At 69.8% G+C, this 57,671-nt stretch carries 43 protein-coding genes, 1 pseudogene and 1 riboswitch (1 of these 45 running past the window's edge); of the genes and pseudogenes, 30 read left to right on the forward strand and 14 right to left on the reverse strand.

The window, feature by feature from the left end:
* Nucleotides 1-301 precede the first annotated feature (301 nt).
* Both CYJ26_RS07280 and CYJ26_RS07285 read left to right on the forward strand, forming a co-directional pair.
* The gene (locus CYJ26_RS07280; protein WP_101638208.1) at nucleotides 302-2,257 is read left to right on the forward strand and encodes an ABC transporter transmembrane domain-containing protein; all 1,956 of its coding nucleotides are present in this window, start codon (nucleotides 302-304) and stop codon (nucleotides 2,255-2,257) included.
* Nucleotides 2,254-4,017, forward strand: coding sequence for an ABC transporter ATP-binding protein (locus CYJ26_RS07285; RefSeq protein ID WP_244902043.1), 1,764 nt, complete (start codon nucleotides 2,254-2,256; stop codon nucleotides 4,015-4,017). Before CYJ26_RS07280 ends, CYJ26_RS07285 begins: the two co-directional genes overlap by 4 nt.
* A 94-nt stretch (nucleotides 4,018-4,111) precedes the next feature.
* Here the strand turns inward: CYJ26_RS07285 and CYJ26_RS07290 are convergent, their stop codons facing one another.
* Nucleotides 4,112-6,883, reverse strand: a complete 2,772-nt coding sequence (locus tag CYJ26_RS07290) for a YhgE/Pip domain-containing protein (RefSeq protein ID WP_101638209.1) — start codon at nucleotides 6,881-6,883, stop codon at nucleotides 4,112-4,114.
* A 153-nt stretch (nucleotides 6,884-7,036) separates the two neighbouring features.
* Between CYJ26_RS07290 and CYJ26_RS07295 the strand changes: the two genes are divergently transcribed.
* Nucleotides 7,037-7,771: a TetR/AcrR family transcriptional regulator gene (locus CYJ26_RS07295; protein ID WP_048685581.1), complete on the forward strand. Its 735-nt coding sequence runs from the start codon at nucleotides 7,037-7,039 to the stop codon at nucleotides 7,769-7,771.
* 154 nt (nucleotides 7,772-7,925) lie between these two features.
* Nucleotides 7,926-10,760, forward strand: coding sequence for a pullulanase-type alpha-1,6-glucosidase (gene pulA / locus CYJ26_RS07300; protein WP_101638210.1), 2,835 nt, complete (start codon nucleotides 7,926-7,928; stop codon nucleotides 10,758-10,760).
* A 9-nt stretch (nucleotides 10,761-10,769) separates the two neighbouring features.
* Here pulA and CYJ26_RS07305 read toward each other — a convergent pair whose 3' ends face one another.
* Both CYJ26_RS07305 and CYJ26_RS07310 read right to left on the reverse strand, forming a co-directional pair.
* Nucleotides 10,770-13,310: an excinuclease ABC subunit UvrA gene (locus tag CYJ26_RS07305; RefSeq protein ID WP_101638211.1), complete on the reverse strand. Its 2,541-nt coding sequence runs from the start codon at nucleotides 13,308-13,310 to the stop codon at nucleotides 10,770-10,772.
* A 22-nt stretch (nucleotides 13,311-13,332) separates the two neighbouring features.
* Nucleotides 13,333-14,700 (reverse strand): replication-associated recombination protein A, encoded by a 1,368-nt coding sequence (locus CYJ26_RS07310; protein ID WP_101638212.1) that lies wholly within the window; start codon nucleotides 14,698-14,700, stop codon nucleotides 13,333-13,335.
* Between the two features lie 91 nt (nucleotides 14,701-14,791).
* Between CYJ26_RS07310 and yczE the strand changes: the two genes are divergently transcribed.
* Entirely contained in the window at nucleotides 14,792-15,478 is a 687-nt protein-coding gene (yczE, locus tag CYJ26_RS07315; RefSeq protein WP_006547673.1) for a membrane protein YczE, read from the forward strand.
* Nucleotides 15,471-16,304: a uracil-DNA glycosylase gene (locus CYJ26_RS07320; RefSeq protein ID WP_101638213.1), complete on the forward strand. Its 834-nt coding sequence runs from the start codon at nucleotides 15,471-15,473 to the stop codon at nucleotides 16,302-16,304. Before yczE ends, CYJ26_RS07320 begins: the two co-directional genes overlap by 8 nt.
* A gap of 12 nt (nucleotides 16,305-16,316) precedes the next feature.
* Here CYJ26_RS07320 and CYJ26_RS07325 read toward each other — a convergent pair whose 3' ends face one another.
* The 4 genes from CYJ26_RS07325 to CYJ26_RS07340 form a co-directional block, all read right to left on the reverse strand.
* The gene (locus CYJ26_RS07325) at nucleotides 16,317-17,609 is read right to left on the reverse strand and encodes an MFS transporter (RefSeq protein WP_101638214.1); all 1,293 of its coding nucleotides are present in this window, start codon (nucleotides 17,607-17,609) and stop codon (nucleotides 16,317-16,319) included.
* A 157-nt stretch (nucleotides 17,610-17,766) separates the two neighbouring features.
* Nucleotides 17,767-20,229, reverse strand: a complete 2,463-nt coding sequence (locus CYJ26_RS07330; protein WP_101638215.1) for a (Fe-S)-binding protein — start codon at nucleotides 20,227-20,229, stop codon at nucleotides 17,767-17,769.
* Between the two features lie 71 nt (nucleotides 20,230-20,300).
* Entirely contained in the window at nucleotides 20,301-20,603 is a 303-nt protein-coding gene (locus CYJ26_RS07335) for a DUF4235 domain-containing protein (RefSeq protein WP_048685590.1), read from the reverse strand.
* A gap of 85 nt (nucleotides 20,604-20,688) precedes the next feature.
* Complete coding sequence (locus tag CYJ26_RS07340; RefSeq protein ID WP_034234523.1) at nucleotides 20,689-21,780, reverse strand: YdcF family protein; 1,092 nt, start codon at nucleotides 21,778-21,780, stop codon at nucleotides 20,689-20,691.
* A gap of 89 nt (nucleotides 21,781-21,869) precedes the next feature.
* A riboswitch (TPP riboswitch) is annotated at nucleotides 21,870-21,974 on the forward strand.
* A gap of 57 nt (nucleotides 21,975-22,031) precedes the next feature.
* Between CYJ26_RS07340 and CYJ26_RS07345 the strand changes: the two genes are divergently transcribed.
* The 8 genes from CYJ26_RS07345 to CYJ26_RS07380 all read left to right on the forward strand — a co-directional run bounded on the left by CYJ26_RS07345 (nucleotide 22,032) and on the right by CYJ26_RS07380 (nucleotide 32,694).
* A complete protein-coding gene (locus tag CYJ26_RS07345; RefSeq protein ID WP_034234526.1) occupies nucleotides 22,032-23,153 on the forward strand; it encodes a thiamine ABC transporter substrate-binding protein in 1,122 nt (373 codons plus the stop codon).
* The gene (locus CYJ26_RS07350; protein WP_244902044.1) at nucleotides 23,150-24,943 is read left to right on the forward strand and encodes an ABC transporter permease; all 1,794 of its coding nucleotides are present in this window, start codon (nucleotides 23,150-23,152) and stop codon (nucleotides 24,941-24,943) included. The genes CYJ26_RS07345 and CYJ26_RS07350 overlap by 4 nt, the downstream gene beginning before the upstream one ends.
* Nucleotides 24,940-25,743 carry an ABC transporter ATP-binding protein gene (locus CYJ26_RS07355; protein WP_101638217.1) on the forward strand — a complete coding sequence of 268 codons (804 nt, stop codon included), beginning with the start codon at nucleotides 24,940-24,942 and terminating at the stop codon, nucleotides 25,741-25,743. The genes CYJ26_RS07350 and CYJ26_RS07355 overlap by 4 nt, the downstream gene beginning before the upstream one ends.
* Before the next feature lie 217 nt (nucleotides 25,744-25,960).
* A complete protein-coding gene (locus tag CYJ26_RS07360) occupies nucleotides 25,961-26,965 on the forward strand; it encodes an ABC transporter permease (protein ID WP_180950871.1) in 1,005 nt (334 codons plus the stop codon).
* Nucleotides 26,962-27,948, forward strand: a complete 987-nt coding sequence (locus CYJ26_RS07365) for an ABC transporter permease (RefSeq protein ID WP_006547664.1) — start codon at nucleotides 26,962-26,964, stop codon at nucleotides 27,946-27,948. The genes CYJ26_RS07360 and CYJ26_RS07365 overlap by 4 nt, the downstream gene beginning before the upstream one ends.
* Nucleotides 27,949-28,120: 172 nt before the next feature.
* Nucleotides 28,121-29,797, forward strand: a complete 1,677-nt coding sequence (locus CYJ26_RS07370) for an ABC transporter substrate-binding protein (RefSeq protein ID WP_006547663.1) — start codon at nucleotides 28,121-28,123, stop codon at nucleotides 29,795-29,797.
* On the forward strand, nucleotides 29,797-31,539 hold the full coding sequence (locus CYJ26_RS07375) for a dipeptide ABC transporter ATP-binding protein (RefSeq protein WP_006547662.1): 1,743 nt from the start codon (nucleotides 29,797-29,799) through the stop codon (nucleotides 31,537-31,539). Before CYJ26_RS07370 ends, CYJ26_RS07375 begins: the two co-directional genes overlap by 1 nt.
* 279 nt (nucleotides 31,540-31,818) lie before the next feature.
* Nucleotides 31,819-32,694, forward strand: coding sequence for a glutathione S-transferase C-terminal domain-containing protein (locus CYJ26_RS07380; RefSeq protein ID WP_006547661.1), 876 nt, complete (start codon nucleotides 31,819-31,821; stop codon nucleotides 32,692-32,694).
* Between the two features lie 129 nt (nucleotides 32,695-32,823).
* On the opposite strand, the gene CYJ26_RS07385 is transcribed toward CYJ26_RS07380, so the two are convergent.
* Nucleotides 32,824-34,197 (reverse strand): DUF4921 family protein, encoded by a 1,374-nt coding sequence (locus tag CYJ26_RS07385; protein ID WP_244902045.1) that lies wholly within the window; start codon nucleotides 34,195-34,197, stop codon nucleotides 32,824-32,826.
* 16 nt (nucleotides 34,198-34,213) lie between these two features.
* Nucleotides 34,214-35,467, reverse strand: coding sequence for an MFS transporter (locus CYJ26_RS07390; protein WP_244902046.1), 1,254 nt, complete (start codon nucleotides 35,465-35,467; stop codon nucleotides 34,214-34,216).
* 134 nt (nucleotides 35,468-35,601) lie between these two features.
* On the opposite strand from CYJ26_RS07390, the gene CYJ26_RS07395 reads away from it, so the two are divergent.
* From CYJ26_RS07395 to CYJ26_RS07420, 7 genes are all read left to right on the forward strand, one after another.
* Nucleotides 35,602-37,392, forward strand: coding sequence for a cation:proton antiporter (locus CYJ26_RS07395; RefSeq protein WP_024035253.1), 1,791 nt, complete (start codon nucleotides 35,602-35,604; stop codon nucleotides 37,390-37,392).
* A gap of 29 nt (nucleotides 37,393-37,421) precedes the next feature.
* The gene (locus CYJ26_RS07400; protein ID WP_101638218.1) at nucleotides 37,422-41,063 is read left to right on the forward strand and encodes a DEAD/DEAH box helicase; all 3,642 of its coding nucleotides are present in this window, start codon (nucleotides 37,422-37,424) and stop codon (nucleotides 41,061-41,063) included.
* A gap of 61 nt (nucleotides 41,064-41,124) precedes the next feature.
* Nucleotides 41,125-41,853, forward strand: a complete 729-nt coding sequence (locus CYJ26_RS07405; RefSeq protein ID WP_006547656.1) for a TolB-like translocation protein — start codon at nucleotides 41,125-41,127, stop codon at nucleotides 41,851-41,853.
* A complete protein-coding gene (locus tag CYJ26_RS10855) occupies nucleotides 41,822-42,058 on the forward strand; it encodes a TolB family protein (protein WP_006547655.1) in 237 nt (78 codons plus the stop codon). The genes CYJ26_RS07405 and CYJ26_RS10855 overlap by 32 nt, the downstream gene beginning before the upstream one ends.
* A gap of 224 nt (nucleotides 42,059-42,282) precedes the next feature.
* Nucleotides 42,283-42,582, forward strand: a complete 300-nt coding sequence (locus CYJ26_RS07410; RefSeq protein WP_024034800.1) for a DUF4244 domain-containing protein — start codon at nucleotides 42,283-42,285, stop codon at nucleotides 42,580-42,582.
* A 7-nt stretch (nucleotides 42,583-42,589) separates the two neighbouring features.
* Nucleotides 42,590-42,961: a TadE family type IV pilus minor pilin gene (locus tag CYJ26_RS07415; RefSeq protein WP_048679240.1), complete on the forward strand. Its 372-nt coding sequence runs from the start codon at nucleotides 42,590-42,592 to the stop codon at nucleotides 42,959-42,961.
* Nucleotides 42,958-43,350 (forward strand): Rv3654c family TadE-like protein, encoded by a 393-nt coding sequence (locus tag CYJ26_RS07420; protein ID WP_034235048.1) that lies wholly within the window; start codon nucleotides 42,958-42,960, stop codon nucleotides 43,348-43,350. Before CYJ26_RS07415 ends, CYJ26_RS07420 begins: the two co-directional genes overlap by 4 nt.
* A gap of 4 nt (nucleotides 43,351-43,354) precedes the next feature.
* Here CYJ26_RS07420 and CYJ26_RS07425 read toward each other — a convergent pair whose 3' ends face one another.
* A complete protein-coding gene (locus CYJ26_RS07425) occupies nucleotides 43,355-45,889 on the reverse strand; it encodes a DEAD/DEAH box helicase (protein WP_048679245.1) in 2,535 nt (844 codons plus the stop codon).
* A gap of 534 nt (nucleotides 45,890-46,423) precedes the next feature.
* Between CYJ26_RS07425 and CYJ26_RS07430 the strand changes: the two genes are divergently transcribed.
* Together CYJ26_RS07430 and CYJ26_RS07435 are read left to right on the forward strand one after the other, a co-directional pair.
* Nucleotides 46,424-48,385 (forward strand): ribonucleoside triphosphate reductase, encoded by a 1,962-nt coding sequence (locus CYJ26_RS07430; protein ID WP_006547650.1) that lies wholly within the window; start codon nucleotides 46,424-46,426, stop codon nucleotides 48,383-48,385.
* Nucleotides 48,386-48,451: 66 nt separating this feature from the next.
* On the forward strand, nucleotides 48,452-49,228 hold the full coding sequence (locus CYJ26_RS07435; protein WP_081449121.1) for an anaerobic ribonucleoside-triphosphate reductase activating protein: 777 nt from the start codon (nucleotides 48,452-48,454) through the stop codon (nucleotides 49,226-49,228).
* A 44-nt stretch (nucleotides 49,229-49,272) separates the two neighbouring features.
* On the opposite strand, the gene CYJ26_RS07440 is transcribed toward CYJ26_RS07435, so the two are convergent.
* The 3 genes and pseudogenes from CYJ26_RS07440 to CYJ26_RS07445 all read right to left on the reverse strand — a co-directional run.
* The gene (locus CYJ26_RS07440; RefSeq protein WP_374044894.1) at nucleotides 49,273-50,058 is read right to left on the reverse strand and encodes a GtrA family protein; all 786 of its coding nucleotides are present in this window, start codon (nucleotides 50,056-50,058) and stop codon (nucleotides 49,273-49,275) included.
* Nucleotides 50,059-50,101: 43 nt separating this feature from the next.
* Nucleotides 50,102-50,449 (reverse strand): glycosyltransferase family 2 protein, encoded by a 348-nt coding sequence (locus CYJ26_RS11260; RefSeq protein ID WP_374044895.1) that lies wholly within the window; start codon nucleotides 50,447-50,449, stop codon nucleotides 50,102-50,104.
* Between the two features lies 1 nt (nucleotide 50,450).
* A pseudogene (locus CYJ26_RS07445) lies at nucleotides 50,451-50,816 on the reverse strand (phosphodiester glycosidase family protein); the annotation flags it as partial.
* Nucleotide 50,817: 1 nt separating this feature from the next.
* On the opposite strand from CYJ26_RS07445, the gene CYJ26_RS07450 reads away from it, so the two are divergent.
* From CYJ26_RS07450 to CYJ26_RS07475, 7 genes are all read left to right on the forward strand, one after another.
* A complete protein-coding gene (locus CYJ26_RS07450; protein WP_338064332.1) occupies nucleotides 50,818-51,489 on the forward strand; it encodes an MFS transporter in 672 nt (223 codons plus the stop codon).
* A 51-nt stretch (nucleotides 51,490-51,540) separates the two neighbouring features.
* Entirely contained in the window at nucleotides 51,541-51,732 is a 192-nt protein-coding gene (locus CYJ26_RS11195) for a hypothetical protein (RefSeq protein ID WP_006547645.1), read from the forward strand.
* A 450-nt stretch (nucleotides 51,733-52,182) separates the two neighbouring features.
* Nucleotides 52,183-54,048, forward strand: coding sequence for a molecular chaperone DnaK (dnaK, locus tag CYJ26_RS07455; protein WP_006547643.1), 1,866 nt, complete (start codon nucleotides 52,183-52,185; stop codon nucleotides 54,046-54,048).
* Nucleotides 54,045-54,638, forward strand: a complete 594-nt coding sequence (gene grpE, locus CYJ26_RS07460) for a nucleotide exchange factor GrpE (protein WP_006547642.1) — start codon at nucleotides 54,045-54,047, stop codon at nucleotides 54,636-54,638. The genes dnaK and grpE overlap by 4 nt, the downstream gene beginning before the upstream one ends.
* Nucleotides 54,639-54,794: 156 nt before the next feature.
* Nucleotides 54,795-55,820, forward strand: a complete 1,026-nt coding sequence (locus tag CYJ26_RS07465; protein WP_006547641.1) for a DnaJ C-terminal domain-containing protein — start codon at nucleotides 54,795-54,797, stop codon at nucleotides 55,818-55,820.
* The gene (locus tag CYJ26_RS07470) at nucleotides 55,817-56,290 is read left to right on the forward strand and encodes a heat shock protein transcriptional repressor HspR (RefSeq protein ID WP_006547640.1); all 474 of its coding nucleotides are present in this window, start codon (nucleotides 55,817-55,819) and stop codon (nucleotides 56,288-56,290) included. The genes CYJ26_RS07465 and CYJ26_RS07470 overlap by 4 nt, the downstream gene beginning before the upstream one ends.
* On the forward strand, nucleotides 56,283-57,062 hold the full coding sequence (locus CYJ26_RS07475) for a hypothetical protein (protein ID WP_101638219.1): 780 nt from the start codon (nucleotides 56,283-56,285) through the stop codon (nucleotides 57,060-57,062). The genes CYJ26_RS07470 and CYJ26_RS07475 overlap by 8 nt, the downstream gene beginning before the upstream one ends.
* Before the next feature lie 95 nt (nucleotides 57,063-57,157).
* Here the strand turns inward: CYJ26_RS07475 and CYJ26_RS07480 are convergent, their stop codons facing one another.
* Nucleotides 57,158-57,671, reverse strand: partial view of a prolyl oligopeptidase family serine peptidase gene (locus tag CYJ26_RS07480; RefSeq protein ID WP_101638220.1) — the 3' end only. The gene runs 1,784 nt beyond the window's last position; 514 of the gene's 2,298 nt are visible here — the last part of the coding sequence; its start codon lies off the right edge, out of view — the gene reads right to left on this strand; the stop codon is at nucleotides 57,158-57,160.

Here is a 57,671-nt window from a genome sequence, read left to right on the forward strand (position 1 = left end):
CCGCCGCATCCTCACCCTGCACGCCATGATCCGAAACGGCACCCTCTACGACCCCCAACCCACCCACCAACTCCCCGCCGCCGCTTGACACACCACATAGGGGCACCCCCCCTTGCGCCCGCGGCTGGGACGCACGTAGGCTCACCCCCATGTTTGTGACACGCGTTCTCTTTAAGTGACCGTGACTCCGGCCTTGCCGGAGTCCTGACGCTCACGCTTGGTGGCCGACGACGGCCGGCCGCGTGGAGCGCCCTCACTGTCCTGAAAAGTCATTCACGGCCTGCTGAGCCCTTCTCGCGCCGTGACCCGCGACGAGCTTGACGAGATCCTCATGAACACCACCCCTGTGCCTCCTGACGCCTCGACGTCTGCCTCCAGCCCTGCCACGACGGTGCCCGTGACCTGGGCTCCGCGGCGCTGGCCAGCCTTCCTCACCATCGCCCCGCAGCCGCGTACACCCCTTGCTGACCGCCCGGGGCGCTACCTCGCCAGCGTCCTGCGCGACGCCTGGCTCCCCCTGCTGGTCGGAGCGGTGCTGACGGCCCTGACCTACCTCTCCTCAGGGCTTATCCCGACCGTTCTGGGTCGGGTGGTCGACCACGGCATGTCTCACGGACTGTCCGCCCAGCTCGTTCCCGGGCTCATCGCGCTCGCGGCGCTGGGTGTGGCCGGCGGGCTCGTGGGCGGCGTGACCGAGCTCTTCGCCTTCGGCTCGTGGGTCAGCGGCTGGCAGCCCTCGGTCCGCGGTGTGGGCTACCGCCTGGGGCTGAGGTCGCGCGCGGTGACCCGCGAGGTCTCCTCCGGTGACGTCGTGTCCACCGCGACCTCGGACGCGGACTCCATCGGCGCGCTCATGTACTTCATCGTGACCGTGATCGGGTCGCTGATCTCCACCGTGGTCGTTGCGATCCTCATGCTGCGGATGGACACCGGCCTGGGGCTGCTGGTCCTGCTCGGGCTGCCGGTGGTCCTGCTGGGCGTCGGCACACTGCTCAGGCCTCTGAACAGGCGCATGTCCGTCCAGCGTGAGGAGCAGGGGCGGCTGACCACGGTGACCACCGACGTCGTCGCCGGGCTGCGGGTCCTGCGCGGCATCAGCGGCGAGGACGTCTACGCCGCCCGTTACGCCGAGCAGTCGGCCAAGGTACGTGCTGCGGGAATCAAGGTCGCCTCCACCCAGGCCATGCTCGCCGCCATCCGTGCCGGCGCCCCCATGATCCTGACCGCGCTGGTCGTGGGCGCCAGCGCCACCGCCGCGCTGGAGGGACGGATCACGGCCGGTGAGTTCGTCACCTTCTACGGTTACACGACCTTCCTCATCTGGCCGCTGGGAGCGCTGGCTGATCTCATGCAGTTCATGACGCGTGCGTGGGTGGGGGCGAAGAAGGTGGCGCGTGTGGCCGCCGTCGAGCCCCTGGTCAGGGACGACGACGTCGACCCCGCCGCCGTCCTGGATCCCACCGGGGACCTGGTGGACGAGGCCAGCGGGGTCCGCCTGGCTGGAGGCCGCATGACCGCGCTGGTGTGTGCGCGTCCGGCTCTCAGCGCTGCCCTGGCTGAGCGCCTGGGCCGTCCGGACGACGAGGCAGCCGTCACCCTGTCCGGGACGGACCTGCGCCGCCTGCCGATTGAGCAGGTGCGCCGCGCCGTCGTCGTCTCCGGCGCTCATGCGGAGGCCTTCGCCGGCCCGCTGGCCGGGGAGGTGCTCGGCGAGCAGGTGGAGCTCGCTGCCCAGCGCAGACTGGTCGAGCTCATGACCCTGCACGCCGGTACGGACCGGCCGGACGCCACCCGCGCGGACGTCCCTCTCACGACGGCGCAGGCCGAGTCTGCGTATCGCGCGCTGGAGGTCGCCGTGGCTGGTGACGTGCTGGACTCCCTGGGCGGGCTGGAAGGCCAGCTGACTGAGAAGGCCCGCAACCTCTCCGGTGGCCAGCGTCAGCGCCTGGCCCTGGCCCGGGCCGTGGCGCGCCAGGCGCCGGTTCTTGTGCTCATCGAGCCCACCAGCGCACTGGACTCCCACACCGAGGACCTGGTGGCCCAGCGCCTGCGTGAGGCTCGCGCCGGGCTGACGACCGTCGTGGTCACCTCCTCGCCGCTGCTGCTCAGCCGCTGTGACGAGGTGATCCTGTTGGAGGCGGTGGACGCCGAGCCCGCAGCGAGCGCCCGGGTGGGTGAGCGTGCGCGCGGCACTCATCACGAGCTGAGCCAGCTGGATGCCTACACCGACGTTGTTGAGAGAGGAGCGGGAGCATGAGCGCGATGCGGCTTCCTGTTGCGGACGGGCGCACCGTTCGCCGTCGTTTCCTCTCCCTGCTGGGGGAGCACAAGCGTGCCTTCACCGTGGTCACCCTCGCCCAGCTCGCCGCCGCGGTGGCAAGCGTGGGCATCCCCAAGGTCCTCGGTCTCATGGTTGACGCCGTGCAGGCCGACGCCGGGGCGCAGCGTCTGCACACGCTGATCGCCATCGTGGTGGTTCTGGCGGTCGTCAACGCGGTGCTGACCGGGATCGGGGAGTACCTTGCCCGGATCCTGGGCGAGAGGATCTTCGCCGCGCTGCGCGAGCGTCTGGTCAGCGCCGCCATGCACCTGCCGCTGAGCGTGGTGGAGTCTGCGGGCACCGGCGACCTATTGGGGCGCACGAGCCACGACCTGGAGAACATTCGCTTCGTGGTCCAGCGTGGGGTCTCCCAGATCCTCGTCATCGTGCTCACCATCCTCAGCGTGGTCCTTGCTGCTCTGCTGGCCTCGCCGCTGCTGGGGGTGTGCATGCTCGCCTCGGCGGTCATCGCGGTTCCCCTGGGACGTTGGTACCTGCGCCACGTGGTGCCTGGCTATCAGACGATGAACGCGCTGTGGGCTGAGGTCGACGGCGTGATCGCTGAGACCGCTGACCAGGCGGAGACCGTGGACGCCCAGTACCTGGGTCAGCGCCGCAACCGGGTCCTGGACCGGGCGCTGCGGGAGGTGTGGCAGACCGAGCAGTACACGCTGTGGCTGCGCATCGTGCTCATTACGGGCCTGGGTATCGCCGTCATGCTGCCGCTGCTGGCGGTCCTGGCCTGGGGTGCCTGGCTGCTGGGTCACGGGATGGTCACTCTGGGAGCGGTGACGACGGTGGCTCTGTATGCCGTCCAGGTGCGGGGGCCGGTCCATGAGATCACCTTCTGGCTGGACACGGTGCAGTCTGCCTCGGCCGCCCTGGCTCGCATCGTCGGGGTTGAGCTCGTCAAGCCGGATCGTCAGGCCACCAGTGACGTGGTGGTCCCCGAGCCTCCGCGCGTGCGCGGGGTCTCCTACGCCTACCGGCCGGGTCATGACGTGCTCCACGACGTCGACCTGGAGATCATCCCGGGCGAGCGGCTGGTCGTCGTCGGACCGTCTGGATCGGGCAAGTCCACCTTGGGACGCATGCTCGCTGGCATCCACCCGCCTACCCGCGGGCGGGTCACAGTGGGCTCGGGCGGGCCTGACGGCCAGGGAACGGACCTGACCGCCCTGACCGAGCAGGCCCTGCACCGCGAGGTGGCCCTGGTGACCCAGGAGCACCACGTCTTTGCATGCACCCTTGCTGACAACCTGCGTATCGCCCGGGCTGACGCCACGGACGCCGAGATTGCTCACGCCCTCGACGTCGTCGGGGCGAGCGTGTGGGCCCAGGCACTGAGCAACGGCCTGGACACCCTGGTGGGTAACGGCGGTGTGGTGCTGGACCCGGGACAGGCCCAGCAGGTGGCGCTGGCGCGCATCGTCCTCATGGACCCGGCCACGCTCATCCTGGACGAGGCCACCAGCCTGCTGGACCCAGGCTCGGCGCGCTCAGCCGAGCGCGCCCTGGACGCGGTCCTGGCTGGGCGCACCGTCATCGCCATCGCCCACCGCCTGGACACGGCCGCGGCGGCGGACAGGGTCGCCGTCGTCATTGACGGACGGATCGTCGAGCTGGGCAGCCATGACGAGCTCGTGGCTGCCGGCGGGGAGTACACGCGGCTGTGGGAGGCCTGGACCAGCGCCTAGCCCTGCTTGCTGCCTGCGCCAGGCACTCAGACGACGGGGCGGTGTGAGACTGTCCAGTCCCACACCGCCCCGTCGTCGTCGCTGCGCCTGCGTCCTAGGCGGCCGTGGGGGCCAGCGCGTTGTCCGCGGGCAGGGGCGTGCGGCCGCGGCGCAGCCTGGCGCCCAGCAGCGTCACGCAGACGGCGATCGCGGTCCAGATGAGCAGGACGCCGAGGGTCTGCAGGTAGATCCCGTCCAGACCGCCGCCGGCGATGAGGCGGCGGAAGGACAGCTGGGTGTAGCTCATCGGCAAGAACGGGTGGATCCACTGGAAGAAGCGCGGAGCCGTCTCGATCGGGAAGGTTGCGCCCATCGAGGTGATCTGCAGGCTCAGCAGGACGATGGACACGAAGCGCCCGCGGAAGGCCAGCGAGGCCACGCAGGCCTGATTGATCGCCATGAAGCACACCGAGGAGGCGATAGCCATGAGTGCCAGGCCCAGCAGGTTGGCCGCGTGCAGCTCGCCGGCAGCGTTGACCGCCACCATCATGATGACTGCCTGAGCCATGGCCAGGAGCAGGGCGGTGGTTGCCGGGCGGATCGCCGAGGCCCACCAGCGCTCGCCGTGGTCGCGCTTGTCCAGTGCGGGCAGCACCAGGAACAGGGCGATCGCTCCGACCCACAGGGCCAGGCTCATGAACATCGGGGTGAAGCCGGCGCCGTTGTTGGCGACGGCGTGCTCACGCACGGTGTCGACGCCGGCTACGTCCGAGGCGACCGAGGACATGGTCTCGCGCTGGTCCTGGGTGTAGCTCGGGATCTGGTCGACCCCGTCGCCCAGGCCGTCGGCCAGCGTCGTCGCCCCGTCATTGAGCTTGCCTGCGCCGTCTTCAAGGTCCTGCGCGCCGGAGGCCAGCTGCGCGGCGCCGTCGGCCAGGGTCTGCGAGCCGGACCGGGCGGTGGCCAGACCGCTGGACAGGGTCTGCGAGCCGGTCTGCGCGCTGGCGGCGCCGGAGGCCAGGCGGGCGACGCCGTCGGCGAGAGTCTGGGCGGAGGAGGCGGCGGTCCCGGCGCCCTGGTCGAGGGTGACCAGGCCAGAGGCCAGGCTTGTGGCGCCGTCGGACAGTGAGGCCGCACCGTTGTCCAGCTGGCTGATACCGGAGGTGAGGGCGGGGACCTGGTCATTCATGGTGGCCAGGCCTCCGGCGACCTGGGTGGCTCCCTGGCGCAGGGCGGCGGAGTTGTCCACGCTCTGGCCGCCGACCGTGGAGGTGGTGACCTGGCTCAGCCCGCCGGCGACGGCGTTGATGCCGCCCAGCAGCGTCTGGGGGCTGGAGGCGTTGCCGGGGACGGTGACGTCACTCGGGCTGCCGACGGCGGAGGCCAGGCGGTCCACACCCTCGCGCAGCGTGGTGGTGCCCTGGGACAGGGCGGAGGTGGAGCCGGCGAGCTGGGCGGCGCCGTCGGCGACCTGCGAGACGCCGGTGGAGACCTGAGCCGCGGCCGCCGATGCCTGGGACATGCCCGTGTTGAGGGCTGCGGACTGGGAGGAGACCTGCTGCAGTGCGGCGCAGAACTCAGCGGATGCCCCGGTGGCTGCGCACTGGGTGGCGAGCTGGTCGACGGCGGCGGTGTAGCTGGCAACTCCCTGCTGGGCGGTGGTCACGCCTGAGGCCAGCCCGGCAGCGCCGTCCTTGAGGGAGACGCCGTTGGCCTGCGGGCTGTTGAGCCCGGCCGACACCTGTGCGGCCCCGGCGTCGAGAGCGGTGACGCCGCCGGTCAGGGTGGAGGTGTCAGTGGAGCCGGACTCGCCGATTCCTGCCTGGAGCTGGGCGATACCGGCGGCCAGACCGCTGGTGGGGTCGGTGGCCTTGGCCTGGAGAGCGGCCGCGCCGGCCGCGACCTGGTCCACGCCCTGGGTGTAACGGGAGACGCCGTCGGCCAGGGTGCCGGAGCCGGAGGACAGCTGGCCCACGCCGTCGGCCAGGGTGCCGGCGCTGCTGACCAGGGTGGAGGTGCCCTGGCTCAGGGTCTTCGCGCCGTCGGCCAGGGTTGAGGCGCCAGCGGAGGCGCTGGAGGTGCCGGCGGACAGGCTGGCGACGCCGTCGGCCAGCTGCTGGGAACCGCTGGCGGCGGTCGCGGTGCCGTCAGACAGGGTCGTCAGGCCGCTGGTGAGGGTGACCGAGCCGTCAGCCAGCTGACGCACGCCGACCGTGAGGGAGGAGGCGCCGGAGCTCAGCGAGTCAGCTCCGTCGGACAGCGTCGTGGTGCCATCGGCCAGGGTGGTGGTGCCGTCGGCCAAGGTCGCGGCGCCGTCGGAGGCGGTCACCATGCCGTCGCGGATCGTGGAGACGCTGAGCAGGAGGGTGTCCACCACCTGGGCGGAGCCTTGGCTGTCGAGGGTGTTGGTGAGCTCGGAGGCAACGGTGCGGGCCATGGTGCCGGCGAGGTAGTTGATGCCGTCGTCCGTGACCAGGCGCAGCCTCTGGGTGGCTGCCTGCGAGGGGTCCTTGGAGCCGACCAGGGAGACCTTCTGGGAGAAGTCTGCGGGGATGTAGAGAATGGCGCGGACCTTCTCCTGGCCCATCTCGGCGCGGGCCTGGGCCTCGCTCATCGAGGTCCAGGTGAAGCCGACGTCCTGGGAGCCGTCCGGCTCAGTCAGCGCCTTCTCCAGCTCGGCACCGAGGCTGAGGGTCTTCTTCTCGCCGGAGGCCAGGGTCGTGGTGTAAGCGCTGTCCTCGTTGACCACGGCGGCGGTCATGTCACCCAGGCGGTTGGTGGGGTTCTGGTAGGTGAGGGTGAGTAGTCCCGCATACAGCAGCGGGATGATGACGACTGCGACGACGACAACGAGGTTGCCGATGCGTGAGCCGGTGAGCTTCTTCATGTCAGGACCTTCCGGGACGTGTTCCGGACCGTGACGATACAGACCTGTATCGACAGGCGCAATACAGATGTGTATTGTGTGGTTGAGATGACAGGACAAGGCTCGCCCTGGGCTGCCATCGTGTGCGGTGTAAGCCAGAGGGGGAGAAGGTCCATGGGTGTCGCGATGGAGAAGGGTGCCCGGCTCCGAGACGTCGCGGGCCGGGCGGCGCGTCACGCGGCGGCGCGGCGAGCCGTTTCTGCCGGTGCCTCAGGCAAGCGGGCGCAGACCCAGGCGCTGTTGCTTGAGGCGGGTCGAGAGCTCTTTGCCGAGCAGGGGATCGGGGCTACCAGTGTGGGTGACCTGTGCTCCCGGGCAGGCTTCACGCGGGGGGCCTTCTACTCCAACTTCGCTGACATGGACCACTTTGTGCGCCAGCTGGCTGAGCGCGAGTGGGAGCAGATGACCGACTTTGTGCGCCAGGCGGTGGACGAGGCGCTTCCTGACTCCGCGGAGCGCTCGCCAGCGTCCAGTGACGACGAGGTGCAGCACGCCCTGGAGATCCTGGCAGACCGTCTCCTGCTGGCCATGCCGGTCTCGCGCGAGTTCTACATGCTCCAGAACGAGTTCGTCAGCTACATCCTGCGCAACCAGGAGCACGCGCAGGGGCTGCGGCGCAGCTATGAGGCCTTCAAGGCCTCGCTGCGCGAGGTGGTGGTGACCGGGCTGGGTGCCATCGGTCGCGAGTGCATGCTCAGTGCGGATGACATGACTGAGCTCCTGTTTGCCGCTGCCGAGCGCTCGATGCGTACGGCGCTCATGGTGGGGCGCGAGGATCAGCTCACTGCTCTGCTGGATCGCAGCCTGCCGGTGATGCTCACCCACATGAGTCGTCCGCGCGAGAGCTGAGATGGACCCGCTCGTCCCTGGTCTGTGCGTGCAGGTCGTGAAAGAGTGAGTAGCGTCATCGTTGTGAGGTGACTGTTTCCGGTGCTGCGGGTGCCTGGCCAGGGCGCCGTCGGAGGGCAGCAGGCTCGGTGAGCAGGGAGGAAAGGCGGTCGTCATGGCCAGCGCTCACACGCACCATGAGGCGGCGGTGCACCACGCGGTTCCGGGCACCGGGCAGATGCGTGCCTACTGGGTCGATGAGTCCACCCTCGCCTGGCCTGCTGACCTCCTGCCACCGGGCGTTCGCCTGGAGGACTGCCTGGGCGCCGACGGCGGCCGCCCCACCTCACCACCGCTGAGCTTCGGCCTGGTCAGCTCGCCTGACGGCAGCGTCGGCCTCACCGACGGGCTGCTCCAGCGTGGCGAGCGCGGCAGCGAGATCCCTCTCGGGCTCATCGGCCGCCTGGACAGCCGCCTCGTGGAGGCCCACCCCCAGCTTGACGGTTACCTGGCGCTGACCACCCAGGACGAGTTCGGCGCCCCACGACTGATCGGCGACGACGTCGCGCTCCTGCTCACGGGCCAGCTCGCCGTCGTCCAACGCACCTCAGCATCCGTGGGTGGCTGGGTCACGGCCTACACCGGTGTGCAGACCTGGCCGGTCATCGACCGACTGTGGGGCCAGGTCGCCAGCGCTCGCGACGGCAGCGCACCGCTGGGCGTCAGCTTCTCACCCAGCGGCGACGCCGCCCCCTCCTTCGCCCTGTGGGCTCCCACCGCCGTGCACGTGGACCTGCTCACCTGGCCGGCTCCGGTGCGGACAGGATCGGTCCCACTGGCGGCGGGGGACCCGGTCAGGCTTGAGGCGCGGCGCTGCCAGGACGGGCGCTGGGAGGTCACCTCCAGGCGCACCGCCGAGGCGGGAGTGCGCGCAGGCTGCCAGTACCTGTGGGAAGTCCGCGTCTACGTGCCTGCTACCGGCAAGGTTGAGACCAACTTCGTCACGGACCCCTACTCGCGTGCCCTGACGGTGGACTCGCGGCGCTCGGTGGCCGTGGACCTGGGGTGCAAGGAGCTCAAGCCCAGCGCGTGGTGCGAGAACCTCAACCCGACGGTCGCCGTCGATGCCGCGCGAGCGATCTATGAGCTCCACCTGCGCGACTTCTCGGCCGCGGACCCCACCGTGCCGCCCGAGCTGCGTGGTACCTACGAGGCCTTCACCATCGACTCGGCCGGGACCAGGCACCTGCGCGAGCTGGCCCAGGCGGGCATTGACACGGTGCACCTGCTGCCCGTGTTCGACTTCTCCACCGTCCCGGAGGACCGCAGGCGCCAGCGGGTGCCGCAGGTCCCAGAGGGGACCTCGGCCGCCTCCCGCCGCCCCCAGGCCGCCGTCGGGGCTGTGGCTGACCTCGACGCCTACAACTGGGGCTACGACCCCTTCCACTGGATGGCTCCCGAGGGCTCCTACGCCACCGACGGGCACCAGGACGGGGGCGCGCGCACGGTCCAGGTGCGCGAGATGATCGGCGCCCTGCACGGCATGGGGCTCCAGGTGGTCCTTGACCAGGTCTTTAACCACACCGCCGGAAGCGGGCAGGAGCCCACGAGCGTCCTGGATCGCATCGTGCCCGGTTACTACCACCGTCTGGATGCTACTGGGCAGGTGGAGAGCTCCACCTGCTGCAACAACGTGGCGACCGAGCGGGCGATGGCCGAGCGCCTCATGATCGACGCCTGCGTGTCCTGGGTGCGTGACTACCGGGTGGACGGCTTCCGGTTCGACCTCATGGGCTACCACTCCACCACCACCATGAAGCGGCTGCGCCAGGCCCTGGCGCAGGTGAGCGAGGACGCCGTCGGGCACGAGATCTACCTCTACGGCGAGGGCTGGAACATGGGCGAGGTCGCGGACAACGCCCTGTTCCGCCAGGCGGTCCAGGGCCAGGTCGGGGCGCAGGACGGTCTTCACATCGGCACCTTCAACGACCGCGTTCGTGACGCCCTCTACGGGGGGAACCACTTCGGTCCCGACCCACGCCAGGGTCAGGGCCTGGGTACTGGCGCGGCCTCGCACCCCTCGGGGTGGGGAAGCCGGGGCGAGCAGGCTGACCGGGAGGACCTGCGGTGGCGCACGGACCTCGTTCGCCTGTCCCTGGCCGGGAACCTGCGCGAGATGGAGCTGCTGAGTGCGGACGGGACTTGGCGACGCGGGCAGGACCTGCGCTACGGGCTGGCGCCGGCGGGATACGGGGACGAGCCGGTGGACTCCATCGCCTACGTCGACGCCCATGACGACGAGACGCTCTTCGACCGCCTGGCCTACAAGCTTCCCCCAGGTACCTCGATGGAGGACCGAGTGCGGCTGAGCACGGTGTGCCTGGCGGCCATCACCCTGGGCCAGTCCCCCTGCTTCTGGGCCGCGGGCACCGAGATGCTGCGCAGCAAGTCCCTGGACCGTGACTCCTACAACTCAGGAGACCACTTCAACGCCATCGACTGGTCTGGTCAGGACAACGGGTGGGGGCGAGGGCTGCCCCCAGCCGGGCGCAACTTCGAGCGGTGGATCATCCAGGCCGAGCTCCTGTCCCGCGCTGACCTGCGCCCCAGCCCGGCGCATATCGCTGCGGCACGGGCCGGAGCCCTGGATCTGCTGCGCCTGCGTCGCTCGACTCCGCTCCTCACCCTCGGATCGGCCGAGCTCATTCATGAGCGGGTTTCCTTCCCCGTCAGCGGCAGGGAGGCTCGCGACGGCGTTATCATCATGGTGGTCGACGACGGCGCTGGCCAGGGCGATCTCGACCCGGCGCTGGACGGGGTCATGGTGGCGATCAACGCCACCAACCAGGAGGTCGAGCAGCGGGTCGAGCCGCTAGTGGGACGGTTCTTCGAGCTCAGCGACATCCAGGCTGAGGGCGCAGACGAGCGGGTGAAGTCGACCGTCTTCGACCCAGCAACCGGGCTGCTGCGAGTGCCGGCACTCACCGCCGCCGTCCTGGTGGAGCGCTAGGGCACGGGCTTACCGCTCCTTCTGCGAGGCCAGGTGCCGGGCCAGGTAACGGCCTGTCACGCTGCCAGGAGCCTGGGCAAGCTGCTGCGGCGTGGCGGCCGCGACGACGCGGCCGCCCTCCTGACCCCCACCCGGGCCCAGGTCGATCACCCAGTCTGCGTTGGCGATCATGTCCAGGTCGTGCTCGATGACGAGCACGCTGGCGCCGTCCTCGATGAGCCGGTCCAGGACCGAGAGCAGGACCTGGACGTCCAGGGGGTGCAGCCCGATGCTCGGCTCGTCCAGGACGAACATCGTGCCCTCCTGGGAGGAGCCGAGGTAGGTGGACAGCTTGAGCCGCTGGGCCTCACCGCCCGACAGCGCCGTCGTCGCCTCCCCGAGCGTGAGGTAACCCAGTCCGAGATCCGTGAGCAGCCGCAGCCGACGGCGTACCTGCGGCAGGTCCGCGCAGGCCTGGAGGGCCTGGCGGACCGTCAGGCCCAGGAGCTCGGGAAGGGACAGCGCTGAGTCAGCCTGCCGGCGGATCTGCCAGGCCTGGGTGCCGTAGCGGCTGCCGTGGCACTGGGGACAGACGATGTCGACGTCGGGAAGGAACTGCACATCCAGGCAGACCTGACCGGTGCCGTCGCACTCCGAGCACCGCAAGGATCCGGTGTTGTAGGAGAAGTCCCCCGGCTTGAGCCCGGCGGCCTGTGCCTCGGGCAGCCTGGCGTAGGCCCGGCGCAGGATGTCCAGGACACCGGAGTAGGTGGCCACGGTAGAGCGCACGTTGGAACCGATCGGGGTGGCGTCCACGACGACGACCCGGCGGGTGCTGGTGGCCTGGATCGAGGTTGCGGGGGCCGGCAGCGGGGCGTCGGCCTCCAGGGAGCGCAGGGCAGGGACCAGGGAGTCCAGGACCAAGGTGGTCTTGCCGGATCCGGATACCCCGGTGACAGCGGTCAGCCGGTGCTCAGGGATGGTGACGTCCAAGGCGCGGACGGTGTGGATGGCCGCGGTCTCCAGGTGGATGGCGCCGTCGGTGAAGACCTCGTCCTCCGTGGCCTGGCGGCGGACGACGATCGGTGCCTGGCCGGTGATGAACGGGGCGATGAGGCTGTCAGGGGACTGGGTGACGTCAGGCAGTGGTCCGCTGGCAACCAGCAGCCCTCCCCCGGTTCCCGAGCCTGGGCCGATCTCGAGCAGCCAGTCCGCCCGGCGCAGCAGCGCGGCGTCGTGATCCACCAGGACCACGGAGTTGCCGTCTGCGAGCAGGTCCTCCATGACGCCGAGCAGCCCCTCGATATTGGCCGGGTGCAACCCGATGCTCGGCTCGTCCAGGACGTAGAGCGCGCCGGTGGTGTGGTTGCGTACGGCGCGGGCGAGCTGGACCCGTTGACGCTCACCCGTGGACAGGGTGGCCCCGGCCCGGTCCAGGCTGAGATAGCTCAGGCCGAGCTCCACCAGACGGCGGGCGATGACCTCCAGCTCCTCGATGATCTGGTGCGCCATGGCCGTCAGGTCCTCAGGAACCGCCGAGGGCACGTGACGCACCCACTCCAGCAGCTCGCTCAGAGGCAGGGCGCAGGCCTGGTCCAGGCTCAGCTCACGGCCGGCGGCTGCGAGCGTGGTCGAGCGTGCTGCCTGGGACAGCCGTGAGCCGTGGCAGGCCGGGCAGGTGCGCACGTGCAGGAAGCGGTTGAGCCGCTCCAGCCCCTTGGCGCTCGTGGCCCCGCTCATGGCCTCCTCCACCGCTCGCACGGCGTTGCGGTAGGTGGCGTTGAGGTCGAACAGCTTGCCGTTCTTGGAGGGGATCGCGATCTGGCGCGTGACCTGCGGCCCGTGCAGGACAGTCTCACGCTCGTCCTCGCTCAGCTCACGGAAGGGAACGTCCACGCGCACCCCCAGCGCCTCGGCAACGTGCCACATCCACGAGATGCCGAAGATGCCCCACGAGCGCACCGCGCCCTCGCGCAGGGTCAGGCTCTGGTCGGGGACCAGGCTGTCCTCGTCGATCTGGCGGACCTCGCCGGTGCCGTCGCACTGAGGACAGGCGCCGGTGGAGTTGAAGGCGAAGGACTCCGCCCCCGGGCCCATGAAGCTGACCGAGCACACGGGACAGGTCAGTGGCTTCTCCAGGGCCACGAGCGTCGTCGGCTCGCAGCGGTGGCCGTTCGGGCACAGGTGACGCCCCAGGCGGGAGTAGGCCAGGCGCAGCGGGTTGAGAACCTCTGAGGAGGTGCCGAAGGTGGAACGGATGCCGGGCACTGCCGGGCGCTGGTGCAGGGCAAGAGCGGCCGGAACGTGGCGCACCTCCTCGACGTCGGGGCGGGCCGCCTGCGTCATGCGACGGCGGGTGTAGGTGGACAGGGACTCTAGGTAGCGCCGGGCGCCCTCGGCGTAGAGCACGCCCAGCGCGAGGGAGGACTTGCCTGAGCCAGAGACTCCCGCCACCGCCACCATCTGGCCCAGGGGGACATCGACGTCGAGATCGCGCAGGTTGTGCACGCGCGCGCCGCGCACCTGGATGTGGGTGGGCGCGTGCCTGGCGACCTGGTCCGTGTCCGTCATGAGGCCAGGCTAGTGCGGAGCGTTACGGTGCCAGCCGGCCGCGGATCTGCTCGCGCAGCGCCTGCCAGTACTCCAGGCGCTCGCGGATACGGCGCTCGTGACCGCGGTCGGTGGGCTCGTAGAAGGCCTCGCGCTCCTCGCGCGGCGGGTACCCCTCAGGCATGTAGTCAGCTCCTGAGAAGCCCTCGGCAGTGTCCGGATCGTACTGGTAGCCCTCCCCGTAGCCCAGCTCCTTCATCAGAGAGGTCGGAGCATTGAGGATGTGCGCGGGAGGCATAAGCGAGCCGGTGGCTGCGGCCGCCTTGCGTGCGCGGCCGAGGGCGCGGTAGACGGCGATCGACTTGGGTGCCGTGGCCAGGTAGACCACCGCCTGGGCGATCGCGAGCTCGCCCTCAGGCGAGCCCAGCCGCTCGTAGGTGTCCCAGGCGGCCAGGGTCATCTGCAGCGCCCCTGGATCCGCCATGCCCACGTCCTCGCTGGCAAAGCGCACCAGGCGCCTGGCCACGTACAACGGGTCCTCACCGCCGCCGAGCATGCGAGCCAGCCAGTACAGGGCGGCGTCCGGATCCGATCCGCGCATCGACTTGTGCAGGGCGGAGATGAGGTTGTAGTGCTCCTCATGGGACTTGTCATACAGGGGAGCACGGGCAGAGACGACGGCGGACAGACCGGCGACGTCCAAGGGCTCGTCGCGATCCTGCCCGGGGTGAGGTGCCAGCCCCAAGAGCTGCTCGACCATCCCCAGCAGGTAGCGGCCGTCGCCGTCGGCCATCGCGACCAGAGCCTGACGTGCCTGCTGCGTCAGCGGCAGGCGGCGGCCACTGAGCTTCTCGGCCCGCTCGATGAGCTCGGCCTGGGCCTGGTCAGACAGACGGTGCAGCACCAGCACCTGGCAGCGGGACAGGAGAGCGCCGTTGAGCTCGAAGGAGGGGTTCTCGGTGGTGGCGCCGACCAGCACCACCGTGCCGTCCTCGACGTAGGGCAGGAAGGAGTCCTGCTGGGCGCGGTTGAACCGGTGGATCTCGTCAACGAAGAGCAGAGTCCTCTGGCCGATCTGACGCCGCTGGGCAGCAGCACTGAAGACCTTGCGCAGCTCGGCCACCCCCGAGAAGGTGGCGGAGACCTGCTCGAAGACCAGGCCCGTGCCGGAGGCCAGCAGGCGGGCGATGGTCGTCTTGCCGCATCCAGGCGGTCCCCACAGGATGATTGAGGACAGCCGCCCGGCCTCCACCATGCGCCCGAGCGGTGCCTCAGGAGCCAGGAGGTGGTCCTGACCGACGACCTCGGCCAGCGAACGCGGACGGAGCCGGTCCGCCAGCGGGCGCGTGGGGTCATCAACCTCGGCTCCCGCCAAGGCAGCGGCATCGAAGAGACTGGGAGAGCTGGTCATGGCACGAGCCTAGAGGTGGGTAGCGACATCGGCAGGTGTCCTGCGGGCCCTGCGGCCACCGGCGCCGGCGGAGGCTCACTAGGATCCTCCTGTGCTCCTTGATGACCGAGGCCCGCTCGCACAGCTGCGCGCCGGGCGCCTGCCACGCCGGCTGGTCCAGCTGCTCGTGGGCCTGGTCCTCCTCGGCGCCTCCCAGGGCATGATGGTGCGCTCGCGCCTGGGTAACGCCCCCTGGGACGTCTTTCACCAGGGCCTGTCCCTCAGGAGCGGTGCGAGCATCGGGGTGGTCACGATTGCCGTGGGTGTCCTGGTACTGGCGGCGTGGATCCCGCTGCGCACCTGGCCGGGTCTGGGCACGGTGCTTAACGCCGTCCTCATTGGTCTCTCCCTGGACTGGAGTCTGGCCGTCCTGCCGACCTGGAACCACCCGGAGGTGCGAATCGCCCTCATGATCGCGGGTGTGGTCCTCAACGGCTTGGCGGCAGGCATGTACATCGGCGCCCAGCTCGGCCCTGGCCCGCGTGACGGCCTCATGACCGGGCTCCACGCCCGTACCGGAGCCTCGATCCGGCTTGTCCGCACCGGGATCGAGGTCACCGTGGTGCTCGTGGGGTGGGCGCTCGGCGGGACTATCGGGCTCGGGACGGTGGTCTACGCCCTGGCGATCGGCCCACTGACGCAGTTCTTCCTGGAGCGCTGCATCATCCGGCTGCCGAGGCCCGGCGTCAAGGCTCCGGGCAGCACCGTCACGAAGCAGGAGAAGCCCCTCGATGGCTGAGGCACATCCCGTCACCGGTCAGCTCTTTGACTCTCCCGTGCCACCGGGCACGGGCTGGCCCGGCGATCCCGCGCAGCCGACCACCGCCGTCGCCCACGACGCGCGACAGGTGCGCGAGCTCGCTCTGGAGGCCACCCTGGCTGAGCTCGACGCCCGGGTCTCGGTGTGCCGGGCCTGCCCACGGCTGGTCGCCTGGCGCGAGGAGGTCGCGACCACGGGGCGCCGGGCTTCCTTCGCCCGGCAGCCATACTGGGGCAGGCCAGTGGCGTCGCTCGGGCCTGCGGACGCGCCGATCTACGTCGTCGGGCTGGCGCCAGCGGCCAACGGAGCCAACCGCACCGGCCGCATGTTCACCGGAGACCGCTCCGGGGACTGGCTGTGGGCGGCGCTGTACCGCGCTGGACTGGCCATGCAGCCCACCTCCCTCCACGCCGGTGACGGCCAGGGGCTGCGGGGTGTGCGGATGGGGGCCGCCGTGCGCTGCGCCCCTCCCGCCAACAAACCGACGACGGCGGAGCAGGCCGCCTGCCTGCCCTGGATCGCCCGGGAGCTGGACCTGGTGCGTCCGCGTGTGCTGCTGGCGCTGGGTGGCATCGCCTGGCGCACGGTGCTGCGCCTGGCCCGCGACGCCGGGTGGCAGGTGCCACGGCCGGCCCCGCACTTCGGTCACGGCGCGCAGGCGCTGCTCACCCGGCCCGACGGCGGTCAGGTCACCCTGCTGGGTAGCTATCACCCCAGCCAGCAGAACACCTTCACCGGACGGCTGACCGAGGAGATGCTGGACCAGGTTCTGGCGCGGGCGAAGGCGCTGGGAGGACTGCCCTAGAGGACCTGCCGGCTACTGATCGCCGTCGAGAATCTCCTTGGGGATGGACGGTGCGGTGGTGGCCCGCCGGATCGGGCGCATGGCGATCAGGCCGATGATGAGCGCCGAGATCGCGAAGCCGACCAGGCTGAGCATGCCGCCGTGCGAGCCGAGCAGGTCCACCATGCGCCCGGACACCAGGTTGGACACCGCCATGCCCACGACGAACATGGCTCCCAGCATGGCCATCGCCTCGGTGAAGCGCGAGGAGGGCGTCATGGAGATGAGGAGCTGGTTGACGTTGACGACCGTGGGCGCCTGAGCCAGGCCGGCCACGAAGAGCACGGCTGCAGCCGAGACGAGCGAGTGGGTGAAGAGCAGGAGCGCCGATCCTGCGGCCACGATGGTCATCCCCACGTAGAAGCGGATCCACAGCGGGGACGTCCAGGCCCTCGCTCCGTATCCGATGGCTCCCAGCATCGAGGCCCCGGAGAAGCAGGCGATGACCAGTCCCGCGCTGCCTGGCATCCCCAGCTCCTCTGACAGCGCCACCACCGAGACGTTGGTGGAGGCGATAAAGGCGCCGTAGGCCACCTGGATCGCCAGGAGGGCGACGAATCCGATGGTGAAGAGCTGCTCCTTGCCTCCTGTGACCGGCTCGGCCTCGCCTGCGGCGGCCGGGGCGGCGCTGCGGTGACGAGGACCGGTTGGGGGAGGCTCGATCGCGTCGTCGAGCAGGAAGCCCCAGATGGAGATGAGGATGGCGATGATGGCCGCGGCCATCGGGGACAGAAGCGCCACCGAGGTAGCCAGCACCGTGGCCGTGGGGTTGCCGATGACCCACATCATCTCTTCGAGCGTGCTGGTCAGGGACAAGGCGGAGTTGAGCTGGCCGGGTCGCTGGCGCAGCACGTAGGTCCACCGGCCGCGGATCATGGAGGAGTAGGGCACCGAGGTGCCCAGGAGCACGCCTCCCATGACAATGACCCACGCCGGCCAGTGCAGGTGGAGGGCGGCGGACATGAACAGGATCGAGAAGATCCAGAACCCGGCGAGCGGCAGGCCGACGCGGCGCTGGCCGTAGGTATCGATGAGGCGGCCGACCACCGGGCCGGTGAAGGCAGAGGTCAGCGCCATGACGGAGGAGACGACGCCGGCCAGCGTGTAGGAGCCGTAGCCGTCGCGGATGCCGATAAGCAGCCCCATCCCGAGGAAGGGGTAGGGGAACTGACCGATGACACCGGTGATGACAGAGCGGGAGGCGTGGGGCAGGCGGAGAAGAGAGGCGTAGACGCGCAGACCGCCGTCGTGACCATGATCAGTCACGGGAACTCCTTGCGAGGTGGCAGGGAAGATTTCGGTAGGCGAGTGATAACGCTAGGGCACTGCGTGAGCCGTGTCAGTACCCTCAGGAGTCTTGCTGGGCATGAAGGTGATCACGCCGGGAGAGACCCAGGCGTGGCGCGCGCAGACGGCGCCTGGATCAGGCCTCCTGCCCTCGCCGGACCGCCTCCAGCATGAGGGTGGCGACGTCCATGACCTGCACCTGCGCGCCCTGGCTGGCCACGCCGTCGGAGAGCATCGTGGTGCAGAACGGGCACGCGGTGGCAATGACCTGCGCTCCGGTGCCGATGGCCTCACGCGAGCGCTCGACTGCGATCCGGGTGCCGATCGACTCCTCCATGAAAGCCCGGGCACCTCCTCCGCCGCAGCAGAAGGAACGCTCCTGGCTGCGTGGCATTTCCACGGTCTGGGCGCCGGTGGCCTCAACCAGCTCGCGAGGAGGAGAGTAGATCTGGTTGTGGCGGCCCAGGTAGCAGGCGTCGTGGACGGTGACGGTGGGCGAGGGCGCAGCCAGGGTCAGGCTGGTGCGGCCACCGGGACCTGTCTGAGGACTCGTGGCCGGGGCGGGCGCCGGCTTGAGACGGCCCTCGCGTACGAGGCGGGACAGCAGCTGGGTGTGGTGGAGGACCTCGTAATGCCCGCCCACTTGCGGATACTCCCGGGCCAAGGTGTTGAAGCAGTGGGCGCAGGTGACCACGATCTTCTGCGCCTTGACCTCGTTGAGGGTCTCGACGTTCTGGCCCGCCAGCATCTGGAAGAGGATCTCGTTGCCGGCGCGCCGAGCCGGGTCCCCGGTGCAGGACTCAGCGTCACCGAGCACCGCGAAGGAGACCCCCGCCGTGTGCAGCAGCTCAGCGACCGCGCGCGTGGTCTTCTTGGCTCGGTCCTCGTAAGCGCCGGCGCAGCCGACCCAGAACAGGTAGTCCACCTCGCTGGCGTCCTCAACGTCCACGCCGACCACGGGGACCTCGAAGCTGAGGTCCTTGGCCCACTCCATGCGCTTGCGTGGTGCCAGGCCCCAGGGGTTGCCCTTGGACTCCATCTTGCGGAACATCTGCCCCAGCTCCTTGGGGAAGGCAGACTCCATGAGCACCTGCTGACGGCGTAGGTCGATGATGTGGTCAACGTGCTCGATATCCACCGGGCACTGGTCCACGCAGGCTCCGCAGGTGGTGCATGACCACAGGACGTCCGCCGGGATGACCTCGCCGACCAGGGGCGCGGGCCGGGTGGACACGCCGGACTCGCTCGGGGCGGCTTTGGCTGCCAGCAGGGCACCGAGCACGTCCTGCGTATGCGCCGAGCCCTCGGCCAGTCCGCTCCGCGAACCGCGCAGGATCCCACCGTGGGCCGCCGCCTGCTCCTCGGTGACCTCATGGGGCGAGGTTCCCAGGCTCGCAGCGGCCTTGAGGAAGGGGGCGGCTGCAGCGTGATGGTCACGCAGGGCGAGCGTGAAGAGCTTGGGGGACAGGGGCTTGCCGGTGTTCCACGCCGGGCACAGGTCCTGGCAGCGTCCGCACTCGGTGCAGGTGGAGAAGTCGAGCAGTCCCTTCCAGGTGAAGTCCTCGATGCGGCCCACGCCGAGGGTGATCTCGCGATCCTGCTCCTCGGCTGCCTCCATGGCGGTGTCCAGATCGTCCAGCGTCTGGGCCGTGAGAGTCGTGGGATGCCCCTGCGCGTTGTCAAAGACCAGCTCCTTGGCCGGTCCCAGGGCCTTGGACCCCACGGCGGGACGGTCCTGCTGGGTCGAGGTTGTGGGCGCGGCGGAGACCTCCCGCCGGGCCCAGACGTTGACGACGGCCAGGAAGCGGTGCCAGGCCACGCCCATGGACGGCTGCAGCCCGATGACGACCATCCAGCTCATCGAGACCACGACCTTGATCGTGGCCACGACCAGGATCGCTGCCTCGACCCCCGTGACGCCCAGCGGGCTGAGCAGCGGCACGGCCCAGGAGGTGAGCGGGTAATGGCTCCAGGAGCCGAGGGGGGAGTGGGGCTCGGTCAGGTGCAGCTGTGTGGCCTCCAGCATCCGCAGTGCCAGGACGCAGGTGACGACGATGAGGACCACGGCCTCGACGAAGACGGCCTGAGCAGCCGAGGAGCCGGAGAAGCGAGGTGAGCGGGTGCGTGTCCCACCCTCGCTCGTGGAATCGAAAGGAGGCTTGGCCCTGCCGCCTGCAGTCAGGCGACGGCGCACGAGGATGAGCCCGACGATTCCTGCCAGGCTCAGCCAGGCGATCACCTCCACGATCCAGCTCCACCAGGCCTGGTGGTCCAGCCAGGGCAGGGAGAAGCCCGGGCCGCCGAGGACCTGCCCGTTGCCGGTGACCAAGGTGAGGGCGAGCAGCGGGAAGCTGACCATGACCAGCCAGTGCGCCACGGCGATCCAGACGCGTGCGCGGAAGGACCGGTGGCTGAGGATCTCCCCCAGCATCCGGGTGGTGCGGCGCCACGGCCGCTGGCTGCGGTCCTCAGCAGGGCGCCCCAGACGCATCCGGGCGATGATGACGAGGCAGGCGCGTGCGAACAGGGCGACGCCGACGCCCGTGAAGGCGCAGACGACGACCGAGCACACCAGGCGCAGGATCATCAAGGAGGTCATGCGGCCAGCCTACTCAGGGGGTGCGACATCCTCGCGCGCAGCAAGGACGTGCGGCTGGAGATGACGCCAGTTCAGTCCTCGATCGCCGTGATGGTCTGCGGGCGCAGCGGGTTGAAGTCCGCACCGCCGTACCAGGACGCGGCCTTGCGCAGGCTCAGCTGCTGGACGACGCCGGCGATCGCGCCGGAGATCGCGGCGAAGGCCACGATCTGGAGGACCGGGGTGTCCAGCAGGTCCTCGTCCGTAGGAACCGGCTTGCCACTGCCCTTGCGCCAGGCGGCACGGATGGCGCGGTCGGCCATGAAGCCGGCAGCCAGGGTGGTCAGGGCGGCGGTCGCCTGCCAGGCGATGCCGGCGGAGGGGGTGCGAGACATAGGTCCTCCCGAAGTCATCTCATGCGCCCGCGGCGGCGCTGTCGCGATCCTACTGTGCTCGCTGCCCGCTGCGAGGGACAAGGGGTTACAGGCTCAGCAGGTACAGGGCGGCAAAGCCCACCGCCATGAGGGCCATCAGGGCCGCCCACACCGCCGCCGCGCGACGCCGGTAGGTCAGCACGGCCACGTACTCGCGCAGCCAGGCGTTGATGACGTAGTAACGGGCGGTCGGGGCCGGGGCGACGGCCCAGCTCGTCTCCATGTCCGAGGCCAGGATCGCGGTACGCACGGCGTGGTAGGAGGAAGTGACCAGCAGGACCTGGTCGTAGGAGACGTTGTGGCGAGCGCCCAGGTCTGCTAGGAGCTCACGGGTGAAAGCGATGTTCTCGCGCGTGGTGGTGGAGCGGTCCTCCAGCACGATGTCCTCGCGCGGCACCCCGAGGCCCACGGCGTACTCGGCCATCGCACTGGCCTCGCTGGTGGGCTCGTCGTCTCCCTGGCCGCCGCTCATCACCAGGACTGGCCTGCCGCTGGCGGCCTCGCCGTCGGAGGAGGACTTCTGGCGCCTGGCGGCCTCGTCCTGCCAGATCTCCACGCCGGTGGTGATGCGCGAGGCCAGCAGCGGTGTCACGGCGCCGTTGATCAGTCCGGCGCCGTGGACGACGACGGCGTCCGGATGGGGCACCGCACGACGCCCGCCCCACACCCGCTGCACCAGCGTCTGGGCCAGGAGGATGATGAGGAAGCTACCTAGGTAGAGACAGGCGGCGAAGAGCTCGGCTGCTGCGGCGATGGACCAGGCCTGAGTCAGGGACACCAGGACGACGGCGCATACCGGGGCCGCGACCAGCCCGATGCCCAGCAGCAGGCTGAGGAGGTTAGCGGGCCGCCTACCCTCCCGGCGCAGGACCCGCAGACCGTTAAGTACGAGCATGAGCGGCAGCATGGCCATGAGCAGGAACCAGGCGAAGGCTGCCAGGAGAACCAGGATCCGCATGCCGGGTACGTACGAGGTGAGCATCGCCAGCAGACCCAGCAGGCTGTAGGCCGTCAGCAGCGCGAAGAAGCCGCAGCGTAGCTGGCGGTGGTCGCGGCGCAGGGACCAGACGAGTAGCACGGACCAGAGCACGACGAAGCCCAGGTCCCACGCCACGCTCCAGATACTGACATCCTCCACGGTCCTGCTCCTCTCGCCTCCGGTGACTGTCTTGCATCCTGTGCAGAAAAAGACTGCATCGAGCGTCGATATTTTCCAGGATAGACTCGGCCTCACGACAGGGGAGCGCCGTCGGGCGCTGAGAGTGCGGAAGACCGCAGACCCTCGAACCTGCTCCGGTTCATACCGGCGAAGGAAGTCGAGCTTCTCCCCGCGCCCGCGGATCGGCCGCGTGCGCGAGCCCTCCTGACATCGATCCAGGAGACCACCACATGGCTCAGGCCACCCACCCCATCACCCACCGAGTCCTTGCCCCCACCCGCCGTCAGCTTCTTGGCGTCCTGGCCCTGGGCGCCGTCGGCACGAGCCTGGCCGCCTGCGGCTCGAAGGGCTCCGGCTCCGCCTCCTCGACCGCCTCCGGCTCCGCGGCCGGATCAGGATCCAAGGTCACCGTGCTCACCCATGACTCCTTCCACGTCCCGGACGAGCTCGTGGCGGCCTTTGAGAAGGACAGCGGCTACACCCTGGAGATCGTGCCCAGCGGCGACGCCGGCGAGCTGGTCAACAAGCTGGTCCTGACCAAGGACGCACCGCTGGGCGACGCCGTCTTCGGCATCGACAACACCTTCGCCTCTCGCGCCCTGGACGAGGGCGTCATCGACACCTCCGTCACCGTCACCTTGCCGGACGGGGCCGAGCAGTACGTCGTCGACTCCACCCCGGCCCTCGCGCCGATCGACTTCGGCGAGGTGTGCGTCAACATCGACTCCTCCTGGTTCGCGGACAAGGGCCTGACCCCGCCCACCTCCTTTGAGGACCTGACCAAGGCGGAGTACAAGGACCTCTTTGTGACCATCAACCCCTCGACCTCCTCCACGGGCCTGGCCTTCCTGCTGGCCACGATCGGCCACTTCGGCGAGGACGGCTTCGCTGACTACTGGAAGCAGCTGGTCGCCAACGGCACCAAGATCGACGAGGGCTGGACCGACGCCTACTACACCGACTTCTCCGGCGGTGGTGAGGGCGGCACCTACCCGATCGTGGTCTCCTACTCCTCCTCCCCGGCCGCCACGGTGAGTGAGGACGGCGCCTCCTCCTCCACCGCCTCGGTGCTGGCCACCGCCTTCCGCCAGGTTGAGTACGCCGGCGCGCTGGCAGGTGGCGCCAACCCCGAGGGCGCCAAGGCCTTCATCGAGTGGATGCTGTCCACCGATGTCCAGACCTCGATCCCGGACAACATGTACATGTACCCGGTCAGTCCCGAGGCCACGCTGAGCGAGGCCATGACGGCCTTTGGCAAGGTCTCTGACTCCCCGGTCACCGTCGAGGCAGACGCGATCGCGGCCAACCGTGAGGCCTGGTTGGCCACATGGACGGAGGCTGTCGGCGCGTGAGCGCCGTGCCTGGACCCGCCCCCCGGCCTGCCGCCCGCGCGCCGCAGGCCGGGCGGGGGCGGCGCGCCCGCCCGCTCCGGCGAGGTCCGAGCACGACGCCGTCTGAGCGCCTGGGCTGGTTCCTGGCCGTGGCGGCGCCGGTCGTCTTCCTGGCAGTCTTCTTCGCCTGGCCGGTGGCCAGCCTGCTGGCTCGTGGCCTGGCACCGCAGGGAGCCCTCGACCTGTCTGGCTTCGTGGAGGTCCTGGCGCGCCCGCGTACCTGGCGCATCATCCGCCAGACCCTGCTCCAGGCCAGCGCCGCCACCGCGATCTGCGTCCTGCTCGGCCTCCCGGGGGCCTGCGTGCTCTACCGGCGCCGTTTTCCGGGACGGGACCTGCTGCGGGCCGTGGTGACCGTTCCCTTCGTCCTGCCCAGCGTCGTCGTCGGTATCGCCTTCCACGCCCTGGTCACCCGCGGCGGCCCGCTGGGCGGCGTGGCCGACGGCGCCCTGGACGGCTCGGTCCTCACCGTCGTCGCCGCCCTGGTCTTCTTCAACTACGGGCTGGTCGTGCGCATGGTGGGCACCATGTGGTCCCGGCTGGACCCGCGCGCCGTGGAGGCAGCACGCACCCTGGGAGCCTCACCCTGGCGCGCCTTCTACACCGTCACCCTGCCCAGCCTCGCTCCCACGATCGCGGCGGCCGCCTCCCTGACCTTCCTTTTCTGCGCCACTGCCTACGGGGTCGTCCTGGTCCTGGGAGGCACCGGCATCGGGACGATCGAGACCGAGATCTACGTGCTCACCGCCCAGTACCTCGACCTGAGGGCGGCAGCCGTGCTCTCCGTCCTCCAGCTGCTGGGCATCGCTGCGGTGCTGTGGCTGACCGAGCGCACGCGCAGGGCCTCCCAGGCCTGGCTGCGCCTGCACCTGGACGTACCGCCCACGCGCCTGCGCCGCGCCGACCTGCCGGCCCTGGCCCTGACCCTCATGGTGGTGGCCGGGCTGCTGATCGGTCCCGTCGTGGTCCTCCTGGCGCGTTCGCTGCGCCGCGGGGGGCAGTGGACCCTGGCCAACTACACGGACCTATCCACCACTGGCGGTCGCAATGCCCTGCTCGTCACGGTGTGGCAGGCCGCCGGCAACTCGCTACGGGTGGCGGCTGCGGCGGCGGTGATCGCGCTGGCTATCGGGACGGCGGTGAGTCTCGTGGTCTCCCGCCGGCCCCGCTCGCCGTGGCTGCGCCGCGGAGTCGTCCTGCTCGACTCGGTCTTCATGCTCCCGCTGGGAGTCTCCGCCGTGACGGTCGGCTTCGGTTTCCTCATCACGCTCACCCGCCCTCCCCTGGTGCTGACTCGCAGCTGGTGGATCCTGCCACTGGCCCAGGCCGTGGTGGCGGTGCCACTGGTGGTGCGCACTCTCCTGCCGGCGCTGCGGGCCATCGATCCGCGTCAGCGTGAGGTCGCCGCGGCGCTGGGGGCAGGCCCCGGCCGGGTGCTGGCCACGGTGGACGGGCCGCATCTGCTGCGCGCCGGCGGGCTGGCGGCCGGCTTCGCCCTGGCCACGAGCCTGGGGGAGTTCGGGGCGACGTCCTTCCTCGCCCGCCCCCAGACCCCGACCCTGCCCGTGGTCCTGTACCGCCTCATCGGGTCCCCTGGTGCGCAGAACCAGGGGATGGGGCTGGCCGCGGGTGTGGTGCTGGCAGCCGGGACGGCAGCCATCATGCTCGCCTGCGAGCGGGCCCAGACCATGCACCTGCGGCGCAGCCGCGAGCCGGTCAGGCTGCCGGCGACGAGGGAGGAGAGACCATGACACCAGTCACGACCAGCCCTGCCCGCGACCGCGCGCCGGCGCCCGCGGCAACGGGGCTAGAGATCCGCAATCTGGAGATCACCTACCCTGCGGCCCCCGCACGGCGCCGAGGCGCGCCGGCCACCGGCCCGGTGCGCGCCGTCGACGGCGTCAGCCTCACCGTGGGCCGGGGCGAGGTCGTGGCGCTCCTGGGGCCATCCGGCTGCGGGAAGTCCTCCCTGCTGCGTGCCGTGGCCGGGCTGGAGGACCTCGCCGGTGGCGAGATCTGCTGGGACGGCGACGACGTCGTCTCCCTGCCGGTCCACAGGCGCGGCTTCGGCCTCATGTTCCAGGACGGGCAGCTCTTCCCCTTCCGGGACGTGGCTGGCAACGTCGCCTACGGGCTGACTGGGCTGCCCCGGGCGCGCCGACGCGCCCGGGTCGAGGAGATGCTCACGCTGGTGGGGCTGTCCGGCTACGCAGGGCGCGAGATCACCACGCTCTCCGGCGGCCAGGCCCAGCGCGTGGCCCTGGCCCGCGCCCTGGCGCCGCGTCCGCGCCTGCTGCTCCTGGACGAGCCGCTCAGTGCCCTGGACCGTGCCATGCGCGAGCAGCTGGCCGTGGACCTGCGGCGGATCCTCGCCGACCAGGGCACCACGGCCCTGTATGTCACCCACGACCATGCTGAGGCGGCCACGGTGGCTGACCGCGTGGGAGTCATGGATGCTGGCCACCTGCTGGCCATCGGGCCGATGCACGAGCTGCGTCGTCACCCCGGCTCGGCGCAGGTCGCCAGCTTCCTCGGGGTCGAGTCGGCCTGAGAGCCTCGTCTCTAAACAAGAACCTGACTCGTCAACCACCGTGGACGCTGCTAGCGTCTTGCCCAGTCATCACGGCGCCGCAACCGGCGTCGCCTGCCTACGGAGAGGTCGCGGTCGCATGACCAAGCGAATGTGTTGTTGCTGCTGTCGCTGACGACGGCTTCACACCCATTCGCCAGAGCGCTCCCGCGCTCGCAAGACCCCGTGAGGTGCCCCCGTGCCCCTGTCCTCCCAGGACACCCAGAACAACGCCACCCCCAGCGAGCAGACCACCGCTGGCGAACTGGCGACCCCCGCGGCCGCGGACGTGGACCGGGTGGGTGAGCGCCCCACAGGGTGGCGCTACGTGCTGCGTCGCCTGCGCAAGGACAAGGGCGCCGTCTTCGGCGCCGTCATCGTCGCACTGACCACCCTGATCGCCGTCTTCGCGCCCCTGATCACCAAGGTCGTGGGCGTGGACCCCTACACCTACGACCTTGACGCCCTGGACGGCTCCGGTCTGCCGCTGGGCAGCTTCGGCGGTATCAGTGCCGCACACCCCTTCGGCGTGGAGCCCCAGACCGGACGCGACCTGTTCGCCGTCGTCATCGAGGGCACCCGCACCTCCTTCTCCATCGGCATGGGGGCCACGGTCCTGTCCATGGTCATTGCCATCGCGCTGGGGCTGAGCGCCGGCTACTTCGGAGGCTGGTGGGACGTGCTGGTCTCCCGGCTGACGGACGTGACCCTGGGCTTCCCGCACCTGGTCTTCATGATCGCGATCTCGGCGATCATCCCGGCCACCGCCCCGCGCGTGCTTGTCATGATCCTCATCATCGGGATCCTGGGGTGGCCCTCGACCGCGCGCGTCCTGCGCAGCCGCACGCTCGCCCTGCGAGGACGCACCTTCGTGGGCGCCTCGCGCGCCATGGGAGCCTCCCAGGGCCACGTCCTGATCACCCAGGTCCTGCCCAACCTCGTGGCCACCATCATCGTCTTCACCACGATCGCGATCCCCGGCAAGATCACCGCCGAGGCCGCCCTGTCCTTCCTGGGCGTGGGCGTGGCCCCGCCGACCCCGTCCTGGGGACGGTCCATCGGCAACGCCGTGACCTGGGTGAGCACGGACCCGTGGTACCTGCTCTTCCCCGGCGCCGCCCTGTTCCTGGTCACCCTGGCTTTCAACCTCTTTGGTGACGGGCTGCGCGACGCCCTCGACCCCAGGACCGGTGAGAACCGATGAACCGACTGCGCTTCCTGGCCTCGCGTCTGGTCCAGACGCTCCTGGTCCTCATCATCATCGCCTTCATTACCTTCGCGATCTTCTCCCTGTGGCCCTCCGACCCGGCGGGGCTGGCCTGCGGCAAGCCCTGCACCCCGGACAACCTCCAGCGGGCGCGCGAGTTCATGGGCTATGACCAGCCCTGGTACACCCAGTTCTGGCACTACCTCGTGGGCATCGTTCAGGGCCGTACCTTCGGCCAGGGCGCCAGCGCCGTGGTCTGCTCGGCCCCCTGCCTGGGCTACTCCTTCCGCCTGTCCACGCCCGTGACCGACCTCGTGGTCTCCCGGCTCCCGGTGACCGCCTCGATCGCGGTCGGTGCCGCGATCCTGTGGCTCATCGTGGGTGTGGGCGCGGGAGTGATCTCGGCGCTGCGCCGCGGCTCGCGCCTGGATCGCTTCATCATGACGGGCACGGTCTTCGGTGTCTCGGCCCCCTCCTACCTTCTGGGGCTGCTGGGGATCCTCCTGTTCGGCTTCACCCTGGACATGGTCCCGGTCTCCGGCTACGTGCCGCTGAGCCAGAGCCCCGTGGACTGGGCCTGGCACCTCATCCTGCCCTGGACGGTGCTGGCGCTGATCTCCGCCGCGATCTACGCCCGCATGGTGCGTGGCGAGATGCTGGAGAACATGGGCGAGGACTACGTGCGCACCGCCCGGGCAGTGGGGCTGCCTGAGAAGCGGGTCATCGGTCGGCACGTCATGCGCAACATCTCCCTGCCGGTGGTCACCTACTTCGCCTTGGACCTGGGGTCCATGCTGGGCGGGGCGGTCATCACCGAACGGGTCTTCTCCATGCAGGGCCTGGGCGCCCTGCTCATGGACGCCGTGGGCACGGTCGACGTGCCCGTGGTCATGGGGGTCACGCTCGTGGCCGCCGCCTTCGTCATCATCGCCAACCTTCTCGTCGACGCCTTCGCCGCCCTCATCGACCCTCGGGTCTGAGGACGACGACGTCGCAGCCGGGCCGACCGGGCCCGGCCGCGGGCTCAGCCGAGCCCGCTCCCGACGGCGGGCCCCGCCGTCGGACCACAAGCCCCCGGCCTGCGGGCCGGGACCACAGAGAACACGCGCCCGCGCCCGCGGGCTGCGCACCCCGTAGGAAAAGAGCATCACCATGGCACGAACCTTCACCCTCAGCCGTCGCAACCTCCTTGCCGGCGCGGGCATGTCCGCCCTCGCCCTGACGCTCGCCGCCTGCGGGGCCAACGAGCGTTCTGCCTCCGGCTCGGGCGCCAGCGGTGCGGCCACGGCCACCGCCGGCGGCACGCTGCGCATCCTCACCTCCTCCACTGACATCAACTGGGACCCCGCCAAGAGCCAGTCGATGCCGATGACCTCCCTGGGCCTGGTCCACCGCCGCCTGACCACCTGGAAGCTGGCCGAGGGCAAGGACGCCGAGGTGGTGCCTGACCTGGCCACCGACACCGGCACCGTGAGCGAGGACGGCCTGTCCTGGACCTACACCCTCAAGGACGGCCTGGCCTTCGAGGATGGCACCGCGATCACCAGCGCCCACATCAAGTACGGCCTGGAGCGCACCTTCGCGGCCTCGCTGGCCGGGGGCCTGACCTACCACAAGGCACTGCTGGCTGACGCCGAGGGCTACGAGGGCCCCTACGAGGGATCCCACCTGGACTCCATCGAGACCCCGGATGACAAGACGATCATCTTCCACCTCAAGCAGGCCTACGGCGACTGGCCCTGGATCGTGGCCCAGCCCGCCTTCTCCCCGGTGCCCGAGGACAAGGATGACCCCTCCACCTACGCGCGCACGCCTGTGGCCTCCGGCCCCTACCGCGTGGCCGAGTACTCCACCGGCGTCTCGGCGACACTGGAGCGCAACGAGAAGTGGTCGGCTGACACGGACGACATCCGCCTGGCCCTGCCTGACACCATCGTCTTTGAGCTGAGCCAGGACGAGTCCACGGCCACCCAGCGCCTCATCGCTTCCTCGGGCGATGACGCCAACGCCTTCGGCGCGGACCTGGTGGCCGCGGCCCAGCTCGCTCAGGTCTCCGGCAACGCCGACGCCAAGGCCCGCCTGGCCACCACCCCTGAGGGCGGCCCGCTGATGTACCTGGCGATCAACACCGAGCGCGTGAGCGACCTGGAGGTGCGCACGGCGATCGCCCAGGCCATTGACAAGGCCACCGTAGTCTCCGCCCTGGGTGGCGAGCTTGGCGCCGAGGCGGCCACGACCATCATCGCCCCCGGTATCCCCGGGCGCGAGGACTACGAGGGCGTGGCCGCGGACGTCGAGGCGGCCAAGGCCACCTTCGCCTCCAAGGACGTGCCGAGCCTGGTCCTGCTCACCGCCAACTCGGCGGCCTACCAGGCCGTGGCCGAGGCAGTGGCGCAGTCCCTGACCGAGGCCGGTCTCAAGGTCACCATTGACCCGGTGGAGGCCGAGACCTACTCCGAGCGGGCCTCGCGCGGTGACGGCTCGACCTACGACCTCGTCATCGGCTCGTGGAACGCCGACTTCCCCTCGGCCGGCGCCTACATCCAGCCGCTCTTCGCCTCCTCGGAGATCGGCAACGGCGGCTACAACCTCGGCCGTTATTCCAACGCTGAGGTGGACGCGGCGATCGAGAAGGCCCTGGGCACCCTCGACACTGCTGACGCCCAGGCCCAGTGGGTCGAGCTGGACAAGAAGATCGCGGCTGACGTGCCGATCGTTCCTCTGGCTAACCGTCGCAACTCCTTCCTGGCCGGATCGGGCGTGACGGGCTTCTCCGTGGAGTCCTACCCGGCCTACCCGAGCTACCTCACCGTCGGGGTGAGCGCCTGATGACCGCGGAGGAGACCCAGGGCGCCGCTGCGGCGTCGATGCCCGGATCGGCCACGGCCGGTCAGGCGGCGCCGGCCCTGTCCCTACGGGGCTTCGGCGTGACCTTTGCGGGCAGCCCAGTGCCCGCCAGTACCGAGGTCGACCTCGACCTCGTGCCCGGACGCGTGCTCGCCCTGGTGGGTGAGTCCGGCTCGGGCAAGTCGGTCACGGCGATGGGTGCCCTGGGTCTCCTCCCCTCCACCGCCACCGTCACGGGCAGCGCACTGCTACGCGACGGCTCCCAGTCCGTTGAGCTCGTGGGTGCCTCGCGCGGCGTCCTGGATGACGTGCGAGGTCGCCTGGCCGGCATGATCTTCCAGGAGCCGACGACGGCGCTGGACCCGCTGGAGACCATCGCCTCCCAGGTGGGTGAGGCTGTGCGCGCCCACGAATCCCGCCACCGCCGTCGGCCGCGGCGTGAGCTTCACGCGCGGGTCCTGGACCTGCTGGCCCTGGCGGGACTGGGCGAGGGTGAGCAGGCTGAGCGCATTGCTCGCTCCTACCCCCACCAGCTCTCCGGCGGACAGCTCCAGCGTGCCTGCATCGCTCTGGCGATGGCCTGCGACCCGCCGGTCCTCATCGCCGATGAGCCCACAACCGCCCTGGACGTCACGGTCCAGGCCGGGATCCTGGCCCTGTTGCGTTCCCTGACCGAGCGTGGCGTCGCCATCCTGCTCATTACCCATGACATGGCGGTGGTGGCTGACGTGGCGGACGACGTCGCCGTCATGCGTCAGGGGCGGATCGTGGAGCGCGGAGCCGTGCGCGAGATCTTCCACGCCCCCACTCACCCCTACACCCGCGAGCTGTTGGCGGCGGTGCCTCGCCTGGACTCCCTGCGCCAGGAGAACCCCTTTGAGGCCGTGGTGCGTGAGAGCGTGCCCACGGATCCGGACCAGGAGGACGTCGTGGTCATCAAGGACCTCGACGTCGTCTACCGCAACGGCCGGCGCTCGGTCCACGCGGTGCGCGGCGTGAGCCTGAGCATCAGCGCTGGTGAGGTCCTCGGGCTCGTGGGCGAGTCCGGCTCGGGCAAGTCCACCATCGCCGGGACCTTGACCGGGCTGGTGCCGGTGGCGTCGGGCTCGGTGCGTGTGTGCGGCGTCGAGGTGGCTGGGGCGCGGCGGCGTGACCTGCTGCCGGCTCGGCGTGCGACCGGCGTCGTCTACCAGAACCCGGCCTCGTCCTTGAACCCGCGGCGCACGGTGGGATCCTCGATTGCCGAGCCGCTGGTGGTCCACGGTGGCTATGACTCCGCGGCTCGCCGGGCGCGGGTGGCGGAGCTGCTCGATGCGGTGCGGCTGCCTGCCTCGATGGCGGACCGCTACCCGCATGAGATGAGCGGTGGTCAGCGTCAGCGTGTGGCGATCGCCCGGGCGCTCGCGCTGGACCCGCGCCTGGTGATCGCTGATGAGCCCACCAGCGCCCTGGACGTCAGTGTCCAGGCGGTGGTCCTGGACCTGCTGCGTGATCTTCAGGTCGAGCTGGGGTTTGCCTGCCTCTTTGTCTCCCACGACCTGGCCGTCGTCGATTCGGTGGCCCGGCGCACGGTGGTCCTGTCTGCCGGGCGCGTGGTGGAGGAGGGCGTGACCGAGCAGGTGCTGGCTCGTCCGCAGGAGGAGTACACCCAGCGTCTGGTGTCGGCGGTGCCGGTGCCTGACCCTGACGTGCAGGCACGGCGTCGCGAGCTGCGAGCCGCCTGAGCGCCGACGGACCGCGTGCGTGTTGGCCGACCACGTGTGTGCTGACCGACCACCAACGCCCCGACCGACCACGGGATTCGCGCGAATCCCGTGGTCGGTCGCGGCATACGTGGTCCGTGGGAGCATAGGTGGTCGGTGGCGGGCTTTCGCCTCCGGGAAAATCGCGGGTCAGGGGCAGACTGGTCAGGGACCATGGAACGCAGGGCCTGCCAGGCTGCACCTGCACCTGCACCTGCAAGCCTGCGTGAGCTGATCCGAACCTGACCGGAGAGGACCATCATGGGTATCGCTACCTCGTACCGCTTCTCAGACAAGGGAATTGAGGGCACCCTGCGCCCTGAGGCCGGGCGCTACCGGCTGGTTGCCTCCGGTGCCTGTCCCTGGTGCCGCCGCGTCCTTATTGTCCGCCGCCTGCTGGGTCTGAGCGATGCCATCCCCGTCTCATGGTCTTACGGGCGCGGCGAGGACGGCTTCTGGGAGCTGACCGACGGCGACGGCGAGCCTGGCACGGATCCCTTCCTCCATGCCCGCTCCCTGGCCGAGGTCTACGCCACGACCCCGGGCTACACGCCGCCTCCCACGGTCCCGGCCCTCGTGGACATAACGACCGGCCAGGTCGTGTGTGACGACTCCGGCAACCTCCTGTTCGACCTCGCGACCTCCTGGTGGCAGCTGCACCGGCCCGGCGCCCCCGACCTCTATCCGATCAACCGCCGTAACTCCACCGACGCCTGGGACGAGTGGGTCGGCTACCACGTCAACCGCGGCCACGGTGTGGCCACGCACTCCACGGACCCGGACAAGGCGGAGGCCGCTGCCCACGGAGTCCTCGTCGCCTTTGACGTCATTGACACCCTGCTTGCCCGCGCCACCCACATGGAGGCCTCGCGCGAGGCGGCCCTGACCATGCAGGACGGGCCGGCGCTGTCCGCCGTCGTCGCGGTGGGTCAGTACCTGTGCGGTGACCAGCCCACCGGCAGCGACATCCGCCTGTTCACGACCGTCCAGGCCTACGAGTACGGCGGGCGGCAGGAGTATCCGGGCGGCGAGGCGCCGTCGATCTCCTTCTGGCCGGCTCTGGCTCGCTGGTTCCGGGCCCTGGAGAGCCGCTCAGGCTGGGTCGGCACCGAGGAACGCAGCGCGCTCGGGCTCTGAGCCCTGACTTCCTCCCTGAGATCCTTACGAACGTGGTTTCGCGCTCAGGAACGTCCCTGGGGCTGCGTCCCAGCACCGTTCCTGAGCGCGAAACCACGGTTCTGATGCCGATAGGGCGAGGCGGCTGCCTCAGCGGGAGAGCACCGGGTTGTACAGGAGCCGGTTCGGCGTGGTCGGGCACTCGTCGCCCACTGCCATCGGTGCGATGAGACGGTCGGCCCGCAGGTCCTCCAGGCGTGCGACCACCCGCTCGCGCAGGCTCCACGGGTCAATGGTGTTGAGGTAGATCTTCGTCCCGCCCTCAAACCCAGCCAGCGTGGAGACCCTCCACTTCAGCGTCACGTGCCACGGCATTGGCTGGTCCACGTCCAGCGGCTTGTGGTGCCACTCCTCGTTGCTCGGCACGTCCGCGCCCGTGGCCGCGTGCAGCGCGTGGAGGAGGTCGGACACGGCGTCGACCTCCTCGCGGCTCATGAGCCAGGGCTCGCAGGTGGCCGAGGTGGAGTAGACCTCCAGGCTCGGGTAACGGTGGCCGAAGCCGGCGAAGGCCACGGCGTGCTCGTTGGAGGCCACGAGCAGCCCGTGATAGGCCGCATAGTCCACGCCCATCTCGTTGTAAAGGTTGGGGTTGGCTCGCACGCGCGCCAGCTCCAGCTCATTGACTACCCCGCGCTCGTCAATCCCCACCAGCTGCTTGTGCAGGTGATCGAAAGAGGCGCCGGCCGGCCGCAGCCAGTTCTGGAAGACGGCGACGTAGCGCACCCACCGGTTGGCCTCGTACAAGGACTGCGCCGAGTGCACCGCCAGGCGCGTGTAGGCGCGGTGCTCAGCGGGGGTCAGCGTCCCCGAACCGGCCAGTGCGGAGGTGTCGGTGGCGGAGTCAGTGAAGTGACGGCGGGCGACGATGACGTCGTGACCGCCGGCAAAGAAGGCGGCGAGGTAACGGCGCTGCTCGGCCGGGCCCATGGACTCCCAGAGCTCTGGGTCCTGGCCGGAGGCGCGCAGCTTGGTGCGGGCCACGGCGGCCACGTGCGCGGCTCCCTCGGGCTCGGCCAGGTAGGCCTCCATGCGCTCGCGGGCGGCGTCGGGAACCTCGTAGCCGTGGTTGGCGTGCCAGTAGTCGAAGGTGAGGATCTCAAAGAGATTGGGGACGCGGCGGAACTCGGCCACGGTATCGAACAGCCGGCTGGCTGGCACGCCGTCCAGCCTCTCAAAGGCCGACGGCGCCGCCCCGCCGCTGGCTGCCTCGCCGCCGCGGGCCACCACGCGTTCCTTCTCCGGAGGAGTCTCCAGGTAGCGGTCGCAGCAGAAGGCGCACGAGGAGGTGCGGTCGTGCTCGGTGAGGGGACGTACCTGCTGGACCGGGTGGGAGATCGGGCGGTTGCCGCGTCCAGGAACCGTCCACACCTCGGTTCCTGTGAAGGGACTGATCTGCTTGATGGTCCCGTCCGCCAGCTGGGTCAGCGCAGCGGGTTCGGGGGCGTAGGGCATGAGACGAGCCATGGCCTTATTCTCGCGCTCAGGCCACGGTCCGGATGCGCAGCACGCAGGTTGCTCCCAGCAGGCAGACGACGGCGGCCATGACGTACAGGGTCGTGTAACCACCCAGGTGGGTCACCACCGGGGCGGCGAGCACGGGAGCCAGGACCTGCGCTCCGGCGGAGGCGATGTTGATGATGCCCAGGTCGCGGGCGGCGTCGCCCGAGCTCGGCAGCACCTGGGTGACCAGGGCGAAGTCCACGGAGGTGAAGGCCCCGAAGCCGATACCGAGGATGACCGCACCAACCACGGCACCCACCCAGTTCTGGGTCAGGGCCAGGTCCAGGGAGGCCTGGCCGGTCACGATCGAGGCGGCGATGACGAAGGGCTTGCGCCGGCCCACCTTGTCTGACCACACCCCGCCGATCACCGTGGAGCCGAAGACGGTCAGGGCGTAGATGCCCGTGAGGATGAAGACCCCGGTCGCCGCCTTGTCTGCCTCCATGCCGACGGCGTCCATGAGGTAGTACAGCAGGTAGAGCGTCCCGGTGGAGTTGCCGAGGTTGACCAGGAATCGCGTGAGCCAGGCCCAGCCGAAGTCGGGGTAGCGCCGCAGCGGCGGGACGAAGCCGGCCATGACATGACGCAGCGTGGGGCGAGGGGCGCCGTCGGGCAGCCGCAGGTCGCGGGCGCCCAGTACGTGCGGCAGGCCGAGGGCCACCACGAGCACCGCAAGGACGAGGTAGCCGGTGCGGGTGGAGCCGGCGGCGGCCGCCAGCCCCGCTCCGGCCACGAGCCCGGCGGTCTGGGCCACCCCGATAAGCCCGGAGACCAGGCCCCGACGCTCCACAGGAACCTGGTCCGCGATCGAGGCGTTGAGGGCGGCGAAGGTGGCGTTGAGGAAGGCCTGGACCAGGCACCATCCCACCACCATCCCGGCCACGCCGCGGGCGCTGGCCAGCACCATGAGCCCGACGGCGCCGAGAGCCAGGCCACCGGCGATCCACGGCAGGCGACGTCCGAAGCGGCTGGTGGTGCGGTCAGACAAGGCCCCAAAGACGGGGTTGCCGAGCGTGGAGACCAGGGCGCCGAGGCCTGTGACCAGGGAGAGCGTGGCCTCCTTGTGGCCTGGCGCGACCTGGGAGGCCTGCAGGCCGAGCAGTACCTGGATCGGGCCGAACCAGGCGGAGAAGAGCCCGAGCATCGTCAGGCTCAAGGTCAGTGACCAGGATCGGGGAGGCATCTGGGTGGGAGGCTCGTTGGTGGCGACCTGACGAGCAAGAAGTGCTGCCATGGGGCGAATCTAGACCGGCGCGGGCGTGGGTATGGCGAATCTGGTGGCCGCGGGTGGGAGCCTGACGCGCCGGGGCCGCTACGCTCAGGCACGCACCTGCCCTTGGTCAGCGCACCTGTCAGGAAGGAGCCCGGATGGGAACGACGTTCTTGTCCCTGTTGTGCATCGTGGTGGTCGCCTTCTTCGCACCCCTGCTGTCCTGGGTCGTGCCTAGGCGCATCGTGCCGGAGACGGTGCTGCTCATCGCCGGCGGGATGCTCATCGGCCCGGCCGTGCTCGGGATCGCGACCGCGACCGCCTCGATCGACTTCCTGCGTGAGCTGGGGCTGGCCTTCCTCTTCCTCATGGCCGGCTACGAGATCGACGTCAACGAGCTGCGTGGTTCAGGCGGGCGTCACGCCATGGTCGCCTGGCTCGGCTCACTGGCCCTGGCCTTTGCCGCGGTCTGGGTGATCGGAGTCAGCGGCGGGGCGCTGAGCGTGAACGGGATCGCCATCGCCATCGCCATGACCTCGACGGCGATCGGCACGATCCTGCCGATCCTGCGTGAGCGCGGGTTGCTGTCCACCGCGGTGGGCGCGGCGATCCTGAACCACGGGGCGGTGGGCGAGGTTGGCCCGATCATCCTCATGGCCCTGCTGCTCGGCTCGCGCTCGACCTGGGCCTCGCTGGCGATCCTGCTGGCCTTCCTGGCCATCACGCTGCTCATCATCCGGTTTACGGACAACGTCAAGCGTGCCGGGCGCCGGCTGGTGGAGGCGATCCATATCGGTGGCACGACGACGGCTCAGACGACGATCCGTCTGACCGTCCTGCTGCTGGTGGGGCTGTGCACGCTGGCGGCGATCTTTGAGCTGGACGTGGTGCTGGGCTCCTTCGCTGCCGGATTCATCCTGCGCTACGCCGTGCCAGGCGGCTCTCGCGAGCTAGAGGAGAAGCTGGACGGCCTGGCCTACGGCTTCTTCGTGCCGATCTTCTTCGTCACCTCGGGCATGGCGATCGAGCTGGATCTGTCCGCCTCGGCGCTGGTGGACCTGGGTGCCTTCCTCGTGCTGCTGGTCGCGGTGCGCGGGGTGCCGGTGTGGTTGGCCTCGTGGGCGGAGCGGCGTCATGACGGCTCGCGGGCCTACTCCTTGAGGCAGTCCGTGCAGATCGCGGTCTACTCCACCACCGCCTTGCCCATCATCGTGGCTGTCACCCAGGCGGCCGTCAGTGCAGGGGCGATGACGCAGTCCTTCGCCTCCACCCTTGTGCTGGCAGGGGCGGCCAGCGTCCTCATCATGCCGGCAGCGGGGCTGGCGCTCGGGTCTCGACGTGACCACGCCCCGGCGGTCGAGGCGCTGGCGGTGGCCCAGGGGCCGGTGGACGCCGAGGGCAGGCCGGTACAGATCGCCGACTCCGCCGGCCTGCAGCCGGGAGACCAGGAGCTGACGGTCAGCGAGCGGCGTCGCCCGGCAGGACTGGAGCTGACGACGGCGCACTCGGCTTCCTCGGCTCCCTCCCCATCCAGCAGCGGGGGTCGCGCCGGTCAGGGCACCGGGAGCGGTGCTGCTGGTACCCGGCGCGCCGGTGCATGGCCTACGCAGCCGGAGGAGGCGCCACGCAGCGTGGGCCTGGGAGGCCGGAGGCTGTCCGACGCCGAGGCGCGCTACCTGGCGGTGCGACTGGCCCAGATCGAGGCGGAGCGGGTGCACTGGCGTGAGCAGATGCGCCTGCAGCGCAATCTTGACCGCGAGGAGGCGCAGCAGCGTCGCGCCGTGCGCCGGGCCCTGCTGCGTCAGCGGCGGCGTCAGGAGCGTGACCAGGTGCGTCAGCTGCGGGAGGACGCCCTCCAGATGCGTCGCCAGGCGCGTCAGGATGGGCGTCAGGAGCCGGTTGTCCACAGCCGGACCTCGTGGCGCGACCGGCTTCGACGTCGTCGATAAGTGTCAGACCCCTTCCCTAGTCTGAGGCCATGGCACGCGAGCTGAGCCCCACGGACTGGCCTGCCGAGGTCACTGATGAGCAGATCATCAGCGTCGTCGGCGGGAGGACCTTCCTGCGTGGCCAGCGCTACGCCGAGGAGGGCTACGTCCGCACGGTCTCGGTGGCAGGGACCAACGGGGAGATTATCTCTGGCAGTGTGCGCGGCTCGGGGGCGCAGGTCTACCAGACCATGGTCTACGCCCCGCAGACTGGCGCGAGCGGCCTGTGGTCGGGGACCTGCACCTGTCCGGTTGGGGCCAACTGCAAGCACTGCACGGCGTTGCTGCTGCGATCACGCGCGCTGGCGCTGCGGCTGCAGGACGAGGCCGGCGGCTGGGAGGAGGAGCTGGCCAGCCTGCTCAGGGTGCCGGCGCGTTCCTACCGGCGCATGGCGCTGGAGGTGTCCGCGGACTACTACGACCGGCTCACCCTGGTCCCGCTGGTGGAGGGCAAACGGGGGTGGAACCGTCAGGGTGCTTCCTGGACCCAGGTGCTGGGCGGAGCACTGGCCGGTGAGGTGGACCCGCAGGTCCTGGAGGTGCTTCATGAGCTTGCGGGCATGGCTCGGCGCAGCTTCTACTACGCTGATGACCGGGTCAGCCTCAACGAAATGCCGGCACGGGTCTGGAAGGTGCTGCGTCGCGGGAGCGAGGCGGGGCTGACGCTGACTACCGCGCAGCGGAACGGGGCTGCGGTGATCATCGCCTCCGGCCTGAGGGCTGGGGCCGCCATCCTCAAGGAGTCCGACGGCGCCGTGCGGATCCAGCCGGCGCTGGGCACCGAGCAGGTGACCGAGCTGCGGTTGAGCCAGGAGGAGCAGAACCTGGTGCCGCTGGATGAGCCGGCGGTGGACTTCCAGCCGATTGGGGCTCCAGCGGTCCATGCCTTCTACGCCTACAAGCCCGGCGGTGAGCTGCTGCTCATGCCGATTGAGCCCGAGCCCTCTAATGCGGTACGCCGGCTCCTGGCTGACCCGGCGTACCGCATCCTCATCCCGGCGCCGGATGTCCCTCGCTTCGAGGCGGAGCACCTGGAGCAGCTCATGCGGGCTGTGCCGGTGCTGGCGCTGGATGAAGGAGTGGCTGTTCCCGAGCCGACCCAGCTGCGGGCCGTGCTCCAGGTGCACGTTGAGGGAGCCAGTCACGAGGCCTCCACCCGCTGGCTCATGCGCTACGTCGATGAGGCGGGTGCGGTGCGTCGTGAGGTGGTGCTGGGGGACCTGCGCCCCGAGCGCCTTGATGACGGCTTCACGGATGACTCTGTCACGGCCTGGGGTGGTGACCTATCCGGGCAGGACCCCTGGGGCCTGCCTGAGGAACCTGGCCTGGGCCGGAGACCTCCGGATGAGGTGCTGGAGCCGGAGCCCGTGACGCAGCCCGCGGGCCAGCGCCAGGTACCGCGAGACCTGCAGGCGGAGCAGCGCCTGGCCTGGGAGGTCTTCAATGCCCTCATGCCCCTGGTTCGCGATCATGGCATCTTGTGGCACCGCCAGACGATGCGCGGGATACGCACGGCGCGCTTCATGGCCTGGACGGTGCCGGAGCTGCGGCAGCTGGAGCCCATGGAGCTGGAGATCCTGGGGGAGGTTCCGGATTACCGTGAGGCAGGCCAGGAGCTGGTCGTCGCCACCTGTGTCACCGAGGACGAGGACCGTCCTGACTGGTTCTCCCTGCGCGTGCGCGTTCGCGTGGGTGAGGAGGAGGTGCCGCTGGAGCGGCTCATCGCCGCGGTGGCGGCCGGACAGGAGCAGGTGCTCCTGGACTCGGGCGCGTGGGTGGACACTGACCGGCCTGAGGTTCACCGCCTGGCAGCCCTCATGGAGGAGGGGCGAGACCTGGTGGAGCCTCATGCCAAGGACCCGGGTCAGATGCGGGTCACGGCCTTCCAGGCGGGGTACTACTCCGAGCTGGTTGCGCTGGGCGTCGTGGAGGAGTCTGCCAAGCGCTGGCAGGACAGCGTGGACCGCTTGCTGGGGATGCGGCAGGAGGCTGGGCGCGAGCCGGAGGACGGGCAGCGGCAGGCTGACGGGCGTGGCCTGGTGGCCTCGGAGCTGGTGGACGTGGACCCACCGCTCGGTCTCCAGGCCGAGCTGCGTCCGTACCAGCTGGAGGGCTACCGCTGGCTGCACCTGCTGCGGGGAGCAGGGCTCGGTGGTGTGCTCGCCGATGACATGGGGCTCGGCAAGACCGTCCAGGTCCTCGCCGAGATCCAGAAGATGGCGGAGGAGCCCGGCGGGCTGACGGCTCCGGTCCTCGTGGTCGCCCCTACCTCCGTCATCGGGGCCTGGGCGGAGCAGGCAGCACAGTTCTGTCCGGGGCTGCGCGTGCGTGAGGTGCGGCGTACCTCCGCCAAGCGTGGCACCTCCATGGCCCAGGAGGCGGCGCAGGCAGACGTCCTGGTCACCAGCTACACCCTCATGCGGCTCGATGAGGAGGACCTGGCGCAGGTCGAGTGGTCGTGGGTGGTTCTGGACGAGGCCCAGTTCATCAAGAACCACACCTCAGCCACCTACAAGGCTGCGCGCCGGCTACGAGCTCCCTCGACTCTCGCGATCACGGGCACCCCGCTGGAGAACTCGCTCATGGACCTGTGGAGCCTGCTGAGCGTGAGCGCGCCCGGGCTGCTCCCAGGACCGCAGCGCTTCAAAGAGCTCTACAAGCGCCCGATCGACCGCGGCGGGCAGCAGGGGCGGGACCGGCTCCAGGCCCTGCGCAGCCGGATGCATCCCTTCATGCTGCGTCGCACCAAGGAGGAGGTGGCCCACGACCTCCCGGACAAGAGCGAGCAGATCCTGCGAGTCGAGCTCAGCCCTTCCCACCGCCGTGCCTACGAGGCCCGTCTCATCCGCGAGCGCCAGAAGGTGATGGGGCTGCTGGAGGATGACACCGCACAGGCCCGTTTCTCGGCCCTGAGGTCGTTGACCATCCTGCGCCAGATGGCACTGGATCCTGCGCTGGTACCAGCCGCGGAGGAGGGAGCGCAGGACGATGCTGATCCGGCTGCCGGGCACGAGCGGGCGGTGCGTCAGGGCGGACGCCGGCCCAGACCGAGCGCCAAGGTGGAGATGCTGCGTGACACCCTCGTGCCAATCGTGGCGGAAGGACACCGGGCTCTCGTCTTCAGCCAGTTCACTCGTTACCTGAGCTCGGTGCGCGAGGAGCTGGAAGCGGCAGGGCTGCGCACCCTCTACCTAGACGGTGGGACGAGTGACCGTCAGAGGGTCGTCGCCCAGTTCCGTGACGGGGAGGCTGACGTCTTCCTCATCTCCCTCAAGGCCGGAGGATTCGGACTGACCCTGACTGAGGCGGACTACGTCTTCCTCCTGGACCCGTGGTGGAACCCGCAGGCCGAGGAGCAGGCGGTGGACCGGGCCCACCGCATCGGTCAGGACAAGCCCGTCATGGTCTACCGGATGGTGGCAGCAGACACGATCGAGGACAAGGTTATGGCTTTGAAGGAGAAGAAGGCCGGTCTTTTCGCCAAGGTGGTTGAAGGCTCGGCGGAGCTCGGACAGCCCGGACATGGTGAGACAGGAGCTGGCGAGCGCGGCCAGGCTGGCGCGACGGGCGCCGGGCAGACCCTGAGCCGGGCACGCCTGACCGCCGAGGAGATTCGCGCCCTGCTCGGCTGAGGTGGGTGCGGGCGTCTGTTGTTCCTGCGTCTGCGCCTGGCAGACGTGACAGGATCGGTGCATGATCTCGCTGACTTGTCACCACGGCCTGGAGACTGGACGCGGAGCAGGGCGTGATGCCCTCCAACCCGGGCAGGTGGCGCTGTTGGTGATCCATGACCTGCGCACAGGCAGTCAGCAGGTGGTCCTGGAGAGCAAGGAGCTTATTGAGGCTCCCAACTGGACCCGGGACGGTGCCAGGCTCGTGGTCAACGGTGGCGGGCGGCTGCTCAGCATCGCTGCGGACGGGTCCGGGGCCCTGACGCCCATCGAGGTCGGCGCGGTGCGTGGGGTCAACAACGACCACGTCATCTCTCCGGACGGCACCACGATCTACTTCAGCGCCGAGGGGCACCTGGACGCCGTCGGCATCGAGGGCGGCCAGGCGCGGCGCATCTCCAACACCCACCCCGAGGACCAGCCGTACACCTCCTGGCTCCACGGCGTCTCGCCGGACGGGCAACAGGTGGCCTACGTCTCGGTGGAGCCGTGGGGCGAGGACGTCTTTGGTGCGCGCAACCTCGCCACGATCCCAGCCGCTGGAGGCGCTCAGACCCAGCTGACCACGGGTCCCAACGCCTACGACGGGCCCGAGTACCACCCGGACGGAGGTTGGTTGTACTACAACTCCGAGGAAGCCTCCCAGGTCGCGGGGCACGCCCAGCTCTTCCGCATGCGGCTGGACACCGGCGAGCGCGAGCAGCTGACGGATGATGACCGTGTCAACTGGTTCCCCCAACCCCAGTCCTGACGGATCCCAGCTGGTCTACCTCAGCTACCCCAGCGGGACGGTCAGCCACCCGGCGGACCTACCGGTCGAGCTGTGGCTCCTGGAGGTCCAGGGCGGGCGGCCGCGCACACTCGTTCGTCTCTTCGGCGGCCAGGGCACGATGAATGTCAACAGCTGGTCCCCGGACGGCACGCGCTTCGCCTTCGTGGCCTACCCCGCTGCCTAGCGACCAAGGCCCGCGAGTGAAGCGGGCTCTCCGAAGGACCTGTCCGAGGGCGCTGCCTCCGGCATGGGCGGTCAGTGCCGCGGCCACGGTGCTCGGGCTCCACAGGTGGCCCCCGTGACACCCTCGTCCACAGGGCTCAACGAGCCCAGGTGCGAGTGATGGTCTGCCTCCTCCAGGCTGGTGCATGCGGACAAGACGTCCGCGCACACCTGAGGGAGGACACCATGCACGCCACCATCATTCGAACGATGACCCGCGCACTGAGCCTGCGCTGGTCGCTAGGAGCACGGGCAGCAGCCAGACGCGCTGCTCTGAGCCGAGCCACCTCACTGTCGACCGCCTCCTGCGCGGGCGGAACCGGTGAGAACGACCCAGGCAACGAGGCCGGCATGGCCACGGCCGAGTACGCCATCGGCACGCTGTCAGCCGCTGCCTTCGCCGGGCTCCTGCTCGCCATCATGCGCTCGGGCTCCCTGCGAGGAGTCCTGCAGGGACTCATCGAGTCCGCCCTGTCCGTGGGCTGAGGCCGCCATGCGACGACGACGTCGGGCGGGCAGGCGTCCTGCTCGCAGCAGCAGCGAGACCGGCATGGTGACGGCGGAGACCGCCGTGGTCCTGCCGTCGGTCATCATCGTGCTGGCGCTCGCGCTGTCAGCCATCAGTGCCGGGGCCACTCAGCTCAGGGTCACTGACGCCGCCCGATCCGCAGCCCGGGCGGCGGCGCTGGGGCGCAGCGACCTCGACGTCGTCGTCGCGGCGGCTGCGGGACGCGCCAGCCTCGCCGTCGAACGCGGTGAGCTGACCTGCGTGACGGTCTCTCGGCCGGTTCCCGGTCCAGTGGGCGGGCTCGGCCTGACAGCGCGCAGCCGGGCCTGCGCCTGGACCGAGCCGGAGGAGCCATGAGGGTCACGGCCAGCCTGCGTGCGGACGCAGCGGGGGAGAGCGGATCGGGAACCGTCCTGGCCCTGGGGGTCATCGCGGTGCTGCTCGCGCTCGCGGTGGGCCTGACCGGGCTCATCCAGGCGCAGGCCGCATCTGGCCGGGCCCGCCTGGCTGCGGACCTGGCTGCCTTGGGCGGGGCGACGGCGCTGTCCTCGGTCCTGGCGCCGGCAGACCCCTGCGCGGTGGCCCACCAGGTGGCCGGAGCCAACAGGGCGCAGGTGGTCTCCTGCCTGATCGAGGGGGAGGACGTCGTCGTCCAGGTCAGCGTGAGCACTAGCGTGCTGGGCGTGCCGCGGTCCGCGCGCGGTGCGGCCCGCGCTGGCCCGGCTCGCAGCCCTGGACAGTTGTAGCCGCTCAGCCTGCTTCTGCCTCGCGGGGCGCGGCGGCCAGGAGCAGGCGCAGCAAGGTGATCGCCCCAGCCTTGTCCAGAGGCTCGTTGTTGTTGCCGCACTTGGGTGACTGGACGCAGGAGGGGCATCCGGCCGTGCACCCGCACTGCTCGATGACGGCGAGCGTGGCCTCCAGCCAGTGGCGTCCTGCGCGGTAACCGTGCTCGGCGAAGCCGGCTCCGCCGGCCTGACCGTCATGGACAAACACCGTCGGGCTCATGGTCTGGGGGTGCAGGGCGATGGACAGGCCGCCGATGTCCCAGCGGTCGCAGGTGGCCAGCAGCGGGAGCATGCCGATCGAGGCGTGCTCGGCGGCGTGCAGGGCACCGGGCAGGTCCGCGCTGGTCAGGCCAGCGTCCTGCGTCACCTCGACGGGGACCGTCCACCACACCGCCGCCGTGGGCAGCACGTGCTCAGGCATGGACAGGGAGTGCTGGGAGACCACCTCCATGCCAGGCAGCGCGTGCTTGGTGTATCCGACGACCTGGCTCGTGACCTCCACGGACCCGAAGGACCACGTGATGCCCCGGCCCCAGTCCTGGTGCTCGCGTTCGGCGATGACGCGGACGGAAGAGGACTCCTTGGCCCTCGTGCGGTAGCCCACCGCCGCCTTCTGGGTGACGAGGGCCGCCTCCTGGCTCAGTTCCTCCACGACGTAGGTGCGGCCCTGGTGGATATAGACCGCCCCCTCGTGGACGGCGGAGTCCGCTGAGGCCCCCGGGACCGTGCCCACGACGGTCCCGGTGGAGGCGTCCACCACGGGCACGTCCGGCGGGCCGTCCCCACGCAGGGAGGTCAGGTCCTGGGCTCGCCCCGGAAGGTTCGTGTTCCAGAACCAGCCGCTGGGACGCCGTCGGAGCGCGCCCCGGGCGGCCAGGTCCTCCAGGAAGGACTCGTCGTCTAGACCGAAGAGCTCCAGGTCCTCCCCACGCAGCGGGGACTCCGAGGCGGCGGCGCACAGGTGCGGCGCCAGGACATAGGGGTTGGCCGGGTCGAAGACGGTGGCCTCGGGGGCGGCGAAGACCTCGTCAGGATGGTGTACCAGGTATGCGTCCAGCGGGTTGTCGCTGGCGATGAGCACTGCCAGCCCCCTGCTTCCCGCCCGTCCGGCTCGCCCGGCCTGCTGGCCCAGGCTCACCCGGGTGCCGGGCCAGCCGGCGATGATGACGGCGTCCAGTCCGGTGACGTCGATGCCCAGCTCCAGGGCGTTGGTGGTCGTCAGGGCGCGTAGGCGCCCCCGCCGCAGGTCCGTCTCCAGCGCTCGGCGCTCCTCGGGCAGGTAGCCGCCGCGGTAGGCGCGCACCGTGCCCACCAGCTCAGGCAGGCTGAGGCTCAGGGTGTGGCGGGCGTGCTCGGCGACGATCTCGGCGCTGCGGCGGGAGCGGACAAAGACCAGTGCGCGGGCGCCCACGCTCATGAGGTCGACGAGAAGCTCGGCGGCCTCCACCACGGCCGAACGGCGTGCTGAGGGGTCCTCGGTGGGATCACCGGTGTCGGGGCCGACGGCGCAGGCGTGTGGCTGCTCGGGTGCCTTGGCGGAGGATGTCTGGGTGGGGGTGCTCCGCAGCGGATCAGCGGCTGGGAAGTCGGTGGCCTGGGCCAGTGCTGAGACGGACTCCTCCCAGGTGGACCACGGGTCCCGCAGGGCTGGTTGCCACAGGGCGAGGACCCGCTCTCCGGCCGGGGCGGTGTCCTGTGTGACGGCAGTGAGGGAGGCGGGCGGCACGCCGATGAGACGGGCTGCGGTCAGTGCGGGCTCGGCGGCCGTGGCTGAGGCACACAGGACCACGGGACCCGGGCCCTCGGGGCGCAGTCGGAGGACCAACCGCAGCAGTCTGCGCAGCACGAGGGAGACGTGGGCTCCCAGCAGACCTCGGTAGGCGTGGCACTCGTCGACGACGACGTAGCGCAGGGAGCGTAGGAACCGTGTCCATCGCTCGTGGCCGGGCAGGAGGGAGAAGTGCAGGAAGTCAGGGTTGGTCAGGACCACGTCAGCGTGGGCGCGGGCCCAGTCGCGCTCGGGCAGCGGGGTGTCGCCGTCGCAGGTCCCCACCCGCACCGTGCGCAGGGGCTGGTGGGAGGAGCTGGCTGGGCGCTGCGCCGCCTCGAGCTCGGTGACCAGGCGTGTGAGGGCGGCCGCCTGGTCGGCTGACAGTGCCTTGGTGGGGGACAGGTAGAGCACGCTCGGACGGCGAGCGTAGGAGGAGATCCGGGACTCCTGCCCGCCCTCGACGCGTTGGGCGGCAAGCACATCAGACAGGGCCGGCAGCCAGGCGGCGAGCGACTTACCCGAGCCTGTCCCGGTGGCGATGACGGTGTGGCGACCGGCGTGCAGGGCCTCGGCGGCCTGTTGCTGGTGGATCCACGGCGCGCTGACGCCCAGGCGCTGGTAGGCAGTCACGAGGTCCGGGTCGGCCCACGCCGGCCAGGAGCCGTGGCGGCCGGGGCGGGCGGGGGTGCGCTCGACGTGGATGAGGCGACCGTCGCGCTCGCCCACCATCTGCAGGACCTCGGTGAGGTCGCGCGAAGGGGCGTGCGGTAGCGGAGTGGTCACGCAGGACAGTGTGCCTCAGGGCCGCGACGGGTGCGCCTGGCCGTGTGCGGGCACGCGCCGGCAGGCGCGGCCATGCATGACGGGTGTGGCGGGGAGAGCTGGTTCGCGGCGATGGGGCTGCTCTCACAAGCTCTTAAGTACTCTAAAAATGTAAGAGTTAGAGCTTGAGGGCTCGCGTGTGCTGGGGCAGTGCGCAACACGCCGACGAACCGACGAAAAAGTGATACCGCTCACCCCAAGGGAGGGTGGAGGAAGGGTTGGGAATATCGCCGATTGCTCGCCCTCGTGGGACTCCAGTCCTACGGGGAAACCACAACATATTGTGGTTGGAGAAGGCTAGAACTACCGGATGATGTGTTGCACGAATGTGATTCGGGGGTACGGTCTGGCCATATCGCCGTCGCGTACGGCTGGCCGTCCCCGCCGAATGAGGCAGCCAGTCACACCCGACGGGTGGCACCCCGCCGACCTGACGCATCGATGGAGAAGACCGTGTCTGACACCCCCCAGATCCCCACTGCCGCGCACCTGGCTGAGGCCCACCCCGAGCTCATCGCCCGAGGCTCGGCCGACTCCGCCGTCGCCCATGGCTCGCGTCCCCAGGTCGACGCCGTTTCCACCATCACCGAGTACCTTGACCGCTCGGACTGGCGCGTCAACGCCAACGCCAACCAGGGCTACTCCCTGGGCGGGATGATCCTCAACACCTCCGGCAAGGTCATCGCCAACTACTGGCTCTCCCAGATCTACTCCCAGGAGGCTGGCGACGCCCACCGCAGCGGCGACCTGCACATCCACGACTTGGACATGTTCTCCGGCTACTGCGCCGGCTGGTCACTCAAGTCCCTCCTGCAGCAGGGCTTTAACGGCATCCCCGGCAAGATCGCCTGCAACCCGCCGCGTCACTTCTCCTCCGCTGTGGGCCAGATCGTCAACTTCCTAGGCACCTTGCAGAACGAGTGGGCCGGCGCCCAGGCCTTCAGTTCCTTCGACACCTACATGGCGCCCTTTGTCCGCCTGGACTCGATGACCTACGAGCAGGTGCGCCAGTGCATGCAGGAGCTCATCTTCAACCTCAACGTCCCCTCCCGTTGGGGCACCCAGACGCCCTTCACCAACCTCACCTTCGACTGGACTTGCCCCGCGGACCTGGCCGAGGAGTACCCGCTCGTGGGTGACGAGCTGTGCGACTTCACCTACGGCGAGCTCGCTGAGGAGATGGCCATGATCAACCGTGCCTTCATGGAGGTCATGACTGAGGGGGACGCTGACGGTCGCGTCTTCACCTTCCCCATCCCCACCTACAACATCACCAAGGACTTCGACTGGGAGTCGCGCAACGCTGACCTCCTGTTCGCCATGACCGCGAAGTACGGCCTGCCCTACTTCCAGAACTTCATCAACTCTGAGCTCGATCCGGGCATGATCCGCTCGATGTGCTGCCGCCTCCAGCTCGACCTGCGCGAGCTGCTCAAGCGCGGCAACGGCCTGTTCGGCTCGGCCGAGCAGACCGGCAGCGTCGGTGTGGTCACGATCAACATGGCGCGCCTGGGTTACACCCACGCCGGTGACGAGGCCGGCCTCATTACTGCCCTTGACCGGCTGCTCGGCATCGCCCGTGACACCCTGGAGCTCAAGCGCACCGTCATCCAGCACCACATCGACACTGGTCTGTTCCCCTTCACCAAGCGCTGGCTGGGTACGCTGGACAACCACTTCTCCACCATCGGCGTCAACGGCATGAACGAGATGGTCCGCAACTTCACCGCTGACGCCTACGACATCACCGACCCGCGCGGCCACGCCATGTGCGTGCGCATCCTCGATCACGTGCGCGAGATGATGGTCTCCTTCCAGGAGGCCACCGGTCACCTCTACAACCTGGAGGCCACCCCCGCCGAGGGCACGACCTACCGCTTCGCCAAGGAGGACCGCCGTCGTTTCCCGGAGATCCTCCAGGCTGGCACCGAGTCCAACCCCTACTACACCAACTCCTCCCAGCTTCCGGTCGGCTACACCGACGACCCCTTCGAGGCTCAGGAGATGCAGGAGGAGCTGCAGACCAAGTACACCGGCGGCACCGTGCTGCACCTGTACATGAACGAGCGAGTCTCCTCGCCTCAGGTCTGCAAGGAGCTGGTGCGCCGGAGCCTGACTGCCTTCCGTACCCCCTACATCACCATCACGCCGACCTTCTCCATCTGCCCCACTCACGGCTACCTCGCCGGCGAGCACGTCACCTGTGACAAGTGCGCGGAGCTTCACCCTGACGCGGAGCCGGTGGCCTGCGAGGTGTGGACCCGCGTCATGGGTTACTTCCGGCCGGTCCAGTCCTTCAACATCGGTAAGAAGGGCGAGTACGCCGAGCGCACCATGTTCACCGAGCCCGCGGCCGCGGGACATGGGATGGCGACCTCGCGGCTGTCGGCCATCTCGGCCTGAGCTGGTGACCGGCTGGGGCGGGACGGGAGCGTGCCCTCCCGCCCCAGCCGGAACGACGGCGATGCCATGACTGACGCTGCCACCTCACCTGACGCCGCGGGGGCGGCCGGAGCGAGGACGGCCCACGAGCGCCCGGCTGACAGCCTCCAGATCGCTGGGCTCGTGCCCATGTCCACGGTCGACTGGCCTGATCACCTCACCGCGACGGTCTTCACCCAGGGCTGCCCGTGGAACTGCTTCTACTGTCACAACCGTGACCTCATCCCGGTGCGCACCCCGGGAACCGTGGCCTGGTCCCAGGTCCGTGAGCTGCTGGGGCGGCGTCGTGGGCTGCTGGACGGCGTGGTGCTCACTGGTGGTGAGGCTCTGCGCCAGGACGCGCTGGCCGACGCCGCCGCCGAAGTGCGTGAGCTGGGCTTCGCCGTCGGCCTGCACACGGCCGGAGCCTATCCGCGGCGCCTGGCGGATCTGCTTGAGGCCGGCCTCGTGGACTGGGTGGGGTTGGACGTCAAGGCGATGCCGGAGCACTACGAGCAGGTTGTCGGCAGGCCGAACGCGGCCGCCAAGGTGTGGGCGAGCCTGGAGGTACTAGTCGCCGCGGGGGCCGAGTTCGAGGTGCGCACCACGATCGTGCCCGGCGACGTCACGGCTGAGGACGCCTACGCCGTCGCCCGGGACGTGCATGAGCGAGGGGCGCGGGTCTACGCCCTCCAGCAGGCGCGCAGCGAGGGCACGAGCGGTGACTTCGCCGTCACCGCGGCCGGGTGGGACGCGCAGTGCCAGCGCCTGGCTGAGCGCATCGAGGCCCTGGGGTGGGAGAGCTTCACCTACCGCCCGGCCTGAGAGCGGTTTGAAACCGGCGAGGCGGCTACCGGTGGCCGCGGACGTCAGGCGCGCTCGCGGAACACCACGCGGTGCTGGATCCGGTAGCTGGCCAGGTACAGGGCCACGTCCGTCACCGGCTTGGCCAGCACCAGGGGCAGGCCGATCGACGTCGTCGCCCACAGTCCGGCGTAGCTGGCCGCCACCAGGGCCACCGCCAGGGCCACGTAGCGCGCGGCCGTGCGCCCCAGGGCGCCCGTGGCGCGGAAGACGCGGCGGTTCATAAAGAAGTTCGCCGTGCCAGAGATGATCCGGGCCGTCACCACGCTGACCAGCAGGTTCCCGGTCAACAGGTGCACCAGCGCTAGCGCCAGGTAGTCGACGGCGAAGCTGGCCAGGCTCGCCGCCGTGAAGCGCAGCAGCGGGGCGTAGATACGAGCCGAGTTGGCCAGGGGCCGGAAGTGGCTGGAGGTGTTGCCCGGCTCGTACACCGTGGCGATGCCCACCTCCTCCACTCCGGCGCCTCGCTCGTGAGCGCGCAGCAGGGCCGAGAGCTCGTACTCGTACCGGTCGCCGGGCACCTGGAGCATCCAGGCGTATCCACCGGCGGGATAGCCGCGCAGGCCGGTCTGGGTGTCGCGCAGCCGCCAGCCCGTGGCCCCGCGGAAGAGCAGCGCGGTGACGTCGTTGCCGATTCGGCTGCGCAGCGGCACGGGGCCGGTGAACTCGCGTACGCCCAGGGTCATGTGCCCGGTCGCGTGCACGCGTCGGGCCACCGCGGCGATGTCCGACGGCGTGTGCTGGCCGTCGGCATCGGCACAGACCACGTCCGCGGCCGGCCAGTGCTCCATCGCGTAGGCCAGTCCCGTGCGCAGGGCCCGGCCCTTGCCGGCGTTACGCGGGTAGTCCAGGACGACCGCGCCCCGCTCGCGGGCGGCGTCGAAGCCTCGCTCTTACGGCCCCACAGGACCGCCAGGCCGCGCCCCGCTCGCGGGCGGCGTCGAAGACCTCGCTGTACTCAGGTCCTGAGCCGTCGTCGACGACGAGCACCTGGCAGCCGCCCAGGTCGCGGCGCAGCGTGCTCACCAGTACTGTAAGCCGATTGTCTGGCTTGTAGGCCGGGATGAGCACGACCAGGCGTGGGCCCCGGCTGCGGTGGGCAGTCGCGCGGCAGGCCGACGGGTCGCGCCACCTGCGGCGGGTGGGGTAGGTGCCGGAGTCCGGCTTCGTCGCCGTGGTCATCTCAGGCCCCCTGCGCGATGTAGAGGATGTCCGAGGTAGCGCGCTCGCCGCCGTTGGAGGGCTGGTTGATGATCGAGCCGTTGAAGTACATGGCGGAGGAGCCGCCGCCGTCGAGGTTGTAGGCGCACTGGCAGCCCAGGTCCGTCATGATCTGCGCGAGCTCGGTCATGGTGACGCCGCGTGAGTAGCCCTCGTCTCGCCCGTCGACGACGAAGAAGACGTAGTGGTTGTCCTCCAGGTAGCCCAGGGCCGTGCGGGGCTGGTAGCCCTGGATGGAGTGGTTGCCGAAGTTGGTGTCGACCTCGACGTCGTCGATCCCCTCCAGGACCGCGCCGTCCTTGACCAGGGCGGGGCCGAAGGAGCAGGTGATCTCCGACCGCTCTCGCGGCATCACGGCGACCCAGGTGCTCGGCCTGGTCATGGCGATTCAGGGCGTGGCGCCCGTCGCCGCTCCGATCCTGGGCGGGGTGCTGGTGGACGTCATCGGCTGGCGTGGCATCCTCGGCGTCGTCGCCGGCTTCACCGGGATCCTTGTGCTCATGGTGCTGGTCTGGGTTCCCGAGACCCTGCCTGCGGACAAGCGCTCGACTGGAGGGCTCGGTGCGCTGGTCCAGGGAGGGCGGCACCTGGGGCGGGATCATGTCTTCGTCCGGCTCGTCGCGCTCAACGCCCTGGTCTACGCGACCCTCATGGCTTACCTGTCCGCCGCACCCTTCGTGCTCAAGAACGTGCTCGGGATGTCGACGGCGAGCTATACGGCCGTTTTCGCTGCCGGTGGCCTCATGATCTCGGTGGTAGTCAGTACTGCAGCCACTCAGGTGCGTCGGTTCTCGCCCGCTCGGCAGGTGCGGGTGGGTCTGGTGGCCCAGCTGGTTATCGACGCCATCTTCTGCCTGGTCTGCGTGACGATGTTGCGGCAGGAGGTCTCGTCGACTGCGTTGCTGGTGGGCGTCGTCGCCCTCTTCCTGGCGCACGTGGCCTGCCTGGGCATGAGCATTGGCAACCTGCCGGCGCTCGCGCTCGACCGTACCGGCCGCTGAGCGGGGACGGGCTCGGCGCTGCTGGGCTTCTTCCAGTTCGCCGCTGGTGGCTTGGCGAGTCCGCTTGTTGGTCTGACGGGGGAGGCCAGCGGCGTCGCCTTCGGTATCACGCTCCTGGTGATCGTCGTTATCGCGAACGTCCTGGCGCTGGCTGGCCTGCGGGCCCGCGGGGACAAGGAGCGGGCGCAGGCTGAGCAGGAGGCGAAGCGCCGTAGTCGGCTCGGGTGTGACCGGCTCGGCTGAGGATGGGGCGCTGGCGGGCCTGAGCTGCCTGAGGCTGGGGTGCTGGCGGGCCTGAGCTGTGTGAAGGCTGCGGTTGGCTTGAGGTGCTGAGCTGCTTGAAGGTGGCGGTTCGCCTAAAGCGACGGGCTTTCGCCGATTGGAACGTGCCTTGCTCATTGGGGCGTGCCTCCCGGACGTGGGGAGGCACGCCCCAATTGGCTATGGCGCTGGCTTGTTGTGGAAGCACGTCCCAATGAGTGTTCCGCTTGTGCCTGGAGCGCCTGGTATGTGAGTGCAATCACCTAACTGTCGTGAACGAAGCGGGAATGCTGCAAGGCGAATCAAAGTTGAGCCATACAGACTCAAGAATCGGGTCGGCAAGGTTGACAAGCCTCGACTCAACCACGATCCTGAGTGCATACCGCTCAACGTCATCAACCCGCTCCACCGCGGAGCAGCAAGGAGCCAGACATGGCACGCGCCGTCGGCATTGACCTCGGAACCACCAACTCTGCTATCGCCGTCCTCGAGGGTGGCGAGCCCACCATCATCGCTAACGCTGAGGGTGGCCGTACCACTCCCTCGGTCGTGGCCTTCTCCAAGTCCGGCGAGGTCCTCGTTGGTGAGGTCGCCAAGCGCCAGGCGGTCACCAACGTTGACCGCACCATCTCCTCGGTCAAGCGCCACATGGGTACTGACTGGACCGTCGAGATCGACGACAAGAAGTACACCGCCCAGGAGATCAGCGCCCGCATCCTGGCCAAGCTCAAGGCCGACGCCGAGGCCTACCTGGGTGAGCCCGTCACCAACGCCGTCATCACCGTCCCGGCCTACTTCAACGACGCCGAGCGCCAGGCCACCAAGGAGGCCGGCACCATCGCGGGCCTGACCGTGGACCGCATCGTCAACGAGCCCACCGCTGCTGCTCTGGCCTACGGCCTGGACAAGGGCAAGGAGGATGAGCTCATCCTCGTCTTCGACCTGGGTGGCGGTACCTTCGACGTCTCCCTGCTGGAGGTCGGCAAGGACGAGGACGGCTTCTCCACCATTCAGGTGCGTGCCACCAACGGTGACAACCGCCTGGGCGGTGACGACTGGGACGCGCGCATCGTCGACTGGCTGGTCAAGCAGGTCAAGGACTCCTCCGGTGTGGACCTGTCCAAGGACAAGATCGCCATGCAGCGCCTCAAGGACGCTGCTGAGCAGGCCAAGAAGGAGCTGTCCAGCGCGACCAGCACCAATATCAACCTGCAGTACCTGTCCATGAGCGAGTCCGGCCCCATCCACCTCGACGAGCGCCTGACTCGTTCCCACTTTGAGGAGATGACCGCTGACCTGCTCGAGCGCACCAAGGTGCCTTTCCACAACGTCATCAAGGACGCCGGCGTGAGCCTGGCCGACATCGACCACGTGGTGCTCGTGGGTGGCTCGACCCGTATGCCCGCCGTCTCCGACGTCGTGCGCGAGCTGACCGGTGGCAAGGAGCCCAACAAGGGCGTCAACCCTGACGAGGTCGTGGCCCTGGGCGCGAGCCTGCAGGCCGGTGTCATCCAGGGTGACCGCAAGGACGTCCTCCTCATCGACGTCACCCCCCTCAGCCTCGGCATCGAGACCAAGGGTGGCGTGATGACCAAGCTCATCGAGCGCAACACGGCTATCCCGACCAAGCGCAGCGAGGTCTTCTCTACCGCCGAGGACAACCAGCCCTCCGTGCTCATCCAGGTCTACCAGGGTGAGCGTGAGTTCGCCCGTGACAACAAGCCGCTGGGCACCTTCGAGCTCACCGGCATCGCCCCGGCCCCCCGTGGCGTGCCGCAGATCGAGGTCTCCTTCGACATCGACGCCAACGGCATCGTCCACGTCTCCGCCAAGGACCGCGGTACCGGCAAGGAGCAGTCGATGACCATCTCCGGCGGCTCCGCGCTGCCCAAGGAGGACATCGACCGCATGGTCAAGGAGGCCGAGGCTCACGCGGAGGAGGACAAGAAGCGTCGCGAGGACGCAGAGACCCGCAACTCCGCCGAGCAGCAGGCCTACTCCATCGACAAGCTCCTCAAGGACAACAAGGACAAGCTGCCGCAGGACGTGGCCAGCGAGGTCCAGGGGGCGGTCGACGAGCTGAAGAAGGCCCTGGAGGGTGAGGACATCGAGCCCGTCAAGGCTGCTCAGGAGAAGCTGAACTCGGTCGCCCAGAAGATCGGTGAGGCCCTCTACGCCTCCGAGCAGGCCCAGGCTGCTGCGGCTGCCTCGGCTCCTGCCGGCGAGGGCTCGACCTCGACCTCCCAGGACGAGGACATCGTGGACGCCGAGATCGTTGACGACGAGGACGACAAGTGAGCGAGCAGACCCCGACGCCCGACGGCGAGCAGGGCATCGACCCTGAGCTGGCCGAGGCCGTGGAGTCCGCCTTCGAGGGAGTAGACCCCGAGGCTGACCAGGCCGACGCCGAGCAGCCGGCGGAGGAGCCGCTGAGCGAGCTTGACCAGGCCAAGGCGGAGGCTGCCAAGGCGGCCGACGACCTCGCCCGGGCGCGCGCTGACCTGTACAACCTCCAGCAGGAGTACCAGGGCTTTGTGCGCCGCTCCCGCGAGGGGGCCGCGGGCCACCGCGAGACCGGCCAGGCCAGCGTCGTCGAGGCGCTGATCCCGGTCCTGGACGAGATCGAGCTGGCTCGCCAGCACGGCGATCTCACCGGCACCTTCGCCACCACGGCAGGCAAGCTGGAGTCGATCCTCGGGGACAAGTTCGGTCTGGTTCGCTTCGGCGAGAAGGGTGAGGCCTTCGACCCCATGCTTCACGAGGCCCTCATGGCCGTGGAGTCCACTGAGGTCACCGAGCCCACGATCGAGCTCGTCCTCCAGCCCGGCTACCGTCTGGGCGAGCGCGTGGTCCGCGCCGCCCGCGTCCAGGTCGCCAACCCGGCCTGAGACGTTGGCTTCATGACGACGGCGGAGGCGGCCTGCGAGCGCACGGTCGCCTCCGCCGTCGGACACCACCGGCCCGCCGGGGCTCCAGCCGCGGCGGGGTACCCACCACACAACGAGAGAACACAGACGATTACCACCTACAGGAGGCGGTGAACCATGGCCAGCCAGGACTGGATGAGCAAGGACTTCTACGCGGTCCTCGGCGTCGCCAAGGACGCCGACGCCGCCACCATCAAGAAGGCCTACCGCACGCTCGCTAAGAAGTACCACCCGGACCGCAACCCGGATGACGCGGCGGCGGCCGAGAAATTCAAGGAGATCGGCGAGGCCTACGCGGTCCTGTCTGATGAGAAGGATCGCCAGCAGTACGACGCCATCCGCGCCATGGCCGGTGGCGGGCCGCGCTTCACTTCCGGCGGCGCCGGTGGCGGGGCCGGGTTTGAGGACATCTTCTCCTCCATGTTCGGGGGCGGGGGCGGCAATGTCCGCTTCTCGACCTCAGGAGGCGGTGCCTCGCAGGCGGACTATGAGGACATCCTGCGGATGTTCGGCGGTGCCCAGGGCGGGGCCTTCGGGGGCGGACGCTCGCGCGGGCCCTTCGGCTTCGGAGGCTTCCAGTCTCAGCCTGAGCCCGCCAAGGGGCCTGACGTGCTGACCAACGCCACCCTCAGCTTCCGCCAGGCGGTGGCTGGGGACGAGGTGGAGTTGCGCGCCGACGGCAAGACGATGCGCGTGCGCATCCCGGCCGGCGTCCACCACGGCCAGAAGATCCGCCTGCGTGGCAAGGGCCGTCCCGGGATGAATGGCGGCCCGAACGGGGACATGGTGGTGACCGTGAGCGTGGAGAGCCACCCGGTCTACTCCATCGACGGCGCGAACCTGCGCATGGACCTGCCGGTCACGCTCAAGGAGGCGGCGCTGGGAGCCACGGTCGAGGTGCCGTTGCTGGACGGGGGAAGCAGCAAGGTCAAGATCAAGGGCGGCACGCAGTCGGGCACCGTGCTGCGTCTGCGCGGCAAGGGCATCAAGACCGCCAAGACCACCGGCGACCTTCTGGTCACGGTCGAGGTCGCGGTGCCTCGCAAGCTCTCTAAGGACGCCAAGGCCGCTCTGGAGTCCTTCGACGCGGCGATGGGGGACACCGACCCCCGTCAGACGCTGCGTGAGGAGGCCGGCAAGTGAGCCGCCGCCGGACGGGTCAGGGCCTGGCGTTCCTGGCCGAGGACGCCGCCGAGAGGGCGGTCTACGTCATCTCGGTGGCGGCTGACCTGGCCGGCATGCACCCCCAGACCCTGCGTCAGTACGACCGCCTGGGCCTGGTCTCCCCGGCCCGCACCTCGGGCCGGGGACGGCGCTACTCCTATCGGGACGTCGAGCGTCTGCGCCGCGTCCAGGCGCTGAGCCAGGAGGGCGTCAACCTGGAGGGGATCCGCCGGATCCTGGAGCTGGAGCGCCAGGTCGAGCGCCTGGAGCACGACAACCGCCTGCTGCGTGCGCGCCAGGCTGCTGTTGAGCGCGTCTTCGCCGCGGCGGCCGACGGCGAGGTGCAGGTCCTTCCCTCCCGTTACGGGCGCAGCCGCCGGGCTGGCTCTCCGCGTCCCGCCAGGGAACAGGCCCTCATCCGCATCGAACCCGAGGACTTCTATGGCTAGCAGCCCCTATCTCGACGACGACGGCCAGCCTCGCTACGGTCAGCGGGTCAGCCCTGAGGAGCTGGAGCAGATCCGGCGCGAGCAGGGGCTCGACTCTCCTGTGCAGGCCGCGGGCCTGCGCGGCGAGGAGGAGACGGAACCCGCCGCGCCTTCCTCAATGCGGCCAGGGTGGGGTGAGGACTCCAACCCCTACAGCTACACCGGGCAGCGGCCGGGTGGACCTGGCGAGTCCTGGGCGCAGGTGCCATCCGTGCAGCCTCCGGCTGGTGGCTGGTCCTGGCAGCAGGATGGGGCTCGCCAGCCGCGCCGGCGCCGCTGGGGGATGCTCGTGACCGGCCTGGTCATGCTCATCGTCCTCCCGATTGCGCTGGGGGTGGGGGCCGTGCTGACAGTGGTCAACGGGTCCTTGTCCACCGGTTCCGTGCTCACGGACTCCGGAGAGGTCTATCTCGACCAGGGCCAGGCGGTGGGCCTGTACAGCTCGGATGCCTCGGTCTCCACGGAGCAGTGCTCCGTCACGGCCCCCTCCGGTGAGGCGGTGGAGGTGACGGCCATCGGCCAGGACCTGCCCTACGCCAGTCTTACCGCGCCCGAGTCAGGCGCCTACACGGTCTCCTGCCCGAGCGGGACTCAGGGGATCGTCGTCGGCCCGGCGCTCAACACCGACCGGATCGTGCCGGCCGGGGTCATGCTGCTGGGCGCAGGAGCCTGCGGCGTCATCGGGCTGGGCCTGACGATCGCCGACCTGGTGCGCCTGAGCCGACGCCGGTAGAGGCAGGCTCGGCCAGCCAAATGGCCGGTCATGCAAGCAGGAACGCAGCGGGCCGCGGCACCTTGAGTGCCGCGGCCCGTCCTCGTCGGCCCTGATCAGCCCAGCTGCTCGCGCGCGAAGGTGTGGATGAGGGCGTTGACCCAGGCGCGCTGGGCGTTAGTTGAGGCCCGGCCGTGCCCACCTTCGGAGTTCTCGAAGTAGGTGACGTCCTGCCCCATGGCGAGCATCCGATAGGCCATGGTGCGTGCGTGCGCCGGGTGGACGCGGTCGTCGCGCGTGGAGGTGACGAACAGGACCGGCGGGTAGTCCACGCCCTGGCGCAGCAGGTGGAAGGGTGAGAAGGTGCGGATGAACTCCCACTGGGCGGGGTCGTCCGGGTCCCCGTACTCGGCCTCCCACGAGGCCCCTGCCAGCAGGTGGGTGTAGCGCTGCATGTCCAGCAGCGGTACCTCGCAGACCACTGCTCCCACGAGCTCGGGGTACTGGGTGAGCATGTTGCCCACGAGCAGCCCTCCGTTGGAGCCGCCGTGAACGGCTAGACGGCCGGGAGTCGTCACCCCACGCTCAACGAGGGCCCGGGCCACGGCAGCAAAGTCCTCGTAGACCCGG

Origin of the sequence: Actinomyces urogenitalis (assembly GCF_002861525.1) — a bacterium.
Classification (GTDB): Bacteria; Actinomycetota; Actinomycetes; order Actinomycetales; family Actinomycetaceae; genus Actinomyces; species Actinomyces urogenitalis.

Excerpts from the sequence above, each read along its gene's own strand:
- CYJ26_RS07285 (WP_244902043.1), top strand. The coding sequence starts at position 2,254 with ATGAGCGCGATGCGGCTTCCTGTTGCGGACGGGCGCACCGTTCGCCGT.
- CYJ26_RS07290 (WP_101638209.1), bottom strand. The coding sequence starts at position 6,883 with ATGAAGAAGCTCACCGGCTCACGCATCGGCAACCTCGTTGTCGTCGTC.
- CYJ26_RS07295 (WP_048685581.1), top strand. The coding sequence starts at position 7,037 with ATGGGTGTCGCGATGGAGAAGGGTGCCCGGCTCCGAGACGTCGCGGGC.
- pulA (WP_101638210.1), top strand. The coding sequence starts at position 7,926 with ATGGCCAGCGCTCACACGCACCATGAGGCGGCGGTGCACCACGCGGTT.
- CYJ26_RS07305 (WP_101638211.1), bottom strand. The coding sequence starts at position 13,310 with ATGACGGACACGGACCAGGTCGCCAGGCACGCGCCCACCCACATCCAG.
- CYJ26_RS07310 (WP_101638212.1), bottom strand. The coding sequence starts at position 14,700 with ATGACCAGCTCTCCCAGTCTCTTCGATGCCGCTGCCTTGGCGGGAGCC.
- CYJ26_RS07320 (WP_101638213.1), top strand. The coding sequence starts at position 15,471 with ATGGCTGAGGCACATCCCGTCACCGGTCAGCTCTTTGACTCTCCCGTG.
- CYJ26_RS07330 (WP_101638215.1), bottom strand. The coding sequence starts at position 20,229 with ATGACCTCCTTGATGATCCTGCGCCTGGTGTGCTCGGTCGTCGTCTGC.
- CYJ26_RS07335 (WP_048685590.1), bottom strand. The coding sequence starts at position 20,603 with ATGTCTCGCACCCCCTCCGCCGGCATCGCCTGGCAGGCGACCGCCGCC.
- CYJ26_RS07345 (WP_034234526.1), top strand. The coding sequence starts at position 22,032 with ATGGCTCAGGCCACCCACCCCATCACCCACCGAGTCCTTGCCCCCACC.
- CYJ26_RS07355 (WP_101638217.1), top strand. The coding sequence starts at position 24,940 with ATGACACCAGTCACGACCAGCCCTGCCCGCGACCGCGCGCCGGCGCCC.
- CYJ26_RS07365 (WP_006547664.1), top strand. The coding sequence starts at position 26,962 with ATGAACCGACTGCGCTTCCTGGCCTCGCGTCTGGTCCAGACGCTCCTG.
- CYJ26_RS07370 (WP_006547663.1), top strand. The coding sequence starts at position 28,121 with ATGGCACGAACCTTCACCCTCAGCCGTCGCAACCTCCTTGCCGGCGCG.
- CYJ26_RS07375 (WP_006547662.1), top strand. The coding sequence starts at position 29,797 with ATGACCGCGGAGGAGACCCAGGGCGCCGCTGCGGCGTCGATGCCCGGA.
- CYJ26_RS07380 (WP_006547661.1), top strand. The coding sequence starts at position 31,819 with ATGGGTATCGCTACCTCGTACCGCTTCTCAGACAAGGGAATTGAGGGC.
- CYJ26_RS07385 (WP_244902045.1), bottom strand. The coding sequence starts at position 34,197 with ATGGCTCGTCTCATGCCCTACGCCCCCGAACCCGCTGCGCTGACCCAG.
- CYJ26_RS07390 (WP_244902046.1), bottom strand. The coding sequence starts at position 35,467 with ATGGCAGCACTTCTTGCTCGTCAGGTCGCCACCAACGAGCCTCCCACC.
- CYJ26_RS07395 (WP_024035253.1), top strand. The coding sequence starts at position 35,602 with ATGGGAACGACGTTCTTGTCCCTGTTGTGCATCGTGGTGGTCGCCTTC.
- CYJ26_RS07400 (WP_101638218.1), top strand. The coding sequence starts at position 37,422 with ATGGCACGCGAGCTGAGCCCCACGGACTGGCCTGCCGAGGTCACTGAT.
- CYJ26_RS07405 (WP_006547656.1), top strand. The coding sequence starts at position 41,125 with ATGATCTCGCTGACTTGTCACCACGGCCTGGAGACTGGACGCGGAGCA.
- CYJ26_RS07410 (WP_024034800.1), top strand. The coding sequence starts at position 42,283 with ATGCACGCCACCATCATTCGAACGATGACCCGCGCACTGAGCCTGCGC.
- CYJ26_RS07415 (WP_048679240.1), top strand. The coding sequence starts at position 42,590 with ATGCGACGACGACGTCGGGCGGGCAGGCGTCCTGCTCGCAGCAGCAGC.
- CYJ26_RS07420 (WP_034235048.1), top strand. The coding sequence starts at position 42,958 with ATGAGGGTCACGGCCAGCCTGCGTGCGGACGCAGCGGGGGAGAGCGGA.
- CYJ26_RS07425 (WP_048679245.1), bottom strand. The coding sequence starts at position 45,889 with ATGGTGGGCGAGCGCGACGGTCGCCTCATCCACGTCGAGCGCACCCCC.
- CYJ26_RS07430 (WP_006547650.1), top strand. The coding sequence starts at position 46,424 with ATGGAGAAGACCGTGTCTGACACCCCCCAGATCCCCACTGCCGCGCAC.
- CYJ26_RS07435 (WP_081449121.1), top strand. The coding sequence starts at position 48,452 with ATGACTGACGCTGCCACCTCACCTGACGCCGCGGGGGCGGCCGGAGCG.
- CYJ26_RS07440 (WP_374044894.1), bottom strand. The coding sequence starts at position 50,058 with ATGGAGCACTGGCCGGCCGCGGACGTGGTCTGTGCCGATGCCGACGGC.
- CYJ26_RS11260 (WP_374044895.1), bottom strand. The coding sequence starts at position 50,449 with ATGACCACGGCGACGAAGCCGGACTCCGGCACCTACCCCACCCGCCGC.
- dnaK (WP_006547643.1), top strand. The coding sequence starts at position 52,183 with ATGGCACGCGCCGTCGGCATTGACCTCGGAACCACCAACTCTGCTATC.
- CYJ26_RS07465 (WP_006547641.1), top strand. The coding sequence starts at position 54,795 with ATGGCCAGCCAGGACTGGATGAGCAAGGACTTCTACGCGGTCCTCGGC.
- CYJ26_RS07475 (WP_101638219.1), top strand. The coding sequence starts at position 56,283 with ATGGCTAGCAGCCCCTATCTCGACGACGACGGCCAGCCTCGCTACGGT.